The following is a 54,320-nucleotide window of genomic DNA, read 5'->3' as shown; positions in this document are numbered from 1 at the left end:
GACAAGGCCTTCTTCGAAGGTGCGCAGACCTACGTGAAGCAACTGCGCCAGCAGAAGAAACCCTGGATGCTCACCCTGCTCACCGTCGGTACCCACCAGCCCTACTCGGCACCGGCCGACTACCTGATGCGCTACCCGGACGCCAAGAAAGCTGCCATCGCCTACCTGGATGACGCCGTGGACGCCTTCCTCACCGGCCTGGAAAAACAGGGCGTGCTGAAGAACACCCTGGTGATAGTCACCTCCGACGAATCCCACGGCATCGAGAACGTCCGCCTCGCCTCGGCCTGGGGCTTCAACCTGGTGCTGGCGCCGGAACAGGCCGCGCTGCCGCCGATCAAGGCCGGCGTCTACGGCCACGTCGACCTCACCGCCTCGATCCTCGACTACTTCGGCTACCGGGTACCGCAGAACCTCTCCGGACGCTCGCTGTTCCGCGACTACGCCAGCGGCCGCGAGATCATGTCCTACACCAACGGCAAGCTGCGCTACCACGACGGCAAGGACACCTTCACCGAATGCGACTTCCGCCAGGTCTGCCGGCGCTACCAGAGCGAGGGCTTCATCGCCGACGGCGCACGCTACCTGGGCAGCTACAGCGGCAAGAAGGCGCGCCTGGTGAGCCAGCGCGCGGCACTGCTGGACCAGTCCCTGCAAGGCGGCAACCTCGGCCAGGAATACCAGTTCGCCACCCGCGAGCGCATCCGCCTGAAGGAAAAGGCCAAGGACGACTGGGCCGACAACCTGATCGGCGCGCAGTACATGGAGCTGCCCAAGCACAGCCGCACCAATGTGCAGATGACCATCAAGGTATTGCGCATGGACCGCCAGGGTGCCCAGCTGCGCTTGAAAGCCAAGGAATTCGAGCGTGACGTGGCCCTGCCGATCCCGGAGATGCCGCTGCTCAAGCAAGGCAAGCCGCTGCAGGTGAACTTCTCCTTCGACAACCCCGAGGCGCGCAAGGCCTTCTCCTTCCACCTGCTGGCCGAAGGTCGCGGGGTCATCCAGATCAGCGATTTCCGGGTGACCACCGAGCCCCTGCCGGCCCTGGCCGTGGAAGATGGCAGCCAGATCGCGCAGAAGCGACCGCTGCATCCCATCACCACCTTCTTCGGGCTGCTGGCGCGGCAACAGGACGCCATGGAGGGAGAACTGGAGAACCCCGGCGAGGAACGCGCCGTGCTCCCGGAAAGCACCGAGCTGCGGCTGCAGCAGTACCACTGAAGCCCCGCAACACCCGTAGGAGCGAATTCATTCGCGAAAAGCCCTGGCACGCTGCGTTACCGGGACGGGCCTGCGGCCCGTATCGCGATTGGAATCGCTCCTACCGTCAGTGCCACCTCAACGATTAGGCGGTGGTGCGCACAGCGCACCCTACCCACCTGCGCGCAAGTCTTCTACGGCACCGTCGTCCGGGTGGCGTTGCGGCTGTGGGCACCGAAGTGGCGGATCAGCCGCACCAGCGCCTGGTCGAGCTGGACGTCGTCGGGCAGCGACTCCAGCCGGTTGCCCTGGCTGAAGCCAGTTGCTGACTGACCACCGGCCAGCCATTTGGCGATGCGCGCGTCGAAGTCATCGGCGGCATCGAAGGACTCCTGGGACACCACCAGACGCAGGGACTCGCCGTCGAAGGGTGGATAGTCGCCATCCGTGCGCTGGTCCGCGTAGGCGCGCAGCAGCGGACTGTCGTTGCGGCCTTCCCGCAGCAGCTTGCGCAGCCAGTCGGCCTGGTACTGCTCCACGGCGGTATGCCGGTTGGCCACCTGCTCGATGGCCGCGCGCTTGTCGCTGTCCAGTCCGACCGCCGCCTTCAGGGCGATCCAGATCAGCTCGGACGTGCCATGCCCCGGCAGTACCTCGGCGTGATAGGGCTGGGTCAGGTCCTGGATGTAATGCAGGCCCCAGCCGAGGAAACGGTAGCCCCAGTACGGGTGGCCGCTCTCGAACGCGAAACGCGCCAGCCCCAGGTACTGCTGGACACGGACCTCGGGATAGGTGCGGGCCAGGTATGGCGCGGCGCGGTAGATGATCTCGTCCTCGTGGTAGTAGCCGATGTGGAACGGCGCCTGGGACGAGTACTCGAAACGGGCATCGCCAAAGGGCTGCTTGCCGAAGTTGTAGCGGCTGCCGACGTCTCCTGGGTTATCGCTGAACAGATTGATGTCGTGGCCGTAGTCCGGCTCGTCGGCGGCGCTGGCCACCACCGCCAGGGCCGGCAGGGTTTCGCCGGGCTGTACCTGGTAGAAACGCCACTCACGCCACACGCCCAGCTTGCGGAATACCAGCACGTCGGCGGCGTCCAGCAGCTTGTGGCCACGCCAGTCCATGCCCGGCAGGCCCTGAACGAAGTAGGCCAGCTTGATCTCGGGGTTCACCCGCAGCGCCGTCAGGAACGCCTTGCGATGGTCACCGCCATGGGTGGGAATCCAGCGCAGCTCGTCCGGGCGGGCCGGATAGTCGGGCAGGTTCTCGCGAAAGTACTCTTCCTGCTCGTCCAGCAACTGCTCCAGGGCCACGCCCTCTTCTTCGAGGAAGGACTCCAGGCTTTCCACCTGCACCGGCGGCGCGTCCTTGATCTGCGGCAGGCCGGCCAGCGCGAGGGCGGTGCCCAGGGCATGGTTGGACCAGGCCATGGCCGCAGTCGGCAGGCCGGCAAGGCTCAGGCTGAGGGCGAGCGCCAGGTACTTCATCGATCACTCCGGTACAGGGTTTCGAGCAAGGGGCGGCAGGTTAACAGTCGTGGCGCACGACTTCACTGTCCAGCCAGGACAGCCGGACTCACCAATCAAGCCGACAGGAGAACCCTAGTACATGAAGCGAAACGGCCGCCCAGGGGCGGCCGCTGTGCTCACTGGATGTCTTCGGGTACCACCACGATCCAGTTCTTGTCCGCCGTGACCGGCAGGCCCTGTTTCGCCTGGGCCTCGGCGTTGGCCTTCTGCATGGCGGTGATCTGGTCCATGTACTTGGCCTTGCGATTGATCCACAGGTTGATCCCGCCCTTCGCCACGTCGGTACCGTGGAACATCATGTAGCCGTCGCTGATGGGCGTGTCGCCGGCGGCCAGGATGGGCTTCTTCCACTCATCGATGTAAGTGAGGATCGCCGCGTACTTGCCGGACATCCAGGTAGCCGGGGTCCAGAGGTAGGGCGTCAGCTCCAGGTCGAGGTTGGCCTTCTCGTCGTACTGGCCGTCGGTGATCTGCTTGCGGCTGGTGGTCACCGCACCGGTCTTGCGGTCCTTCAGCAGCGTGGTGACGCCGATGACGTTCTCCGGCTTCACGTTGTAGCCGTACTTCGGGTCCGAGGCGACCATGCGCACCAGCTCCTCCAGGGCGGCGGTGATGACGTAGACCTCGATGCCGTTCTGGCTGAGCTTGTTCATCAGTTCCTGCTGCCCGGTGAAGAGCTTCGGCGGATTGACCTCGGTGGTCTTCACCTCGTCGCCTTCGTAGTAGGTGGCGGGGATCGGCTTGCCGTGGGCCATCAGTTCGTCGACATAGCCCTTCAGTTCGCGCAGGGTGAAACCGGAAAACACCTGGGCGACCCAGGGGTAACAGACCAGGTCGTCCACCTCGCAGAGGCGCAGGTAGTAGCTGTACAGGCTTTCCTTGTGGCCCTTCACGTCCTTGAACGGAATCAGCTTGAGCGAGGGATCGAGCTTCTCGCGGGAGAGCACGCCCTTCATCTCCAGGTAGGGCAGCAAGGACTCCTCCAGGTCGTAGCGGTAGCTGGTGTTATCCATGTCGAACACGGCGTAGTTACCCTGGTTGGCATGCTTGGCGATCATCTCGTCCAGCTGCTTCGCGGCAGGTTCCGGCCAGTGCTTGAGTTCGGTGGCGGCCTGGGCGGTACCCGCCAGGCTCAGGCACAACACGGCGGACATCAGTGTCTTGGCGATATTCATCTTCTTATTCCTTTGCCAGTTTGCATGTGTGTGACGAAGCCCCCACTTCGGCTTCGCCGCCGAACCTAGCAAAGACCCTGTGCCGTTCTGGCCCCGGAGCGACCCCCGACGTCCTCATTGCGCCATGCCATCAATGGGGCAAATGCCGGGGGATTCAGCGCCCCGCGCCCGGCAACGGCTAGACTCATGCTCCCCCAAGCCGCCAGGAGAAGCGTCATGCTCAAAGCCGAATACAAGACCCGTGGCCCCGTACCCCAGGACGTAATCGAAGCCGTGGAGTTCGAACTCCCCGCCGTGGCCGCCGGCCAGGCGCTGGTGAAAGTGCTGGCCGCGCCGATCAACCCCTCCGATGTGCTCACCCTGACCGGCGAATACGGCATGCTGCCGCCGCTGCCCGCCATCGGCGGCAACGAAGGCGTGGGTGAGGTGCTGGAAGTCGCCGCCGACGTGAGCAACCTCAAGCCCGGCCAGACCGTGCTGCTGCCAGTGGGCTGCGGCACCTGGCGTACCCACCTGATCGCCGACGCCAAGCAGCTGATCCCGCTACCCAGCGCCGATCCGCAGCAATTGGCGATGCTCACCGTCAACCCGCCCACCGCCTACCTGATGCTGCGCGACTTCGTCGAGCTGCAGCCGGGCGACTGGGTGATCCAGAACGCCGCCAACTCGGGCGTAGGAAGCTACCTGATCCAGCTGGCGAAGATCCGTGGACTGAAAACCATCAACGTGGTGCGCCGTGACTCGGCGGTGGCCGCCGTTGCGGCCGAAGGCGGCGACGTGGTGCTGGTGGACGGCCCCGACCTGCCCAAGCGCGTGCGCGAGGCCACCGGCGGTGCGCCCGTGAAGCTCGGCATCGACGCCGTGGGCGGCGCTTCCACCGACCACCTGGCGAACAGCCTGGCCGAAGGCGGCGTGCTGGTGAACTACGGCCGCATGAGTGGCGAACCCTGCCAGGTCAATCCGGGCTCCTTCGTGTTCCGCGACGTGACCCTCAAGGGCTTCTGGCTGGCCCGCTGGTTCCGCCAGGCCACCCCGCAGCAGCAGATGCAGCTGTTCGGCGAGCTGATCCAGCTGATCGCCAGCGGCAAGCTCAAGGCACGCATCGCCGCTACCTACGACATCAGCCAGGTCAAGGAAGCAGTGGCCGCCGCGGCCAGTGGCGAGCGGGACGGCAAGATAGTGCTGGTGCCCTGACGTTCGGTTGTTCGCACTATGTAGGTTGGCGCTGAGCGAAGCGAAGCCCGACATTGCACGTGTAACGTGCCGTTGGATCGTTGGGCTTCGCGGAGCTCAGCCCAACCTACGTGACTGCTGGGCCGCCGGCCCGCCCTACCCCACCAGCCAATACCCCAGCAAACCCAGGTGCACCGCCACGATCAGCCAGAACTTCACCTGGTAGGCGACCTTGCGATTCTTGTGACGGATCAGCCGTTGGGCCAGCAGGCCGCCCGGCCAACCACCCAGCAGTTCCAGCAGGTGCAGGCGCGCCTCGGGGATGCGCCGCGAGCCCGCCACCGCCAGGCGCTTGTCGCGCCAGTAGGCGCCAAAACACAGCAGGCTCATGCCGAGGTAGGCAAGCGCCAGCGCCTGCAGGGGGCCAATGCTCATTTCGCCTCCAGCCCCACCCGCAGCAACTGGCCCTTGGCTTCGTCGGTGAGCAGGTAGAGGTAGCCGTCCGGCCCCTGGCGCACATCGCGGATGCGCGCGTCGAGATCTTCCAGCAGGCGTTCTTCGTGCACCACGCGGTCACCCTCCAGTTGCAGGCGGATCAGTTGCTGCTGGGCCAGGGCGCCGATGAACAGGTTGTCGCGCCAGGCCGGAAAGCGCTCAGCACTATAGAAGGCCATGCCGCTGATGGCCGGCGAGCGTTCCCAGACATGGATCGGCTCCTCGGTGCCGGGCAGGGTCTTGCCCCTGGCCTCGGGAATCGGCAGCAGCGAGTAGTTGATGCCATGGGTTGCCAACGGCCAGCCGTAGTTCTTGCCGGCCTGGGGAATGTTCAGCTCATCGCCGCCACGGGGGCCGTGCTCGTGGGTCCAGAGCACGCCGGTGCGCGGGTTGAGCGCCGCGCCCTGCTGGTTGCGATGGCCGTAGGACCAGATTTCCGGACGCGCGCCGGCCTTGCCGACAAAGGGGTTGTCATCGGGAATGCGGCCGTCGGGGTGAATACGCACGACCTTGCCCTGCAGCTTGTCGAGATCCTGCGCGGTGCTGCGCTGGTTGTTCTCGCCCAGGGCGATGAACAGGTAGCCCTTGCCATCGAACACCAGGCGCGAGCCGAAGTGGATACCGCTGGAGAGCTTGGGTTCCTGGCGGAAGATCACCTGGAAGCCCTCCAGCCGGCTGGCGTCGTCGCTCAATCGACCACGCCCGACCGTGGTTCCGGCGGTACCGCCCTCACCGCCGCCTTCGGCGTAGGAGAGGTAGACCAGCCGGTCCTGGGCGAAGGTCGGTGACAACGCCACATCGAGCAGACCGCCCTGGCTGCGTGCGTAGACCTCCGGCACGCCACCCAGCGGCGGCGCCAGGCTGCCATCGGCAGCCACCAGTCGCAGCCGTCCGGGGCGTTCGGTGACCAGCATCCGGCCGTCCGGCAGGAACGCCAGCGCCCAGGGATTCTCCAATCCCGAAGCCACCACTTCGGTGGTCACCTTGCCGAGTTCACTGGGGTGCTGCTCAGGCGCAGCCTGGGCCAAGCCACCGATCAGGGCCAGCAGGCCCAGCCATATCTTCCTGGACATTTCCGTGAGCACCTCCGCGTGCGTTCGACCGCAAGGATTGTGCATCAGGCTGGCCGGGGCGCCAGGCCGCAATCTTTACCGCAGGTATCGATGCGACCCGCCGCAGGCCCGGATCACTCTTCGGTCTTGCGACGTTTGAGCGGCGCCAGGCCATCGCTGCTCACCACGCGGGTCTCCTCGCGCGGCTTGTTCGGCCGGCGCTTGGGTGCGGCGGCCTTGGCGGTGGTCTTCTTGTCGCCCTTCTTGTCGGTCTTTTTCTTCTTGACGCCGGCGGCCTTGCCGGACGCCTTGACCTTCTTCGGACCGCTGTAGGTGCCCTTGAGCTCCTTGATGGTCCGGCGCTCGAAGCTCTGCTTGAGGTAACGCTCGATGCTGGACATCAGGTTCCAGTCGTTATGGCAGATCAGCGAAATCGCCAGGCCCTCGCCACCGGCACGGCCGGTACGGCCGACACGGTGCACGTACTCGTCACCGGAACGCGGCATGTCGAAGTTGATCACCAGGTCCAGCCCTTCGATGTCCAGGCCACGGGCGGCGACGTCCGTGGCGACCAGCACCTTGGTACCGCCCTGCTTCACACGGTCGATGGCCAGCTTGCGGTCCTTCTGGTCCTTGTCGCCGTGCAGGACGAAGGCCTTGTAGCCGCCGGCCACCAGGTGGCCGTAGAGACGGTCGGCCTGGACACGGGTGTTGGTGAAGATGATCGCCTTCTGGTAGGTCTCGTTGGCCAGCAGCCAGCGCGCCAGCTGTTCCTTGTGCTCGGCATGGTCGGCCGTGATGATCTGATGGCGGGTGCCCTCGCTGAGCTGGTCGATGCTGTTCAGGCGCAGATGCAGCGGGTCGCGCAGCACATTGTTGGCCACTTCACGCAGGGCGTTGCCGCCGGTGGTGGCGGAGAACAGCAGGGTCTGCTGGCGATTGGCGCAGAGCTCGGTGATGCGCTGCATGTCCTCGGCGAAGCCCATGTCGAGCATGCGGTCGGCCTCGTCCAGCACCAGCACTTCGACTTCGCGCAGGTCCACGGTGCCGGAGTTGAGATGTTCGATCAGGCGGCCGGGGGTGGACACCAGCACGTCGGGCAGCTTGCGCAGCAGCGCGGCCTGCTCCTTGAAGTCCTCACCACCGGTGACGATGCCGGACTTGATGAAAGTGAACTGGGAGAACCGCTCCACTTCCTTCAACGTCTGCTGGGCCAGCTCGCGGGTGGGCAGCAGGATCAGCGAGCGGATGCGCTCGCGCGGCTTGGCTTCGCCGATCAGGCGGTTGAGCAGAGGCAGGACGAAGGCGGCGGTCTTGCCGCTGCCGGTCTGGGCGGTTACCCGCAGGTCGCGCCCTTCCAGGGCCGGCGGGATGGCCGCCACCTGCACCGGGGTCGGCTCGACGAATTTGAGTTCGGCAACGGCCTTGAGCAGACGTTCGTGCAGGGCGAATTGGGAAAACACGGTGCTACCTCTAATCGAAAGCGTAAACAGCTGCATAGGTTAACCGGAGTCGCGGGTAAACGCCCGATTTCCGTGCGACACAGCGACGGAAAACCCGCCCGGGTATAGGCTCAATCCACCCACCTCAGGAGCCCTGATCATGCAAGCCGCCCTGATCTACTACGTCGCCACCAGCCTCGATGGCTACATCGCCCGCCCCGATGGCCGCGTCGACTGGCTGCAAGCCCTGGACCAGGCCGGCGACGACCACGGCTTCCAGGCGTTCTACGACAGCATCGACGGGCTGCTGATGGGGCGGGTGACCTACGAAACCGTGCTCGCCTTCGGTGGCGACTGGCCCTACCCCGCCAAGCCCTGCACCGTGCTCACCCGTGGCGAGCCGACGCCCGCCACCGCGGATGTCCACATCAGCCATGACACCCCCGCCCAGGCCATCGAGCAGCTGGCCGCCCTGGGTTGCCGGCGCATCTGGCTGGTGGGTGGTGGCTCGCTGGCCGGGACCTGCTACTCTGCCGGGCTGCTCGACGAGCTGGTGGTCAGCATCATCCCGCGCATCCTCGGTGCCGGCATCCCGATGATCGCCACCAACCTCGAACGCCGCCTGCAGCTACGCGAGCAGCGCAGCTTCCCCACTGGCGTGGTGCAGCTGCACTACCAACTTCTTCCTGAAACCGAGACGCCATGACCACCCTGAACATCGCCGCCGCCTGCCTGCTGGACCCACAGGACCGCCTGCTACTGGTTCGCAAGCGCGGTACCCGGGCACTGATGCTGCCCGGCGGCAAGCGCGAAGCCGGCGAAAGCGCACTCCAGGCCCTGCAACGCGAACTCCTGGAAGAACTCCAGCTGCACCTGGATGCCTCGGCCCTTGAACCACTGGGCCGCTTCCGCGCGCCGGCCGCCAACGAGGCGGACACCTGGGTGGATGCCGAGATATTCGTCGCCCGCCTGCCCCACGCGGTCCAGGCGGCGGCCGAACTGGAGGAACTGGCCTGGCTGGAGCCGGGCCAGCCCCATCCGGAGAACCTGGCCCCGCTGCTGCGGGACCATGTGCTAGGCCTTGTACGAAAAGTCGTCGAGCGAAGGTCAGGCAAGGCGAAATCGGCCGAAGAAGCGCAGTTTACGTGTTGTAAATGAGCATTCTGAGGCCGATTTCAACGCAGCATCACCGAGCGCAGACACTTTTCGTACAGTGCCTAGAAGCCTTGCCGCGCCTGCTTCCGTAACAGATTGGCACTGTCCCAACCGATCAGCAGCACCGCCAGCCAGATGGGCAGGTAGGTCCAGAGCTGGTCCGGGTTGAAGGGTTCGCCGAGGAAGGCCACGGCCACCGCGAACAGCAGCACCGGCTCCACGTAGCTGAGGATTCCGAACAGCCCCAGGGGCAACAGGCGACTCGACGCCATCATGGCGGCGAACGCCAGGGTACCCAGCAACCCGAGGCCGGGGATCAGCCACCAGAGCTGCGGCGTGGTACTGAACGCACCCGGCGGCGAGAAGTTCAGGATCAGCCAGATCGCCAGCGGCGCCAGCACCGCCATTTCCAGGATGAAGCCGGACAAGGCATCCAGCCGCATCCAGCGACGCAGCATGAAATACGGCGGGTAGCCGAGGGCGGTGACCAGGGTCAGCCAGGAGAAGGCACGGGTCAGCCACAGCTCGTGCAGCACCCCGAGCAGCGCGCAGAGCACCGCAAGCGCCTGCAACGGCCGCAGGCGTTCGGCGTAGAACACCCGTCCGGCCAGCACCATCGCCAGGGGCAGCAGGAAGTAGCCGAGGGACACCTCCAGCATCCGCCCCTGCAGCGGCGCCCAGAGGAACAAGCCCCATTGCACGCCGATCAGCACCGCCGCCATCGGCAGCGCGGCCAGCAATAGCGGCTCGCGACGCAGCCGCCCGAGCACCGAGATGAAGGTGGGCCACTGGCGGCTGACCACCAGTAGCAGCAGCACCGCCGGAATGGACCAGAGCACCCGCTGGGCGAAGATCTGCACGCCATCCAGCGGCGCCAGCTCGCGCACGTAACCGGGCATCAGGGCAAACAGGAAGGAGGCTGTCAGCGACAGCGCAACGCCACGACCGGACAGCTTCATGACCGCCTCGGCACATGGAAGGGAACAGGGAGCGAAATCATCTGGGGCCTCGCAAAGCAGCCGGCGAACATACGCCTTCCTTGCCGCGAGCGAAAGCTTAACAAGGGCCGTTCCTGACCATCCGGGCAGACCCGCCCCCGGCATTGCCGAAAACGCCATGTGCGTCGCGCCCGCGAAATCGGCACGTTCGAAGCAGGCCAGCAACGTAGGATGGGTCGGGAGGCGCTCCGCTGAGCTTGAGATACCCATCAGCCGCGCCAGCATGGGTATCGCTTCGCTCAACCCATCCTACGGCCCATTCCGGCCCGAAACGAAGCACAGAAGCTGAAGCCGCGCGAACCGCCCCTTCAGGAGGCCGAGCGGAATCGTTGCGCAGGGGGACGAGCGGCATGGATGCCGCGAGAGCCGCGCAGGGCCATGGATGGCACTTCGCGGCGGCCCCCGGAGCGACGATGTAGCGAGGGGAGTCCGGCGAAGCCGGACCCGAATGTCGGGGCAAGCGTTTTGCTTCCTTTTAGGCGACTGTAAAAGGGAGTCGCCCGGGAGGGCGAAACAGAAACCCTCAGCTCACACGGCAAAGAGCCCAACGCATAACTGCACGAACATAAAAAAGCCCGACCACAAGGGCCGGGCAGTATCGGTGCGCTCAAGGAGCCAAGGCGCACCTGAAGGAGCCGGAGAGCAATAGCCGGATCAGGCCACCTGGGCCAGTTGGGCGCGGGCGGAGGCCAGGCCTTTCTCCTGGAACTCGTTGCCGAGATTCAAGCCTTCGGCGTGGATGAAGGTCACATCGTGGATGCCGATGAAGCCCATGGCCTGGCGCAGATAGGGTTCCTGGTGGTCCAGCGCGCTGCCGGAGTAGATGCCGCCCCGGGCGGTCAGGACGAAGGCGCGCTTGCCGGTGAGCAGGCCCTTGGGACCGGTCTCGGTGTACTTGAAGGTAACGCCGGCGCGCAGCACATGGTCGAGCCAGGATTTCAGGGTGCTGGGAATGGCGAAGTTGTACATGGGAGCCGCCATCACCAGTACGTCGGCAGCCAGCAACTCTTCGGTCAGCAGGTTGGAGCGTTGCAGGGCGGCCTGCTCGCTTTCGCTATGCTGGTCGGCCGGTTTCATCCAGCCACCCAGCAGGTCGGCGTCCAGGTGCGGTACCTGGTCGACGGCGAGGTCGCGGACGGTGATTTCATCGGCCGGGTGCTCGGTTTGCCACTTGGCGATGAAGTCCTGGGTGAGCTGGCGGGAAACGGAACCTTGCTGGCGGGCGCTGCTTTCGATGACAAGTACGCGGGACATTGGGCTAACTCCATCGGGGGTTGATTGCGTCGATGGAGCGCAGGTTAGGTCGCCACATATCGATAAAAAAGCGTAAATATCCGCCTAAAAATATCAATAAAGTTGATTCATGGCATTGGTGGCACTAGGCTAGGACCTTGTGCCAGAACCACTGCACCGGCTACGTGGGATTGCAGGTCAGCGTGATCCTCAGCCGGATCACCGCGCGGTTGAAATTGGCGGTCACGTAGGAGCTGCTACCGCTCTGCACCACGGTGTTGCGCACGCGGGGATTCTCCGGGCCGTTGACGAACACCACGCGGCATTGCGCCGCGGTACCGCCGACGTTCTGGATATTGATGGCCGCCATGTTGCTGCTGATAGTGGTGGTGTTGTAGACGATCTCCGCGCCGTTGAGCTTCTTCGTCACATCGATCGGGAAGGCGAAGGCCAGCGACGGCAACAACATGAGCGGGACGAGGAACAGCTTGTTCATGGGGCGTTCTCCAATGCAGAGGCGCCAGCTTAGCAGAGCGCCGCGAACGGCATCAGGGCCATGGGCGCGCGCAATTTGCAGGTATAAGCAGCTATAGGAGCAACAGCATGAAAGCCCCGCGCGTAACCCTGGATCAGTGGCGCACCCTACAGGCGGTCGTGGACCACGGCGGCTTCGCCCAGGCCGCCGAAGCGACCCACCGCTCGCAGTCCTCGGTCAGCTACACGGTGGCGCGCATGCAAGAACAGCTCGGCGTTCCGCTGTTGCGCATCGAAGGACGCAAGGCCGTGCTCACCGAAGCCGGCGAAGTGCTGCTGCGTCGCTCGCGGCAGCTGGTCAAGCAGGCCAGCCAGCTGGAAGACCTCGCGCACCACATGGAGCAGGGCTGGGAAGCCGAAGTGCGCCTGGTGGTCGACGCGGCCTACCCCAACGCCCGCCTGGTGCGTGCCCTCTCCGCCTTCATGCCGCAGAGCCGTGGCTGCCGCGTGCGCCTGCGCGAGGAAGTGCTCTCCGGCGTGGAGGAAGTGCTGCTGGAAGGTTCGGCGGACCTGGCCATCACAGGCCTGGATATCCAGGGCTACCTGGGCGCCGGTCTCTGCTCCGTGGAATTCATCGCGGTCGCCCACCCCGACCACCCGCTGCACCGCCTGCAGCGGCAGATCAACTTCCAGGACCTGGAAAGCCAGCTGCAAGTGGTGATCCGCGACACCGGCCGCACCCAGCCGCGCAACGTCGGCTGGCTCGGCGCGGAACAACGCTGGACGGTGGGCAGCCTGTCCACCGCCGCCAACTTCGTCAGCAGCGGCCTGGGCTTCGCCTGGCTGCCCCGGCACATCATCGAGCGGGAACTCAAGGAAGGCCAGCTCAAGCCCTTGCCCCTGGAGCAGGGTGGCAGCCGCCACCCCTCCTTCTACCTCTACGCCAACAAGGACAAGGCCCTCGGCCCGGCGTCGCAGATCCTGGTCGAACTGATCAAGAACTTCGACGCGGCTCCGCTGGACGCCCCCTTCGCGGCTCCGGTTTCCAGTGCCTGACAGGAGGTCGACCATGTCCTATTTCGAGAACGACGGCTGTCAGTTGCACTATGAGGACTACGGACACGGCATGCCGGTGGTGCTGGTCCACGGCCTGGGTTCCAGTACCCGGGATTGGGAATACCAGGTCCCCGTCCTCGCCGCCCACTACCGGGTCATCGTCATCGACGTACGCGGCCACGGCCGCTCCGACAAGCCCCGGGAACGCTACGACATCGCCACCTACGCCGAGGACGTGGCGGCGCTGATCGAACACCTGAGCCTGATCGATGTGCACCTGGTGGGCATCAGCATGGGCGGCATGATCGGCTTCCAGCTGGGCGTCGACCACCCCGAGCTGCTGCGCAGCCTGACCATCGTCAACAGCGGTCCCGAGGTGAAGCCCCACTCGCCGAAGGACTACCTGGAGATCGCCAAGCGCTGGACCCTGTCGCGGGTGCTCAGCCTGGAGACCATCGCCAAGGCCCTTGGCCGCCTGCTGTTCCCCCTGCCGGAACAGGCCGACCTGCGCCGCAAGATCGAGGAACGCTGGCCGCAGAACGACAAACGCGCCTACCTTTCCGCCCTGGACGCCATCATCGGCTGGGGCGTTCGCGATCGCCTGCAGCGCATCCAGTGCCCGACACTGGTCATCACCGCCGACCACGACTACACCCCGGTCGCGCAGAAAGAGGCCTATGTTAAGGAGCTACCGGACGCGCGCCTGGTGGTCATCAAGAACTCCCGTCACGCCACGCCCCTGGATCAACCCGAACACTTCAACGCCACCCTGCTCGACTTCATCGACGAAGTAGAGCGCAACAAGGACCAAACCCCATGCTGAAGAAACTCGTCCTGGGCGCCTGCGCCCTGCTCGTCTCCCTCAACCTGATGGCCGCCGACAATCCCCGCGTGCTGCTGACCACCAGCGCCGGGGAGATCGAAGTGGAGCTGTATGCCGACAAGGCACCGGTGAGCGTGAAGAACTTCCTCGACTACGTGGACGCCGGCTTCTACGACGGCACCGTGTTCCATCGCGTGATCCCCGGCTTCATGATCCAGGGCGGCGGCTTCAGCACCGACATGGAGCAGAAGGAAACCCGCGAGCCGATCAAGAACGAAGCGGACAACGGCCTGAAGAACCTGCGCGGCACCCTGGCCATGGCCCGCACCCAGGCGGTGAACTCCGCCACCAGCCAGTTCTTCATCAACCACAACGACAACGCCTTCCTCGACCACGGCAGCCGCGACTTCGGCTATGCGGTGTTCGGCAAGGTGCTGCGTGGCATGGACGTGGTCGACAAGATCGCCAACGTGCCCACCGGCAACCGCGGCATGTTCCAGAACGTCCCGCAGCAGCCGGTGGTGATCCTCTCCGCCAAGCGGCTCTGACCCTCTCGGCCCGGGCAGGACGCCCGGGCCGAGCGTTTTGCTTTCGGATGGACTCGCCATGCTTTTCCAACGCTTCGAGCGCCTGATCGACGTATTCCGCCAGGCGCCAGATGAAATGCCCCCGCGCAGCGTGCTGCATTTCTACATCCACTACCTGCGCCAGGTCTGGCCGATCTTCAGCGCGCTGCTGCTGGTGGGCCTGATAGTCGCGCTGATCGAAGTGGCGCTGTTCAGCTTTCTCGGCCGTATCGTCGACCTGGCGCAGAGCACGCCCAGCGGCCAGTTCTTCGCCCTGCACGGCGAAGAGTTGGCGTGGATGGCCCTGGTGGCGCTGGTGTTGCGCCCCCTGTTCAACGGCCTGCACGACCTGCTGGTGCACCAGAGCATCAACCCCAGCCTGACCAACCTGGTGCGCTGGCAGAACCACCGCTACGTGCTCAAGCAGAGCCTCGGCTTCTTCCAGAACGACTTCGCCGGGCGCATCGCCCAGCGCATCATGCAGACCGGCAACTCCCTGCGGGATTCGGCGGTGCAGGCGGTGGACGCCCTCTGGCACGTGCTGATCTATTCGGTCAGCGCCCTGGTGCTGTTCGCCGAGGCCGACTGGCGCCTGATGCTGCCCCTGGCCCTGTGGATAGCCGGTTACCTCTACGCGCTCTACTACTTCGTGCCACGGGTGAAGCAACGCTCGGTGGAGTCTTCCGACGCCCGCTCGCGGCTGATGGGACGCATCGTCGACGGCTACACCAACATCACCACCCTCAAGCTCTTCGCCCACACCCGCGAGGAGGAGGACTACGCCCGCGAGGCCATCGACGAGCAGACCTACCACACCCAGATGGCCTCGCGCGTGGTGACCGCCATGGACACCGCCATCACCGCCATGAACGGCCTGCTGATCGTCAGCACCTGCGGCCTCGCCCTGTGGCTGTGGAACCAGGGACTCATCAGCGTCGGCGCCATCGCCCTGGCCACTGGCCTCGTGATTCGCATCAACAACATGTCCGGCTGGATCATGTGGGTGGTCAACGGCATCTTCGACAATATCGGCCAGGTCCAGGACGGCATGCAGACCATCGCCGTGCCGCGCCAGGTCACCGACCGGCAAGGCGCCTTGCCCCTGCGCGTCGAGCGGGGCGAGGTGCGCTTCGAAGGGGTCAGCTTCCACTACGGCAAGGGCAGCGGCGTGATCGAGGGCCTCGACCTGGTGGTCAAGCCTGGCGAGAAGATCGGCCTGGTGGGCCCCTCAGGCGCGGGCAAGTCGACCCTGGTGAACCTGCTGCTACGGCTCTACGACCTGGAAGCCGGGCGCATCCTCATCGACGGCCAGGACATCGCCCAGGTGACCCAGGAAAGCCTGCGCGCACAGATCGGCATGGTCACCCAGGACACCTCGCTGCTGCACCGTTCGATCCGCGACAACCTGCTCTACGGCCGCCCCGGCGCCAGCGATGCCGAGCTGCTGGAGGCGGTGCACAAGGCCCGCGCCGACGAGTTCGTCCCGCAGCTATCCGACGCCACCGGGCGGCGCGGCTTCGACGCCCATGTGGGCGAACGCGGGGTGAAGCTGTCCGGCGGCCAGCGCCAACGCATCGCCATCGCCCGCGTGCTGCTCAAGGACGCGCCGATCCTGATCCTCGACGAAGCCACCTCGGCGCTGGACTCGGAAGTGGAAGCGGCCATCCAGGAAAGCCTGGAAACCCTGATGCGCGGCAAGACCGTGATCGCCATCGCCCACCGCCTCTCCACCATCGCCCGCATGGACCGCCTGGTGGTGCTGGACAAGGGCCATGTGGTGGAAAGCGGCACCCATGGACAACTGCTGGAAAACGGCGGCCTCTATGCGCGCCTCTGGCAACACCAGACCGGCGGCTTCGTCGGCGTGGAGTGAACGGAACGCCGCGCGACGCACCATTGACGTCGCTGATCTGCACTAGCACGCGCTTCGATTTCAACCCGCCGAGCCCGGCTGGTCTTATTGAGCCCGTTTCCGGTTTCACCGAAACCCACCACGGACCCGAGAGGATCAGCCCCATGAAGATCGCTTCCGCCATCAGCGCCGTTCTCGCCAGCCTCGCCCCCAGCGTGTTCGCCCAGGAGTACCACCGGGACATAGGCGCCGGCATCCCGCTAGTCGACTACCACTACGGCATGGAACTGGACGTGCAGCGCGTTCTCAGCCGTACCGACATTTCCCAGAAAGCCGGCGTGGTGCCGGTCACCATGGTCTACGAGGACAGCCAGGGCGAACTGCACAAGGTTCGCTTCCTCGAATGGAGCCGCCACACCAGCAACAGCTGAGCGTCCGCGGCCGGGAGCCCGCGCCTCGGGCTCCCGGCGCCTGCAACATGGCACCCACGTACCCGCTAGACCATTCACCAGGAAATTTCACAGGCTGCGACAAACGGTCGCGGCGCCTCAAGCACGGGGGCTGGCGATTGCTCAAAAAACGCTCAGGGCGCATTCGCCGAACAGGGTCGCTGAACTAACCGTTCTCACCGGGTCAGATGAAGTCCCTTGTCAGCGAAACCCAACAGAGGAATACAAGCCTTATGAAAATGGCCTCGGTTGTAAGCGCCCTGCTCTCCAGCCTCGCACCCAGCGTATTCGCCCAGGACGGCCTGCAGAATCAAGGAGCCGGCGTCGCGCCGGTGGACTACCACTACGGGATGGAGATCGATGTCCAGAAGGTGCTGCACCGCACCGACACATCTCACAAGGTCGGCGTCGTGCCGGTCACCCTCGTCTTTGAGGACAGCGAAGGCGAAGTGCACAAGATCCGCTTCCTCGAGTGGGGCGGCACCACCGTCACCCCCGACCAGCCCGGCCAACCTGAACAGACCGCCTGATCAATCGCGCCGAAACGGGAGCAGGTCGCGCGCCTCCGCGGCGTAGGCCAGCACCCCACCCCGCTCCTGCACGAGGAAATCGTCCACCGCGGCCCGCAGGCCCGGATGGGCCAGCCAGTGCCAGGAGCGGGTGATCACCGGCTCGAAACCCCGAATCAACTTGTGCTCACCCTGAGCCCCTGCATCGAAACGCTGGAGACCGGCGGCGATGGCCTGGTCGATACCCTGGTAGAAGCAGGTTTCGAAATGCAGCCGGTCGAACTCGGCCAGACATCCCCAGTAGCGCCCATAGAGGGTGTCGCCCCCCTGTAGCGAAAAGGCCATGGCCACCGGCCGGCTACCCTGCATCGCCAGCACCACGCGAATGGCCTCCGGCATCCGCTGCGCCAGCAGGCTGAAAAAATTGCGCGTCAGATAGGGCGCCTGGCCACGCACCCTATAGGTGTTGGCGTAGCAGGCATAGACGAAATCCCACTCCGCCTCATCCAGCTCATGGCCCTGGCGCCACTGGAACTCGATCCCCTGCCCCGCCACCTGTTCGCGCTCCTTGCGGATCTGCTTGCGCTTGCGCGAGCTCAGGGCGTCGAGGAAGTCCTGGAAGTCCCGGTAGCCGTGGTTGCGCCAGTGGAACTGGCAACCCAGGCGCTCCAGCCAGCCTGCGCGGCCCCGCAGATGATGGTCGGCGAAGGCATCGGTGAAGTTGATATGCAGCCCCGACAAGTCGTCGCTAACCACATCGGCCACTACCCCATCGAGCAGCTCGCCGGCCGCCGCGTCATCCACCGCCAGCAGGCGCGCGCCGCCCACCGGAGTGAAGGGCACCGCCACCAGCAGCTTGGGGTAGTAGGGAATGCCGGCGCGCTGGCAGGCATCGGCCCAGGCCCAGTCGAACACGTATTCGCCGTAGGAATGACTCTTGAGGTAGGCCGGCAGTGCGGCCCTCAGTTCACCAGCAGGGCCGCGCAACAGGTGGTGGGCAGGGTGCCAGCCACTGCGGCCGCCCACGCTGCCGCTCTGCTCGAGGGCACACAGGAATGCATGGCGCAGGAAGGGTTGTTCGTCCGGCAGCAGGGCATCCCAGTGCTGCGGGTCGAGTTCATCGAGGCGGGAAACTGTCTGGATCGGCATGGCGCCAGTCTGGCGCGGGCCGTTCAGGAAGAAAAGCGCGGACAAAAAAATGGGCGACCGAAGTCGCCCGAGGTGCCTTGCGTGCCTGTAAACCCGGAGTGACTCAACGCGGAGCGCGTTTGTGCGAGTCTTTCCAGATGAAGTAACCGACGCCTACGAAGAAGGCGACCATGAGACCGACGGTGCCTATACCGGCGAGAACCACTGTATCGACGAACATGATCTGCCTCCTGCTTGTGTGGCGTTGTTGCTTCGATGGGTTCAAGTTACCCCCAAGGCAGGAAGGAAAAATTGATCTGGATCAATAGCCGCGAGGCACCGGCGAACAGGCGCTCGGAATACTGACGCAGGTCAATTTTCTGGAGGGTGTGAAGCGAGGGAGGCGCTGGGGACGCTCATTTCGTGGCGGTATCCATGCCAACGCCGAAATGCGTCGCCTGTAGGAGCGAGCTCTGCTCGCGAACAGTTCACAGGATGGGTCGGTCGGCGTTCCGCGAGCGAAACCCGACACACCCGAACGATGGGTTTCGCAAGCTCTACCCATCCTACAAAGAAACGGCAGCGAGCTTCCGGGCGGCCCGGATGCGAAACGGTTAACTCGTAGGTTGGGTAGAGCGCAGCGAAACCCAACACACCCAGCCGGGGTCTCGAAGCGTTGGGCTTCGCGTAGCTCAGCCACAACCTACGGGCAGGCGCTTCGCCAAAGCCCCGGATCGAGCACCAGCGGGAGCCCGCTCAGCGCTTCTTCGGCTTCTTGGCGCCCTTCTTGCCCTTGGACAACGGCATGGCCTGCTCGAAGGCCTTGCGCATGTCGTTCAGGCGCTTGTCGTTGAGGTCATGGATGCGCTTGTCGCGCTCGGCACCGAAGTCGATCAGGTTTTCGTCGTTGCTCATCAGCGGATCCAGCGAAAGGTGAGATTGAGGCGAGGGGCGCAAGGGGTACGGGTCTTCGCCACCTGATGCTGCCAATAATGCTGCGTCGGCCCGCTCATGACCAGTAGCGCGCCATGCCCAAGTTCCAAGGAATGCTCGATGCGGCTCGCGCCCTTGCGGCGCAGATCGAAGCGGCGCGTGCCGCCCAGGTTGAGCGACGCCACCAGCGGGTTGCGGCCCAGTTCCGGTTCGTCGTCACTGTGCCAGCCCATGGAGTCCTGGCCGTCGCGGTAATAGTTGAGCAGCACGCCGTTCAGGCGCTGCCCCACCGCCGCTTCGACCCGCGCGCGGATTTCCGCCAGCAGCGGCGTCCAGGGCAGGGGTTGGTGGACCAGGCCGGAATAGCGATAACTGGCCTCGGGGTCGCCGTACCAGGCCACCAGCCGGGGTACCGGGTAATAACGGCCATGGAGATGCACCTGGGGTTGCTCCCAGGGCGTTTCGGCCAGCAGCCGTGCCAACCAGTCGCGGGCCTCGGCGGGCGTGAGAAAGTGCGGCTCGTAACGCAACCGGGCGTCGGGCAGCTTGAGGGGGATATCGTCGAACAGGTCCACCGGCGTCGGCTTCAGGCAATCGGATGGGTCATTCTGCGCCCCCTCAGACCTCCACATCCACCCACAACCCCTTGCGCGGCAGCGCCTCCAGGACCGCCTGGTCCTCCTCGGCCACCTCTCCGGCAGCCAGCTCCTCGGGGGTGTAGCCCCGGCGCTGGCGCCGACGCTGCTCCTCTCGCAGCAGCTCCTCGGCCTCCTGTGGATGGCGCTTGTCCAGGCCGACGGCGCTTTCCTGCGCGCTCTCCTGCAGGGGGGTGACCGGCGGGATATCCGGGCGCGGCTTGACCGCGTCGTGCTGGGCGGTGACAGGAATCAGGCCTTGGGGAATGGGTGGCAACATGATGGAAGCCCTCCTTTGGTCAGTCTGTCGGCCGCCTTCGGCGCTTCTTTACCCGCGCTCGCTACACTTTTGCGGATAGTCGGCCCGTATCCGGCGTCGCCCTGCGCCTTCGGTTCCGTTAACATACGCGGCTTTTTTCATCTCAGGGAGACACGCATGGCGCAGCAGTATCAACCGGGGCAACGCTGGATCAGTGACAGCGAAGCGGAGCTTGGGCTCGGAACCATCCTGACATCGGATGGCCGCCTGCTCACCGTGCTCTACCCGGCCACTGGCGAAACCCGTCAGTACGCGCTGCGCAACGCCCCCCTGACCCGCGTGCGTTTCGCCCCCGGCGACGAAATCACCCATTTCGACGGCTGGAAGCTCAACGTCCAGGAAGTCGAGGATATCGACGGCCTGCTGGTCTACCACGGCATCACGGCGCAGAACGAGCCGCGCATGCTGCCGGAAACCCAGCTGAACAACTTCATCCAGTTCCGCCTGGCCAACGACCGCCTGTTCGCCGGCCAGATCGACCCGCACAAGTGGTTCGCCCTGCGCTACCACACCCTGGAGCACCGCTCGCGCCTGCTGCAATCGTCCCTCTGGGGCCTTGCCGGTGCCCGCGCCCAGCCCATCGCCCACCAGCTGCACATCGCCCGTGAAGTGGCCGACCGCGTTGCGCCGCGCGTCCTGCTGGCCGACGAAGTGGGCCTGGGCAAGACCATCGAGGCTGGCCTGGTGATCCACCGCCAGCTGATTTCCGGCCGTGCCAGCCGCGTGCTGATCCTGGTACCGGAGAACCTCCAGCACCAGTGGCTGGTGGAAATGCGCCGCCGCTTCAACCTGCAGGTGGCCCTGTTCGATGCCGAGCGCTTCGCCGAGAGCGACGCCAGCAACCCCTTCGAGGATACCCAGCTGGCCCTGGTTTCCCTGGAATGGCTGAAAAGCAGCGAACGCGCCCAGGATGCCGCCTTCGCCGCCGGCTGGGACCTGCTGGTGGTGGACGAAGCCCACCACCTGGTCTGGCACCCGGAACAGGCCAGCCCCGAATACCGCCTGGTGGAGCAACTGGCCGAGATCATCCCCGGCGTGCTGCTGCTCACCGCCACGCCGGAGCAGTTGGGCCAGGAAAGCCACTTCGCGCGCCTGCGCCTGCTGGACCCGAGCCGCTTCCACGACCTGGAAGCCTTCCGTGCCGAAAGCGCCAACTACCGCCCGGTGGCCGAAGCCGTCCAGGAACTGCTCGACCAGGGCCGCCTGAGCGCCAAGGCCGAGACCACCATCAAGGGCTTCCTCGGCGAGGAAGGCGAAGGCCTGCTGCAAGCCCTGGCCGCTGGCGACAGCGAGGCCGCGCCGCGCCTGGTGCGCGAGCTGCTCGACCGCCACGGCACCGGCCGCGTGCTGTTCCGTAACACCCGCGCCGCCGTGCAAGGCTTCCCCGAGCGCCATCTGCACCCCTACCCGCTGCCCAACCCGGTGGAGTACATGGAGCTGCCGATTGGCGAGCACCCGGACCTCTACCCGGAAGTCAGCTTCCAGGCCCAGCAGGACGGCACCGACGACTCCGAGCGCTGGTGGCGCTTCGATCCGCGCGTCGAGTGGCTGATCGACACCCTGAAGATGCTGAAGAAGTTCAAGGTGCTGGTGATCTGCGCCCACGCGGAAACCGCCCTGGACCTGGAAGACGCCCTGCGCGTGCGCTCCGGCATCCCCGCCACCGTGTTCCACGAAGGCATGAGCATCCTCGAGCGCGACCGCGCCGCCGCCTACTTCGCCGACGAAGAGTTCGGCGCCCAGGTGCTGATCTGCTCGGAAATCGGCTCCGAAGGCCGCAACTTCCAGTTCGCCCACCACCTGGTGCTGTTCGACCTGCCGGCCCACCCGGACCTGCTGGAACAGCGCATCGGCCGCCTCGACCGGATCGGCCAGAAGCACACCATCCAGCTGCACGTGCCCTACCTGGAAACCAGCCCCCAGGAGCGCCTGTTCCAGTGGTACCAGCAGGCCCTCAACGCCTTCCTCGCCACCTGCCCCACCGGCAACGCCATCCAGCACCAGTTCGGCCCGCGCCTGCTGCCGATGCTCGAAGGCGGCGACGACCAGGACTGGCAGGACCTGGTGAACGAGGCCGAAGCCGAACGCAAGCGCCTTGAAGGCGAAATGCACAACGGCCGCGACCGCCTGCTGGAGCTCAACTCCGGTGGCGCCGGCGAAGGCGAACGCCTGGTGGAAGACATTCTCGAACTGGACGACCAGTTCACCCTGCCCATCTATATGGAGTCCCTGTTCGAAGCCTTCGGCGTCGACAGCGAAGACCACTCCGAGAACGCCCTGGTGCTCAAGCCCGGCGAGAAGATGCTCGACGCCGGCTTCCCCCTGGGCGACGACGAGGGCGTGACCGTCACCTACGACCGCAACCAGGCGCTGTCCCGCGAAGACATGCAGTTCCTCACCTGGGAACACCCCATGGTGCAGGGCGGCATGGACCTGGTGCTGTCCGGCTCCATGGGCAACACCGCGGTGGCCCTGATCAAGAACAAGGCGCTCAAGCCCGGTACCGTGCTGCTGGAACTGATCTACGTCAGCGAGGCGGTGGCCCCGCGCAGCCTGCAGCTGAGCCGTTTCCTGCCGCCCAAGGCGCTGCGCTGCCTGATCGACGGCAACGGCAACGACCTGGCGGCCAAGGTGGCCTTCGACACCCTCAACGACCAGCTGGAAAGCGTGCCGCGCGGCAGCGCCAACAAGTTCGTCCAGGCCCAGCGCGATGTGCTCGCCAAGCAGATCAACGCCGCCGAAAGCAAGGTGGCCCCGCGCCACGAGGAGCGCGTGGCCGACGCCAAGCACCGCCTGCAGGCCGAGCTGGTGGAAGAACTGGCGCGCCTCACCGCGCTCCAGGCGGTCAACCCGAGCGTGCGCGACAGCGAGCTGGAAGCCGTACGCCACCAGCTCGAACAGGGCCTGCAACTGCTGGACAAGGCCGCCCTGCGCCTGGAGTCGATCCGCGTGCTGGTGGCCGGCTGATTCGATCCCATCGGCATCGATCGATGGGTATCGCAGGCTCGCGGAACGCCGCCCGACCCATCCTACGAACTACCGGGCTTGCCCTTGTAGGATGTGGTTGAGCGAAGCGATACCCATCACCAAAAAGAAGGCCCGCAAATGCGGGCCTTCTTGCGTCTGGAACAATGTCAGGCCGCCGCGGCCGCCATCCCCTCGCGCATGTTCGCGGCATCGCGCACGAAGCAGCGCGCAGCCTGGAACAGCGACAACATGGTCAGGGTCAGCGCCACCGGCACCAGGTACAGGGCGTTGTGCAGGCCCACCGCCTTGTAGGACTCGTTCATCTCGCTGGCGCCGGCCGCCAGCATCGCCGCCTGGGAGTAGTGGTCCGACAGCAGCCCCACCACCACCGGGCCGAGGCCGCCACCGAGCAGGTAGAGGCCGGCGAAGAACAGCGCCATGGCGGTGGCCCGCAAGCGCGGCTCCACCACGTCCTGGATCGCGGTGTAGACACAGGTATAGAAGTTGTAGGCGAACAGCCAACCGATACTGAACACGCCCACGAACACGGCGATCTCGACGCGCCCGGCCAGCAGCGCGTAGCCGGTGCAGACCGCCGCAATCAGCATGCTGAAGGCGGCCAGCAGCAGGCGGCCACGCTCGGACCTCTGGTGCACCTTGTCCGCCGCCCAGCCACCCAGGGTCAGGCCCACCAGTCCGGTCAGGCCGGTGATGATGCCGGTGGCGATCGCGGCCTGCTCCAGGGGCAGCAGGAAGTAGCGCTGCAGCATCGGCACCATGAAGGAGTTGGTGGCGTAGGTGGCGAAGTTGAAGGTCAGGCCGGCCAGGGTCAGCCACCAGAAGGTGCGGATCGCCAGGACCCGGCGCAGCGGCTTGTCCACCGGTGCGAGGGTCATCTGCACGCTCTCGGCGGCGCCACGGGGCGGTTCCTTGATGAAGAACATGAAGATCGCCAGGATCAGCCCCGGCACGGCGGCGATGAAGAAAGGCGCGCGCCAGCTGTCGAATGCCTTGACCATGGCACCGATGGTGAAGAAGGCCAGGACCAGGCCCAGCGGCAGGCCGAGCATGAAGATGCCCATGGCGCGGGCGCGCTTGTGGGCGGGGAACAGGTCACCGATCAACGAGTTGGCCGCCGGCGCGTAACTGGCCTCGCCGATGCCCACCCCCATGCGTATCAGCAGGAAGCTCCAGAAGTTCCAGGCCAGGCCGTTCACCGCAGTAAGCCCGCTCCACACCGCCAGGCCCCAGCCCATGATCTTCCTGCGCGCGCCGGTGTCGGCCATGCGCCCCAGGGGCACACCGGCGATGGCGTAGACCAGGGTGAAGGCGGTACCGATCAGGCCCAGCTGGAAGTCGCTCAGGCTCCACTCATGGCGCACCGGCTCGATGATGATGGCCGGGATGGTCCGGTCGAAGAAATTGAACAGGTTCGCCAGGAACAGCAGGAAGAGCACGCGCCAGGCATTGGCCGCTTGAGGGGATTGCTGCATGTGTCGGTCTCGTTTTTGTTGTCAGGCGCCCGGGCAACCGCCGGCCGGGCTCGATTCCGCAATCTAGAGGCTTCGCCCGCCGGCTGTCTGCGAAAATTCGTGGCATTTATGTAACCCGATGCTGCCGCCACAAGGGCACCGGCACCCGGCGCGACCGATCACCCCCCAAAGACAACCGTTCAGCGCCCGGGCACGGCCGTCCCAGATTTGCCTGCCATGCTTTCGAAGTTGAAGTCATTGTGCCAGCACCCTCCCTTACCCGACGTTGCATCGCCTGCATGGGGAATCCCACTATGGACTGGTTGGGCCTGCGTTTCGGTACCGAACTCCCCGCTGACGGCCAGGTACTGCTGGCCTGCACGCACAATAGCTGGCTGGTGCTGCTGGCCTTCCTGGTCGCTTCGGGAGCCGGTTACTGCGCCTTCGACATGGCCGAACGGGTGGCCCATGCCCAGCAGCCGGAAATCCGTCGACGCTGGACCTGGCTCGGCGCCTGTTGCCTGGGCGGCGGCATCTGGGCGATGCACTTCATCGCCATGCTGGCCTTCGAGGCGCCGATCGCCATCGACTACGACATCCCCACCACCGCCCTCTCCCTGTTGCTGGTGCTGGCCGTCTCGCTGGTGGGCATGCACACCCTTGGCCGCCCCAGCGCGGAACCGCGCCACTACTTCGCCGCCGCGCTGACCGTCGGTTTCGGCATCGCGGCCATGCACTACTCCGGCATGGCCGCGATCCGCTCGGTGGCGACCCAGTACTACCACCCCGGCATGGTCGCGATTTCTTTGGGCGTCGCCATCGCCGCCAGCCTGGCGGCCATGCTGCTGTCGAGCTTCTTCCGCGAACGCAGTGACAGCCACAAGCTGCTCAAGATCCCCGCCAGCCTGGCCATGGGCGGCGCCATCTGCAGCATGCACTTCACCGGCATCCTGGCCCTGCAACTGGCGGTTCCGGCAGGTACCGAACTGCACCTGGAGCGAGCCGACAACGCCTTGCAACTGGGCCTTAGCCTGGCGGTGATCGCCGGCATCGTGCTGGTCTTCGCCTTCTGCGTGGTCTGGACCGACAAGAAGCTCCAGGGCAAGGAGCGCGACCTGCTGCATGTCAGCAACCTGCTGCGGGAGCTGGAGCAGGTGAAGGTCAAGCTGCAGAACGTCGCCCATTACGACGCCCTGACCAACCTGCCCAACCGCCGCGCCTTCAACGAATTTTTCGCCGAGAAGCTGAAAAGCCACGCCGAGCACCGGCAATCCATGGCGGTCATGTTCCTCGACGTGGACCACTTCAAGCGCATCAACGACAGCCTCGGCCACGACGCCGGCGACGAGCTGCTCAAGGTGGTCGCCGACCGGGTACGCGGCGTACTGCGTCGCGAGGACGTGATCGCCCGCCTCGGCGGCGACGAGTTCTGCGTGCTCGCCAGCCTGGTCAACCTGAGCGAAGCCAGGGCGCTGTCCCAGCGCATCATGCAGCGGATGATGGAACCCATCACCCTGGCTGGGCGCAATGTCACCATGACCACCAGCATCGGTATCAGCCTCTACCCCGATGACGGCGAGACCTGCGAGGAACTGCTCAAGCACGCCGACCTCGCGCTCTACCAGGCCAAAGGCAGCGGGCGCAACAACCTGCATTTCTTCAGCCGCCACCTCAAGCACAAGGCCACCTTCGAGCTGCAACTGGAAGAAGAACTGCACAATTGCCTGGCCAGGGACCAGGGCCTGTTCCTCGCCTACCAGCCCATCCTCGACCTTCACACAGGCCAGGTGACCAAACTGGAAGCCCTGGTGCGCTGGCAGCACCCGCAGCTCGGCCTGTTGCCGCCGGACCGCTTCATCGGCGTAGCCGAAGCCAATGGCTTCATCGCCAAACTGGATGCCTGGGTGCTGCGCAGCGCCTGCCGCGACCTGGCCAGCCTGGCCGCCCAGGGCTTCCACGACCTGCGGGTGGCGGTGAACTGCTCGGCGCTGAACCTCAGTCGCGACGAGCTGCCGGATGAGGTGGAGAGCGCCCTGCGGGAGTCAGGCATACGTGCGCAGCGGTTGGAGCTGGAGGTGACCGAGAACGCCCTGATGCGCAACGTCAACCAGGCCCTGCTGCTGCTCGAACGCATCCGCGGCCTGGGTGTGAGCATCTCCATCGACGACTTCGGCACCGGCTACTCATCCCTGGCCTATCTCAAGCGCCTGCCGCTGGACACGCTTAAGGTCGACCGCTCCTTCGTGATGGACATTCCCGGCACCCGCGCCGGCATGGAAATCGTCCAGGCCATCATCGTCATGGCCCACACCCTGCAACTGCAGGTAGTGGCCGAAGGGGTGGAGACCCGCGAGCAGCTCGAATTCCTTCGCGCCCACGGCTGCGACTTCATCCAGGGCTACCTGCTGAGCCGCCCGCAGCCGCTGGCGGTGATCGAAGAGTTCCTGCGCCATCCCCATGGGCTGGGCGCAAGCAATGTGCTGCCGTTGCGCCCGGCGGACTCGAATCCGGCCTGATCCCGCTCCGCGTCTATCCGGCGGCACCCCGTAGGAGCGAATTCAGTCGCGAAACGGGCCGCAGGCTCGCCGGCGGATCTCCAGGGGGCTGCGTTGCAGCCCTTCGCGATTGAAATCGCTCCTACAGTCAGCAACCCGGTTCGAGGTTCAGCGTCCAACCGGCCTGCGCTGGCGCAGGTATTCCAGCACCGCCGCCTGCTCCCCCGCGAACTCGATGCGCGCGGCCTTGCTCTCGCGCTGGAAGGCGTACATGGGGTCGTAGTACTCGCGAAGCAGGCCCTCGATCCAGCCACGATGCAGCTCCACCTTGCCGGTGGCCTCCTGCTCGGCCAGGGCCTGGTCCATCAACGCCGCCATGCGCTGGTGGCGCTCGCCGCCAAGGCGTTTGACGATATTGGCCAGACTCTGCCGCAGGCGCGCGGCGAAGCGCGCAAAGCCATGCTCCTCGCCATGGGCGGCGATGAACTCGGCGCAGAGGTTCACCACGTAATCGCGCAGGATGCGCTCCACCCGATCCTCGAAGCTGTCGTCGAGCCACACCAGCGGATACGCCTGCATACCCTGGTAGAGCTCCAGGGGCAGCGAGCAACTGCCGACGATGCGCCCTTCGTCTTCCAGCACGAACTGCCCATGGCCGGCGGCGCGCTTCTTGAGGATGTCGATGGCCAGCGCGTTCTCGAAATCGATCTGCGCCGGCTGCGGCGTGGCGCGCTTGCCGAAGCTGGAACCACGGTGGTTGGCGTGGCCCTCCAGGTCCAGGCTGTTGGCCAGTTGGGCGATCACGTCGGTCTTGCCGGTGCCGGTCAGGCCGCCCACCAGCACGAAGTCGCACTGCTCCACCGCCTGCTGGGTGGTTTCCAGGAGGAAGGTCCGCATCGCCTTGTAGCCGCCCTTCACACGCGGATACTCGATACCCGCCTCGGTCTTCAGCCATTGCTGGACCAACTGCGACCGCAAGCCGCCACGGAAGCAATAGAGGTAGCCCTGGGGATTGGCGTGGGCGAAGGCCGCCCAGGCCTCGATGCGCTCGGTCTTGGTGGCGCCCTGGACCAGTTGATGGCCGAGGGTGATGGCCGCCGCCTGGCCGTGCTGCTTGTAGCAGGTACCGACCTTCTGCCGCTCGATATCGGTCATCAGCGGCAGGTTCACCGTGTGGGGGAAGGCGCCCTTGGCGAACTCCACCGGGGCGCGGGCATCCATCATCGGCAAATCGTCGAGGAAGATTTCGCGGTAGTTCGAGGTGTCCGGACGCATCAATGCACCTCGACCGCGAGACTCTGTCGCTCTTGCAGCTGGCCGATGGGCGCCAGGGTGAGACCAAGCTCCTCGGCTACCGCGAGGAACTCCGCCTCGCCATCAGGGGCCACCGCCACCAGCAGGCCGCCGCTGGTCTGCGGGTCGCAGAGCAGCAGCTTCTGCACCTCGGCCAGGGGCGCCAGGCGATGGCCGTAGCTGTCAAAGTTGCGCAGGGTGCCGCCGGGCACGCAGCCCTGCTCCAGGTAGTACTCCACGCCGGGCAGGCTGGGCACTTTCGCGTAGTCGATCCGGGCGGTCAGGCCGCTGCCATCGGCCATCTCCACCAGGTGGCCGAGCAGGCCGAAACCGGTGACGTCGGTCATGGCCTTCACCCCTTCGAGCTTGCCGAAGCGGCTGCCGGGCTTGTTCAGTGTGCACATCCAGTCGCGGGCCAGGCCCACGTCCGCCTCGCGCAGCTTGCCCTTCTTCTCGGCGGTAGTGAGGATGCCGATGCCCAGGGGCTTGGTCAGGTAGAGCTTGCAGCCGGCGCTGGCGGTGTCGTTGCGCTTCATGTGGCGCTTGTCGACCACTCCGGTGACGGCCAGGCCGAAGATCGGCTCGGGGGCGTCGATGGAATGCCCGCCCGCCAGGGGAATACCCGCTTCGTCGCACACCGAACGGCCACCGCGCACCACTTCGCGGGCCACTTCCGGCGGCAGCAGGTTCACCGGCCAGCCGAGGATGGCGATGGCCATCAGCGGGTCACCGCCCATGGCGTAGATGTCGCTGATGGCGTTGGTGGCGGCGATGCGGCCGAAGTCGTAGGGGTCGTCGACGATCGGCATGAAAAAATCAGTGGTGGACACCACGCCGCGCTCATCGTCCAGGGCGTAGACCGCCGCGTCGTCCTTCGAGGCGTTGCCCACCCAGAGTTTCGGGTCCAGGTTCTGCGCGCCGCTGCCGGCGAGGATCACCTCCAGTACGTTGGGAGCGATCTTGCAGCCGCAGCCGGCGCCGTGGCTGTACTGGGTGAGGCGAATGGGGTCGGTCATGGTTCTCTCTACGGAATCAGGTTGAGTGCCTGTAGGGGCGAATTCATTCGCCATGCGGGCCAACGGTCCGCCGCCGGCATTTGCCGGGGCCGCTGCGCGAACCCTGGCGAATGAATTCGCCCCTACACCTTGTGCGTTCTCGGTTCAGGCCACCCTGGCCTTCCATTCCTTCAGCCAGCCGAGGCTGTCGGCGGTGACGCCGGCGGGCTTGTACTCGGCGCCCAGCCAGCCGGGGTAGTCGTCGTCCCTCAACGCGCGCAGGGCCGGGCCGAAGTCGGTGTTGCCACTGCCCGGCTCGCCCCGTCCCGGGCAGTCGGCGAACTGCACATGGCCGATGCGGCCGGCCAGCAGGCGGATGCCCGCCGCCGCGTCCACGCCCTGGCGGGCCATGTGATAGAGGTCGTACTGGGCCTGCAGGTTGCGGTGGTCGACGTCGCGCAGCAGCTCATCCAGCTGCTCCGGGGTGTTGACCAGGAACCCAGGCATATCCAGCGAGTTGATCGCCTCGCAGAGCACACCGATGCGCAGCACCGCGAAGGCCTCGGCGGCCTTGCGCAGGTTGTTCGCCAGGCAGGCCATCGCCCGATCCCGGCTGACTCCCTCGGCCTGACGCCCGGCCAGCACGTTGACGAAGCGCGGACGGGTCATGGCGGCGTAGCTCAGCGCCTGCTCCAGGGCGTCGTCGAACTGCTCCTGGCGCTCCGGCACCGCGGCCAGGCCGGGGCCGCCTTCCATCAGGTCGCCGGCCGGCAGGTTGATGAGGATCAGCGGCAGGCCGGCCGCTTCCAGCACTTCCTTCATGCGAATGGCCGGCAGCTCATAGGGGAACTGCACTTCCACCCCGTCGAAACCGCAGACGCGAGCGGCGATGACGCGCTCGATCAGCGGACGGTCGGTGAACAACAACGACAGGTTGGCGGCGATCTTCATCAGTGATTCTCCCGGTACATTTCCACCAGCGTAGCCGGATCGCGCTCGAGGTTGCCCTGGCTGCCGTGCAGGCGCATCAGCTGCGCGGCGAGGCCGCTGAGCGGCGTCGCCGAGTCATGTTCGCGGGACAGGCGCACGGCGGTATCGAGGTCCTTCAACAGAGTGCGCACATGCCACTTGATGGGCTCGAAATGGCTCTCGGCCATTTGCGGCGCGAGAATCTGCAGCGGCTTGGAATCGGCGAAACCACCGGCCAGCGCCGGTGCGATCAGGCTGGCATCCACCCCGGCCTTTTCCGCCAGGGCCACCACTTCGGCGATCACCAGGGCGTTGCAGGCGACGATCATCTGGTTGCACACCTTGGTCACCTGGCCGGCGCCCACCGCGCCCATACGAGTCAGGCGCTGGCCCAGGTGGGCGAGGATCGGCCGCACCCGCTCCACGTCATCCTCATGACCACCGGCCATGATCGCCAGGGTACCGGCCTCGGCGCCGGCCGTGCCGCCGGAAACCGGCGCATCGATCCAGCGCATGCCCGTGAGCGCTTCCAGCTCGGCGGCCATCTCGCGGGTGGCGGCCGGCTCCAGGCTGGAGAAGTCCACCAGCAACTGGCCGGGCCGGGCGCCCTGGACGATGCCTTCTTCACCGAACACCACCTTGCGCACCACCCGGGTATCGGCCAGGCAGAGCATCACGATGTCGGCCTCGGCGCAGAGTTCGGCCGGGGTCCTGGCCCGCCGCGCGCCTAGCTCCACCAGCGGAGCGCACTTTTCCGGGGAACGGTTCCAGACGGTCAGCGGGAAACCGGCGGCCAGCAGTCGGCGGGTCATGGGAAGGCCCATCAGGCCGATGCCGGCAAAGGCAATGGAGGGCAACGAAGCGGTCATGCCGAAACTCCAGGCAGTTGGCGAAACGCACATCTTAAACGCCTGGCCGGCAACTTGGGCCTTCATTGCCCGCCGGCGGCCACTATAATCCGCCTGCCTTTTCCGCTATTGAACCGGAGAACCCCATGTTCAAACGCACCTTGGCCCTCGTGGCCGGCATCGCCCTGTCCCTGTCCGCCGTGGTTTCCCAGGCCGCCGATGTCTTGCGCGTCTCGGCCATTCCCGACGAAGCCCCCACCGAACTGCTACGCAAGTTCAAGCCACTCGGTGCCTACCTCGAGCAGCAACTGGGCATGAAGGTCGAATTCATCCCGGTGGCCGACTACGCCGCGGTGGTCGAATCCCTGGCGGCCGATCGCCTCGACATGGCCTGGCTCGGCGGCTTCACCTTCGTCCAGGCGCGCCTGAAGACCGGCAACGCCATACCCCTGATGCAGCGCGAGCAGGACGAGAAGTTCACCAGCAAGTTCATCACCGCCAACCCGGAGGTGAACTCCCTGCAGGACCTCAAGGGCAAGACCTTCGCCTTCGGCTCGGTGTCCTCCACCTCCGGCAGCCTGATGCCGCGCTACTTCATGCAGAAGGACGGCATAGTCCCCGAGCAGTTCTTCTCTCGCGTCGCCTTCTCCGGCGCCCACGACGCCACCGTGGCCTGGGTCCAGGCCGGCAAGGTGGATGCCGGCGTGCTCAATGCCAGCGTCTGGCAGAAGCTGGTGGATGCCGGCAAGGTCGACACCGACAAGGTCCGGGTCTTCGCCACCACGCCGACCTACTACGACTACAACTGGACCGTGCGCGGCACCCTGGACCCGGCCCTGGCCGAGAAGATCAAGCAGGCCTTCCTCGCCCTCGACCCGGCCAACCCGGAGCACAAGGCGATCCTCGACCTGCAGGCCGCCAGCCGCTTCATCCCCACCAAGCCGGAGAACTACACCGGCATCGAGGAAGCCGCACGTTCGGCCGGCCTGTTGAAGTGAGCCTCGCGCTTCGCGGCGTGGACCTGGTCCACGCCAACGGCCAGCCTGCGCTGCGGGGCATCGATCTGGCGGTGGGCAATGGCGAACGGGTGGCCATCATCGGCCCCTCCGGTGCCGGCAAAACCAGCCTGCTGCGCCTGCTCGCCACCAGCCTGAAACCCGCCGCCGGGCAGTTCGAACTGCTCGGCACGACGCCTTGGGGGATTTCCGCCGGCGCCCGGCAACGCCTGCGCGCGCGCATCGGGCTGGTGCACCAGGCCCCGCCGCTGCCGCCGCGCCAGCGGGTAGTCACCGCCGTGCTGGCCGGCAAGCTCGGCCAATGGCCCCTGGCCAAAGGGTTGCTGAGCCTGCTGCACCCGCTGGACAGCCCCGGTGCCCAGGCGGCCCTGGCGCGACTGGACCTGGCCGACAAACTCTTCGAGCGCTGCGACCAGCTCTCCGGCGGCCAGTTGCAGCGGGTCGGCATCGCCCGTGTGCTGTACCAGGCGCCGGAACTGATCCTCGCCGACGAACCCGTCTCGGCGATGGACCCGGTGCTGGCCGACCACACCCTCGGCGTGCTCTGTGCCGACGCCAGCCGCCGCGGCGTCACCCTGCTGGCCAGCCTGCATGCGGTGGAACTGGCCCTGGAGCACTTCCCGCGCATCGTCGGCGTACGGGACGGACGTATCGCCTTCGACCGCCCCCGCGCAGCGGTGAGCCAGGCCGACCTGGACGCCCTCTACGCCAACGAACAGCTGTCCGGCGACCTGCCGTCCCCGCCGTCCCCGGCCGTGGCCGTACTGCACATTCCACGATGCTGACAACCGCACCCCGCGATCCTGCGGCCCTGCCCCGCCTGCTGCTCACCCTGCTTGCCCTGGCCCTGCTCTGGCCGGGGCTCTCCCTCAGCGAGCTGAACCCGGCGGTGCTGCTGGACGAAGGCAACATGCACACCATGGGGCAGTTCCTCGCGGCCTTCTGGCCGCCGGAGCACGGCGAAGAGTTCCTCCTGCTGTTGGGCCGCGCCACCCTGGAAACCCTGGCCATCGCCACTGCCGGCATGAGCCTGGCGCTGCTGATCGCCCTGCCCGCCTCGCTCTGGGCCAGCCGCGCGCTGTCGCTGTCCGCGCTGCCCCGAGGCGGCCGTCCGGCCTGGTGGGCCCAGGCCCTGCGCTGGCCCGTGCGCGGGCTACTGATCTTCCTGCGCAGCGTGCCGGAAATCGTCTGGGCCTTGCTGTTCGTCCGCGCCGTGGGCCTAGGTCCCACCGCCGGGGTGCTGGCCATCGCCATCACCTACAGCGGCATGCTCGGCAAGGTCTATGCGGAAATCTTCGAGTCCGTCGACCCGCGCCCCACCCGGGCGCTGCTGGCGGCTGGCAGCCCACGCCTGGCCGCCTTCGCCTACGGCGTGCTGCCCAGCGCGGCGGCGGAAATGCTTTCCTACGGCGTCTATCGCTGGGAATGCGCGGTGCGCGCATCGGTGGTGATGGGCTTCGTCGGGGCCGGCGGCCTGGGCCAGCAGATGGACCTGTCCATGCGCATGTTCGCCGGCGGCGAGGTAGCCAGCATGCTGCTGACCTTCCTCGTCCTGGTGCTGCTGGCCGATCAGTTCAGCCGCTTCCTGCGCGGGAGGTTCGCGTGAGGCCGGGCAACCTGCTGGTGATCCTCGCCCTGCTGGCGGCGGTGATCGCTTCCTTCATCTGGCTGGGCATCGACCTCGGCGCCCTGGTCAGCGGCGACGCCCTGCAACAGATGGGCAGCTACGCCGCGCGCTTCCTCAAGCCGGACCTGTCCGCGGCGCATCTGCAAGCCATTGGCTGGGGCGCCCTGGAAACCCTGGCCATGTCCGCCCTGGGAACCCTGCTGGCGGCCGTGCTGGGCCTGTTGCTCGCCCTGCCCGCCGCCGGCCGTTTCGGCGCCCTGGCACAAAGCGCCGCGCGGCTGGTGCTCAACGCCCTGCGCGCGATACCGGAGCTGGTGTGGGCAGCGCTGATGGTGCTGGCCGCCGGCCTCGGCCCCAACGCCGGCACCCTGGCCCTGGCGCTACACACCACCGGCGTACTGGGCCGCCTGTTCGCCGAAGCGCTGGAAAACACCCCGCCGGCACCGGCCGAAGCCATTCGCCTCGGCGGCGGCGGACACATCGTCGCGTTCTGCTACGGCACCCTGCCCGGCGTCTGGCCGCAGCTGGTGGCCTACATGCTCTATCGCTGGGAGAACAACATCCGCATGGCCAGCGTGCTCGGCTTCGTCGGCGCCGGAGGCCTGGGGCAGATGCTCTACATGAGCCTGTCGCTGTTCCAGGAAGCCCAGGCGGCCAGCGTGATCCTCGCCATGCTGGTGCTGGTACTGGGAGTGGATGCCCTCAGCGGCTGGATGCGCCAACGCTGGGTCAGTGCCTAGGCAAGGCTCCGCTCGTTGGGTTTCGTACCTCTACCCAACCTACGGACTCCTCTCTCCCTGAAGCAACGTAGGATGGGTTGAGCGGAGCGATACCCATGCGGACATCGCTGATGGGTATCGCAAGCTCAACCCATCCTACAAGCTTGGTGCCCAGCTCATTGGAGTGCGGCCTGAGGTCTGTTTCGCCCTCCCGGGCGAGTCCCTTTGGCAGTTGCCCCAAAGGAACCATTAACGCTTGCCCCTGCATCCGGCCCCGGCTGCGCCGGGGTCCCCTCGCTACATCCTTGCTCCGGGGGCCGCCGCGAAGGGGCGCTTTGCGCGGCGTCGTCTTCTCTGCTTCGTTTCAGGCCGGCATGGGCACCAGGACTGCTTCGCGCCTGCCGGCGCGAGTCACCCCTCTACCTCTGGGCGGGCCGCGATCGGAGAGGGGCGGGGGAGAGGGAACCTTCCGCAAGCAGAGTGCCGAGCAAAAGGCGATCACACAAAGTTGCCATCGCAGTGTTAGAGCGCTCCCCCAGCATGCGAAGCGCCCCAAATAAAAAAGGAGGCCCAATGGCCTCCCTTTTCGACTGCGGACAGGTCTCAGACGCCATCCTTGTCCAGATGATCGAAGTTCACCGGCTCGCCGGATTCGGCCCCGAGCACACGGCGGATGTCCTCGAAGATCAGGTCGTACTCCTTGTGGTTGCGCATGATCAGGGTGGTGTTCGGGTGCAACCCGTTCTTGATCGCCACCTTGGACACCAGGCTGGCGAAGTTGAACGCCGTGTCGCGGTGCATCTCGAACTCGTCCTGGAACTGCTTGCCGTCGATATCGCCCACCATGCGGAAGTGCAGCATGGTGCCTTCCTTCGCATTCGGGCGAGCCTCGTAATAGAGGTCTATGGAGAACTGCTGCCCCGGCAATCCGGGCACGCTGGCCCGATGTACATGGCCTGGTTCGAACATGATGACGCTCCCTGTGGTGACTGAATGAAGTAGGTGGATTGAGTCTAGCTCGCCCCTCCGGTTTCGCCGCCGCCCCTGACCGGTGCACGGTCGGGGTAGCGGCACACTCCTGGTCCCCTTCCCTGGAGCCCTTGGCAACGCACGATCAGTGGCGGGTCGGCGCCTCGTCGCGCTCCTGGATCAGTACCCAGGGCGCCACGACCACGGCCCAGAGATTCGGATCGCGGGCCAGCAGGTCCTGGGCGCGGGTCTCTTCCACCTTGCAGAGCTTGCCGGAGGTCAGCAGTTCCGCGACCTTGGGCTTGTCGTCCTCGGCAACGGCCAGGGCCACGGCCACCAGGTCCTGCGCGCCGTCCACCCAGAGCAGGGCGCCACGGGCGAAGAAGGGCTGCAACTCTTCCCAGGTGATGGCGGCGGTTTCACCGAGCAGCTTGGCATAGAGGGTGCTAGCGTTATCGTTCATGGCTTGTTTTGTGTTGGTTGGTAACGAATGGATTGGGGGCGCAATGATAGCGTCGGTCAACATTCAGACAAGCCCGAGCTGACGACGCCAACCGCACTCAAGACACGCCGTTTTTCTATACGTTTGTTTCAATTAAGCGACACCAGATCATTCCGCCATCATTCCCTGACTTTTCAAGCCGCAAATCGGCAATCTACACTGTTCCGGTACAGTTGCCGGAGGGGGAGTGGCGGGGTGCAATTCCCTGTCCCGTAGCTTCGGCAAACAGGACAACAACAACGAAAAACACAAGAGTGGAGCACTATGAATAAGGCTACCAAGCAGATTTCCAAACTGTTCGCCGCCATGGCTCTGGCCGGTGTTGCCAGCTACTCCGTAGCAGCCGATACCATCAAGATCGCCCTGGCTGGCCCGGTGACCGGTGCGGTCGCCCAGTACGGCGAGATGCAGTTCATTGGCGCCAAGATGGCGATCGACCAGATCAACAAGGCCGGCGGGGTGAACGGCGCTCAACTCGAAGGCGTGGTCTACGACGACGCTTGCGATCCGAAACAAGCCGTAGCCGTAGCCAACAAGATCGTCAACGACGGCGTTCACTACGTCGTTGGCCACCTCTGCTCCAGCTCCACCCAGCCCGCGTCCGACATCTACGAAGACGAAGGCATCCTGATGATCACCGCGGCCTCCACCAGCCCGGACATCACCTCCCGTGGCTACCAGCTGGTGTTCCGCACCATCGGCCTGGACAGCCTGCAGGGCCCGACCGCCGGCAACTTCATCGCCGACCACATCAAGCCCAAGGCCGTTGCCGTCATCCACGACAAGCAGCAGTACGGCGAAGGCATCGCCACCGCCGTGAAGCAGACCCTGGAAGCCAAAGGCGTCAAGGTTCCGCTGTTCGAAGGCATCAACGCCGGCGACAAGGACTTCTCCACCATCGTTGCCAAGCTGAAGCAAAGCGGCGTGGACTTCGTCTACTACGGCGGCTACCACCCGGAACTCGGCCTGCTGCTGCGCCAGTCGGCTGAAAAAGGTCTGAAAGTACGCTTCATGGGTCCGGAAGGCGTGGGCAACAAAGAGCTCTCCGCCATCGCCGGCCCGGCTTCCGAAGGCCTGCTGGTAACCCTGCCGAAATCCTTCGACCAGGATCCGAAGAACCAGGCTCTGGTAGAGGCCTTCAAGGCCAAGAACGAAGACCCGAGCGGCCCGTTCGTGTTCCCGGCCTACGCCGCTGTGCAAGTCATCGCCGAAGGCATCAAGAAAGCCGGCGCCGACGACACCGCCAAGGTTGCGGCTGCCCTGCGCGCCAACACCTTCGAAACCCCGACCGGTGCACTGGCCTTCGACGAGAAGGGCGATCTGAAGGACTTCAGCTTCGTGGTGTACGAGTGGCACAAGGACGGCACCAAGACCGAAGCTAAATAAGCTTCCCGCCTGAACGCAAAGCCCACTGCTCGCGCAGTGGGCTTTGTCTATCCGTGTTTTACGGGCTCCGCTGCGCCACAAGCGCCGCTTTTCGTGATGCCCGAGGAGTTAGGGAATGCCTGATCTCTACCACTATCTGCAACAGCTGGTTAACGGGCTCACCGTTGGCAGCACTTATGCCCTGATCGCCATCGGCTACACCATGGTCTACGGCATCATCGGCATGATCAACTTCGCCCATGGCGAGGTTTACATGATTGGCTCGTACGTAGCCTTCATCGCGATTGCCGGGCTCACCATGCTCGGTCTGGAAAGCCTTCCGATCGTTATCTTCGCGGCCTTCGCCGCCAGCATCATCGTTGCAAGCGCTTACGGTTACAGCATCGAACGGGTCGCCTATCGCCCCCTTCGCGGCAGCAATCGCCTGATCCCGCTGATCTCCGCGATCGGTATGTCGATCTTCCTCCAGAACCAGGTACTGCTGGCGCAGGACTCCAAGGACAAGGCCATCCCCAACCTGATCCCGGGGAACTTCATCCTGGGTGAAAGCAGCATGAATGGCGTGGTGATCTCCTACATGCAGGTGCTCATCTTCGTCGTCACCTTCCTGGTCATGTACGGCCTCACCCTGTTCATCTCCCGTTCGCGCCTGGGCCGTGCCTGCCGCGCCTGCGCGGAAGACATCAGGATGGCCAACCTGCTGGGCATCAACACCAACAACATCATCGCCCTGACCTTCGTCATCGGCGCCACCCTGGCCGCCGTGGCCGCGGTGCTGCTGGGCATGCAATACGGTGTGATCAACCCCCATATCGGCTTCCTCGCCGGTATCAAAGCCTTCACCGCAGCCGTGCTCGGCGGCATCGGCAGCATTCCGGGCGCCATGCTCGGCGGCCTGGTGCTGGGCGTGGCCGAAGCCTTCGGCGCCGACATCTTCGGCGACCAGTACAAGGACGTCGTGGCCTTCAGCCTGCTGGTACTGGTGCTGTTGTTCCGCCCGACCGGCATCCTTGGCCGTCCTGAGGTGGAGAAGGTATGAACAATCGATTCAAGACGGCGTTCTTCAGCGCCCTCCTCGTACTGGCGGTCGCCTACCCGATCCTCGGCCTGAAACTCAGCGTCGTGGGCGTGGGCCTGGTGGTTACCGGTGCCAAGACCTCCACCCTGATCGCCATCTTCGCGTGCGCCGTGGCCATGTTCTTCTGGCAACTGTTCCGCGACAAGGTGCAGGGCGTCTGGGCCACCGTGCCCAAGCCGAGCATGTCCAAGGGCACCGCCAACTTCCTCACCCTGCCCTCCACCCAGCGCTGGTTCCTCCTGGGCCTGATCATCCTGGCCCTGGCCTGGCCGTTCTTCGGCTCCCGCGGCGCCGTGGACATCGCCACCCTGATCCTGATCTACGTGATGCTCGGCCTCGGCCTGAACATCGTGGTCGGCCTGGCGGGCCTGCTGGACCTGGGTTACGTCGGCTTCTACGCCGTCGGCGCCTACAGCTATGCCCTGCTCTCGCACTACTACGGCCTGGGTTTCTGGGTGTGCCTGCCGATCGCCGGCATGATGGCGGCCTTCTTCGGCTTCATCCTCGGCTTCCCGGTGCTGCGCCTGCGCGGTGACTACCTGGCCATCGTGACCCTGGGCTTCGGCGAGATCATCCGCATCCTGCTGCGTAACCTGACCGGTCTCACCGGCGGCCCCAACGGCATCAGCAACATCGACAAGCCGACCTTCTTCGGCCTGTCCTTCGAGCGCCGTGCCGAAGAAGGCCTGCAGACCTTCCACGAATACTTCGGCTTCGCCTACAACTCCATCAACAAGGTGATCTTCCTCTACCTGATCGCCCTGCTGCTGGTGCTGCTGACCCTGTTCGTGATCAACCGTCTGCTGCGCATGCCGCTGGGCCGCGCCTGGGAAGCTCTGCGCGAAGACGAGATCGCCTGCCGTGCGCTGGGCCTGAACCCCACCCTGATCAAGCTCTCCGCCTTCACCCTGGGCGCCTGCTTCGCGGGCTTCGCCGGCAGCTTCTTCGCCGCGCGCCAGGGCCTGGTGACTCCCGAGTCCTTCACCTTCATCGAGTCGGCGACCATCCTCGCCATCGTGGTGCTCGGTGGCCTGGGCTCCCAGTTGGGTGTGATCCTTGCGGCGATCGTGATGATCCTGCTCCCCGAACTCATGCGTGAGTTCAGCGAGTACCGCATGCTGATGTTCGGCGCCCTGATGGTGCTGATGATGATCTGGCGTCCGCAGGGTCTCCTGCCGATGCAACGCCCCCACCTGGAGCTGAAACAATGAGCCGCCCGATTCTCGAAGTAAGCGGCCTGACCATGCGCTTCGGCGGCCTCCTGGCCGTCAACGGGGTGGGTCTGACCGTACAGGAAAAGCAGGTTGTCTCCATGATCGGCCCGAACGGCGCCGGCAAGACCACCGTGTTCAACTGCCTGACCGGCTTCTACCAGCCGACCTCCGGCAGCATCCGCCTGGATGGCGAGCAGATCGAGGCCCTGCCGGGCCACAAGATCGCGCGCAAGGGCGTGGTTCGGACCTTCCAGAACGTCCGCCTGTTCAAGGAAATGACTGCGGTGGAAAACCTGCTGGTTGCCCAGCACCGCCACCTCAACACCAACTTCCTCGCCGGCCTGCTGAAGACCCCGGGCTTCCGCAAGAGCGAGCGCGAGGCCATGGACTACGCCGCCCACTGGCTGGACAAGGTCAACCTGACCGATTTCGCCAACCGTCCGGCCGGCACCCTGGCCTACGGCCAACAACGCCGCCTGGAAATCGCCCGCTGCATGATGACGCGCCCGCGCATCCTCATGCTCGACGAGCCGGCCGCCGGCCTCAACCCGAAAGAGACCGACGACCTCAAGGCGCTGATCGCCATGCTGCGCAACGAGCACAACGTGACCGTGCTGCTGATCGAGCACGACATGAAGCTGGTGATGAGCATTTCCGACCACATCTACGTGATCAACCAGGGCACCCCCCTGGCCGACGGCACGCCGGAGCAGATCCGCAACAACCCCGACGTGATCAAAGCCTACCTGGGGGAGTCCTGAGCCATGCTAGTTTTCGACAAGGTTTCCACCTTCTACGGCAAGATCCAGGCGCTTCACGGCGTCAGCATGGATGTGAAGAAAGGCGAGATCGTCACCCTGATCGGTGCCAACGGCGCCGGCAAGTCGACCCTGCTGATGACCCTCTGCGGCTCGCCCCGCGCGGCCAGCGGCAGCATTCGCTATGAAGGCGAAGAGCTGGTGGGCAAGGAGTCCTACGACATCATGCGCAAGAGCATCGCCGTCGTGCCGGAAGGCCGTCGCGTGTTCGCCCGCCTGACCGTCGAGGAGAACCTGGCCATGGGCGGTTTCTTCACCGAAAAGGGCGACTTCCAGGAGCAGATGGACAAGGTGCTGCACCTGTTCCCGCGCCTGAAGGAACGCTTCGAGCAGCGCGCCGGCACCATGTCCGGCGGCGAACAGCAGATGCTCGCCATCGGCCGCGCGCTGATGAGCAAGCCCCAGCTGCTGCTGCTCGACGAGCCGTCGCTCGGCCTGGCGCCCATCATCATCCAGCAGATCTTCGACATCATCGAACAGCTGCGCAAGGAAGGCGTGACCATCTTCCTGGTGGAACAGAACGCCAACCAGGCGCTCAAGCTGGCTGACCGTGGCTATGTGCTGGAGAACGGCCACATCGTCATGCAAGGCAGCGGCGACGACCTGCTCAACGACCCCAAGGTCCGCGACGCCTACCTCGGCGGTTAAGCCAAACGCGGCAAAAGAAAACGGCTCCTCGGGGCCGTTTTTTTTCGCACCTCGGATGGCTACCAGCACGAACTGCTTTTGTAGGATGGGTTGAGCTTGCGATACCCATCAGCCCCGACCGCATGGGTATCGCTACGCTCAACCCAGCCTACGAACTGAAATAATTCCGAGCACCAACGCTGGCCACCGGCACGATCGGCTTGATGTAAACACCAGCCAATCCCCGTGCGGCACCTCCCTACAGCTCGCCCTTGAGCTATCGCAAGGCATTTTCCGGCCATTGGCACTACGCTATGCCGTTACCTGCAATCAAGGAGCCCGCATGAGCCTGTCACTGCTGAGCCGATACGCCTTCTTCGCCTTCTGCGTACTGTTCACCCTCGCCAGCCTGCCCTTCGTCGCCCACGACTGGGTCTGGCCCTTCACCCTGCTGGCCGGCGCACTCAGCCTGCTCGGTCTCTTCGACCTGCTGCAGGCGCGCCACGCGGTACGCCGCAACTACCCGATCCTCGGCAACATCCGCTACCTGGTGGAAGGCATCCGTCCGGAAATCCGTCAGTACCTGCTGGAGGCCGACGACGACCGCCTGCCCTTCTCCCGCGCGCAACGCTCGCTGGTCTACGCGCGGGCCAAGAACGAAGGGGGCGACAAGCCCTTCGGCACCCTGATCGACGTCTACCAGGCCGGCTACGAATTCATCGGCCACTCCATGCGCCCGGCGCCCTTGAGCGATCCCGCAAGCTTCCGCGTAGTGGTGGGCGGCCCGCAGTGCAGCCAGCCCTACTCCGCCTCGGTGTTCAACATCTCCGCCATGAGCTTCGGCTCCCTCAGCGCCAACGCCATCCGCTCGCTCAACCAGGGCGCCAAGCTCGGCAACTTCTACCACGACACCGGCGAAGGCAGCATCAGCCCCTACCACCGCGAGCACGGCGGCGACCTGGTCTGGGAACTGGGTAGCGGCTACTTCGGCTGCCGCACCAGCGACGGCCAGTTCGACCCGGAACGCTTCGCCACCCAGGCCAGCAACCCGCAGGTGCGGATGATCGAGATCAAGCTCAGCCAGGGCGCCAAGCCCGGCCACGGCGGCATCCTGCCCAAGCACAAGATCACCGAGGAAATCTCCCTGACCCGTGGCGTGCCCATGGGTGAGGACTGCGTCTCGCCCTCGCGCCACAGCGCCTTTTCCACGCCCATCGAGATGATGCAGTTCATCGCCAAACTGCGTGAGCTGTCCGGCGGCAAGCCCGTGGGCTTCAAGTTCTGCCTGGGACACCCCTGGGAGTTCATGGGCATTGCCAAGGCCATGCTGGAAACCGGCATCCTCCCGGACTTCATCGTGGTCGACGGCAAGGAAGGCGGCACCGGCGCGGCGCCCCTGGAATTCACCGACCACATCGGCGTGCCCATGCGCGAGGGCTTGCTGTTCGTGCACAACACCCTGGTCGGCCTGAACCTGCGGGACAAGATCAAGCTCGGTGCCAGCGGCAAGATCATCAGCGCCTTCGACATCGCCAGCGTGCTGGCCATAGGCGCCGACTGGGCCAACTCGGCGCGCGGCTTCATGTTCGCCATCGGCTGCATCCAGTCGCAGTCCTGCCACACCAACAAGTGCCCCACCGGCGTCGCCACCCAGGACAACCTGCGCCAACGCGCCCTGGTGGTCCCGGACAAGGCCCAGCGGGTGCAGATGTTCCACCGCAATACCTTGAAGGCCCTGGCGGAGATGCTCGCCGCCGCCGGCCTCGACCACCCCAACCAACTGGAACCGCGCCACCTGGTGCGACGCGTCTCGGACAAGGAAATCCGCCTGTTCTCGCAGATCCACCTGTTCCTCCAGCCGGGCGACCTGCTGAAGGAAAAGATCGAGGCGGACTTCTACGAGCGCATGTGGGAAATGGCGCGGGCCGACAGCTTCGAGCCGTCGTGCGCGTGGTGAATGCATAGTTTTGTACCTGCGATACCCATCATTCCCCCCGATGGGTATCGCTTCGCTCAACCCATCCTACGCAGACACCCCAGCTACAGCTCAACCCTTCAGTACCCCGCCATCCACCGGGATCAGCGCCCCGGTCACATAGCTGGCCAGGGGGCTGGCCAGGAAGGCCGCGATCGCGCCGAACTCTTCGGCAGCGCCATAGCGCCCCACCGGAATAGCCGCCTGCTCCTGGGCCATCAGGCCCGACACCGGCGTGCCGCTGCGTTCGGCGGCGCGCAACAGCAGGGTCTCGGTGCGCTCGGTCCAGAAGGAGCCGGGCATCAGGGTATTGACCGTCACCCCGTCGGCCGCCACTTCGGCCGACAGCGTCTTCGCCCAGTTGGCCAGTGCGCTGCGCAGGGCGCTGGACAGCACCAGGCCGGGAATGGGCTCCACCACACTGGTGGACGAAATCATCAGGATGCGGCCGAAACGGCGCTGGCGCATGCCGGGCAGGAAGGCGTTGACCAGGGCCATGGTAGACAGCACCGTGGCGTCCAGCTGGCGGTGCCAGAGCTGGGGGTCGAAATCCACCGCGTTGATCGGCGGCGGCCCACCGTTATTGGCAATGAGGATGTCCGGCGCGCCGATGGCCGCCACCACCTGCTCCACGGCCATGTCCACCGCGCCCAGGTCGTTGAGGTCCACGGCCACGCCTTGGGCCTCGCCGCCGGCACGGCGGATGCGTTCCACCGCCAGGTCCAGCTTCGACAGGTTGCGCGCCAGGATGCAGACCCGCACCCCTTCCCGGGCCAGGGCCTCGGCCACACCGAAACCCAGCCCGGAACTGCCACCGCAGACCAGGGCGCTGCGGTTCTCGAGTTGAAGGTCCATGATCGCTACTCCCTTTCCAGATTCACCCGCCAGTGTGCGCCTTCGAAGGGCATGCACAAACCTGTAGGAGCGAATTCATTCGCGAATGGACGCGACGCCACGCAGGCGCCGCGTCCGGGCGAGCCTTCTGCCCGCCTAGCAAACAAGTTCTTGATTACACCGCCCGCACCACGTGCTTGAGCTCCTGGAACGACGCCAGGCCCCACGGGCCGAGCTCGCGGCCGATGCTGCTCTGCTTGTAACCACCCCAGGCGGTCTGCGGGAAGATCACCTGCGGCGAGTTGATCCACACCATGCCGGCCTGCAGGGCGTTGGCCACCCGCTCGGCAGCCTCGAGGTCGCCACTGACCACGCTGGCCACCAGGCCGAATTCGCTGTCGTTGGCCAGCTCGATGGCCTCCGCCTCGGTGGCGAAGCTGCGAACGCACAGCACCGGGCCGAAGATCTCCTCGTTCCACAGGGCGCTCTCCTTCGGCACATCGGTGAACACCGTGGGCTGCAGGAAGAAGCCGCGCGCCAGTTCCGCCGGGCGCTCGCCGCCACACACCAGGCGCGCGCCAGCCGCGATGCCGCGCTCGATATGGCCGCGCACCCGCTGGTACTGCGCCTGGTTGACCAGGGCGCCCATTTCCACACCTTCGCTGAAGGGGTCACCCACTTGGGTTGCCTCGGCGCGGGCCTTGACCCGGGCCAGGAAATCAGCGGCCAGGGGTTCGGCGACCAGCACGCGGCTGGTGGCCGAGCACATCTGCCCGGCATTGAAGAACGCGCCGCCACAGGCCAGCTCCACGGCCAGGTCCAGGTCGGCCGCTTCCAGCACCAGCAGCGACGACTTGCCGCCCAGTTCCAGGCTGACGCCCTTCACGGTTTCCGCCGCGCGCTGCATCACCTGCACGCCCACCGCGTTGCTGCCGGTGAAGGACACCTTGGCCAGTTTGGGGTGGGACGACAGCGGCGCGCCTACGGCCAGGCCGGTGCCGCACACCACATTGAGCACGCCGGTCGGCAGGCCGGCTTCGGCGATGATGCGCACCAGTTCCAGCTCCGCCAGCGGCGTCACTTCGGAGGGCTTGAGCACCACGGTGCAGCCGGCGGACAGGGCCGGGGCCAGCTTCCAGGCGGTGGTGACCATGGGGAAGTTCCACGGCACGATCAGCCCCACCACGCCGCAAGGCTCACGGCGCAGGCGGGCGGCGAACTCCTCCACCGGCAGCTCCACCGGACGGTCCTGCTGGGCGTCCAGCGCCTCGGCCAGGCCCGCGTAGTACTCGAAGGTGCCGATCACGTCATCGACATCGATGGTCGCCTCGAACAGCGGCTTGCCGTTGTTCAGCGACTGCAACTGGATCAGGGTGTCGCGACGCTGGCGCACGCCCTCGGCGATCCGGCGCAGCACCGCGCCACGTTCGGCGCCGGCGCTGCGGGCCCAGGTCGGGAAGGCGCGGCTGGCAGCCTGCACCGCTGCATCGACGCTGACGGCGTCACCGCTACCGATGCTGGCCAGGTGTTCTTCGGTGGCGGGGTTCACCACCTCCAGGACCGGGCCGCCGGGCAGCCATTGGCCGTCGATGTAGACGCCGGCCAGGGTCTCGGGGAACGACGGGAGGGTATTCGACATTGCATGGGCTCCATGAGCGGGACGGGGGACGGCCACTCCCTGCACATGGAACCGAAACCGGCTGGAGGGCCACGAATGACGCCCATTGAGCCGTTCGGCGGCGGGACTGACAAGGCAAAAATCGTCATACTAGCCATGTCCCTACGTCATGACTATTCCCATGAAACGCCTGCCGCCCCTGCCCGCCCTGCATACCTTCCTCATCACCGCCCAGTGCTGCAACTTCACCCGTGCCGCCGAGCTGCTGCACATCACCCAGGGTGCCGTCAGCCGGCAGATCGCCGGGCTGGAAAGCCACCTGGGCTATCCGTTGTTCCTGCGCCAGGCCCGTGGCCTGGCCCTGACCGACCAGGGCCGCGACCTCTACCCGCGAATCCAGCAGGTGTTCAGCCTTATCGATGAAGCCGTGGAGGAAGTCGGCGCCAGGCGCAAGGCCCTGCAACTGAAAGCCCCCACCTGCGCCATGCGCTGGCTGCTGCCACGCCTGATGCACTGGCAGGCCGAGCGCCCCGATGTGCCGGTGGAGCTGACCACCACCATCGCCTACGGCGTGGACTTTCGCCGCGACCAGTTCGACGCGGCGATCATCTACGCCACCGCGCCGGCCGGAAACATCGTCGCCCACCACCTGTTCAACGAGCAGCTGACGCCGGTCTGCACCCGGAAGCTGCTGGATGGCCCGATTCCACTGGACACCCCGGCGGACCTGGAACGCCATGTGCTGCTGCACCCGGCGCGCGACAAGCATGACTGGGAAAACTGGCTGCTCGCCGCCGGCCACACGCCCGGCCCGCTCAGCGGCGGACACCATTTCGACACCATGGACCTGGCCCTCTCCGTCGCCACCCAGGGCGCCGGCGTGGCCCTGGGGGACTGGTCGCTGATCGGCGAAGACCTCGCCAACGGCCATCTGGTCGCGCCCTTCGACATCAGGGTGCCCACCGGCGGCGCCTACTTCCTGGTCTACCCCGAGCGCACCGCCCCCAGCCCGCAGCTGCGTGAACTGGTGGACTGGCTGACCGCCCAGGCCCATGGCGCCTGACAACGGCAACGCCGGGCTGACCAACCACCTTGAATCAGCCGCCAATTCCGCTAGGCTGTGCCCCCTCAACTGTAAGGAGTACCCCCTCATGGCACGCGCTACCGCCCGCCACATCCTGGTTTCCACCGAAGCCAAGTGCAACGAACTCAAGGCAGCCATCGAAGCCGGCGCCGACTTCGCCGAAGTCGCCAAGCAGCACTCCACCTGCCCCTCCAGCCGCGACGGCGGCAACCTCGGTTCCTTTGGCCGCGGCCAGATGGTCAAGGAATTCGACACCGTGGTCTTCAGCGCCCCGATCAATGTCGTGCAAGGCCCGGTAAAGACCCAGTTCGGCTACCACCTGCTGGAAGTCACCGACCGTCAGGATTGATGGTTCCCAGGCGCCGCCGCCCGGCGGCGCCTGCCCTTCCCCGCTACACCCCCCGCCTGGCAAACCCGCGATTTTCTGCCACTATCCCGATGCCCTCGCGTCACCGGCCCTGTCGGCGCGCCATGGGCGCTCAGCGTTCGCCCGAACGCCCGCACGAGACCAAGGAAGACAGGCATGGGTAAACGCGAAAGTGTCACCTGGCAGACTGGCAGCCTTTCACTGCACGACCGCCTTCACAAGCTGGGCCAGGTGCCCATGACGCTGTGGTTCACCGGCTTGAGCGGCGCCGGCAAGAGCACCCTGGCTTTCCGCCTCGAGCGTCTGCTGGTGGAGCGGGACATACTCTGCGTAGTGCTGGACGGCGACAACCTCAGGCACGGCCTCTGCCAGGACCTGGGCTTCGATGCCGAGAGCCGCGCGGAAAACATCAGAAGGGTGGCAGAAGTGGCCCGCCTGATGAACGACGCCGGACTCACCGTACTGGCGGCGTTCATCTCACCGCTGGCGGCGGATCGCACGCTGGCCAGGCAGATCGTCGGCGCGGAGCGATTTCACGAAGTCTTCGTCAACAGCCCCCTGCACATCTGTGAAGGCCGCGACCCCAAGGGGCTCTACAAGAAAGCGCGGCGGGGAGAGCTGGAACACTTCACCGGCATCGATGCGCCCTACGAGCCGCCGCTGCAGCCGGCGATTCGCCTCGATACCTCCGACTGGTCGATCGAGACCTGCCTCGGCAGCCTCATGGCGGAAGTACAGCGATACCGGGCGCGTGATTGCGGCGAAAGCGAATAAGGCCAGGCACAACCTGGGTCCAACCGGCTTGCGCAGCTGGCTATCCCGGCCGCCTCGCGGAGCAGCGACTCAATACTTGATATCCCGGGCGCGCTCCCGCCCTTGCTGCTTCATCTGGCGTTTGTCCTGCCGGCAGGCGGGGTTGGTTTGCAGGTCGGCGGCGCGACATTGCTGTTTGATCTGCCGTGCATCCTGGCGCGTTTCCTGGCGGACGTCGCGTGCGGCACGGCGCTGCTGGGCCTGCTCGGTGGCCCAGGAGGCGTCCACCGCTACCAGCAGCAAGATCGTCGCGGTCAAAACGGCGAGCAGAGGTTTTCCCATGGCTTGTACCTCCCATGTCCAAATATTCAGTACAGCCGATATTCCGCAGTGCGCGCGAAGACCGACGAGCCGCAGCGGGGACAGAAAAAACGCCCTGCGTAATCGCCGGTTTCACCCTCGATGGTCACCGCCTCCTGTGGGAACTGAAACAGCGCCCCCACCGGTCGGAGCCGGCGGCAATCGCCAGCCCCGCCATTCACTCATCAATAGTCCCGTACATCCGTCCCCACGAATATCCCGAGTCGCGGGTCGTAGTACTGGATGACGATCCTCGGGCTGCTGTACCGCTGGTAATAGTAGGGCTGCGGGCCAACGACTATGCCGCCGTAGTACCTGGGCGTCAGGATGAAGCGCGGACCATGGCCGTAGTAGTCGTGGTGCCGGTAGCGGCTTCTGTGACCGTACCCACCGCGATGCCCGTAGCCGCCCCTGGAACCGTAATAGTCGCGGGAACCGTGACGGTGGTTGTCGAAGTGCCGGCCGCCACCATGGCCGCCGCCGTTCCAGGCCAGGGTGAGCGGGTCGCTCGAACCGCGGCTGGACCAGGGGTCCGCAGCGAGGGCGAGGCCTGCGCTGGCGCAGGCCAGGAGGAAGATGAACGGCTTGAGGATACCCATGGCGAACCCTCCTGCATGGCTCCCCCAGGCCTTACCCCCGCACCTTCAGTATAGTTTTTGATCAGCGCCCACCAGGCCCCGGGGCTGCCTTGCGTCGGCTGTCATGAGTGATGGCGACATACGGCGAAGGCGCTTTCCTACGGCGTTTTCTCCATGCCCTCTCTTCCCACTCCCTACGCGCCCATAGCCTTGAGGGCCTACAAATGCCTTGGCTAGAGTCCGCCGGCCCCTAGGTTCTCATGGGCAACGTCTGCAAATCCCACAGTCTGTAGGAATCACCATGAATCGAATCAATGTGTTGAAAGTAAGCCTGCTTTCAGTCTTGCTGGTCAGTCTTCCGGCGGTATCCACCGAAAACAAACCCGACGACTTCTCCTCGACATCAGATGCCCTTGCCGACCAACGAATAAACAAGACCCTCGAAGAGTTCAGGGCCGAGCGGGAAACCGTAGAGAAGAACCTGAGAAACTTCGATGACTTGGACTTCAACGTCTACAGCCATCAGAAATGGGACGAAATGGACCGCAGCCACGCCAAGGACATCATCGTCCACTATCCGGACGGTAGCGTTACCCATGGCCTGGAAGCGCACCTGGAACGATCGAAGAAGATCTTCGCCTTCGCCCCCGACACCGAGAACCCCATCCACCACGTGCGTATCGGTCAGGGCAACTACACCGCGGTGACCGGCATCTGGCGTGGGACCTTCACCAAACCCATGGTGCTGGCCGACGGCAGCGTCATCCAGCCCACCGGCAAGCGCTTCGAGCTCGAGATGGCCACCATCGGCCGCTGGAACGAGCAGGGCACCATGGACGAAGAGTGGCTGTTCTACGACGACTACACCTTCATGAAGCAACTGGGGCTGCTCAAGTAAGGCCATCCGGTGACCACCCTTGCAGGAGCGATTTCAATCGCGATGCAGGTCGAAGACCTGCCCTGCCCAACCCGGGGACGGCTACGCCGTCCATTCGCGAATGAATTCGCTCCTACAGCCTGGGCCAGGCCTGCAGGGTCCCGAGCAGGTAGAGCCCACCGAGCAGCAGGCAGACCACCGAACTGACGATCCAGAAGCGGACACCGTTGTAACCGGGCCTGACCCGGGCAATGACCAGGCCCGCCATTCCGCGCAACAGCAGGACGGCGACGATCCCGGGCAGTACCCAGCGGGCAGTTGGCGGGACGGGAAGCATGCCTGCACCGGCCAGGGCGTACAGGGCCCAGATCACCAGCACGAGGCTGATCGCGCCGGTGATGAACGTCGCCTGCCACCGGCCCTGGCGCGCGAGACGGACCATCCGCTCCCCGGCCCCCATGGCGTCGTACCAGACCGGGCCGAACAGGATGCAGCAGACATGCAGCACGGCGGCGAGCGCGGTGCCCATGGCGGCCAACAGCAACCAAGCATTCCCTTCCATAGGAAGTCTCCGAAATCGATACCTTGAGTTGACCGGGCAACGAACTGATGCGCCCGGATCATAACGGCAAATCGGCCATCTGCGACCGATTCACCACCCAGCAAGTCCAGAAAATCCAGCGCCGCCCGCAGGGGTTTCACGCCTCTCGGAAACTACCGGTTTAGAGGCGATACAGCACCATTTGCAGGGCCGTTATAACCGCTTTCACCACTGCCACTGGTCGGGGCTTTGATCGTTTTTTGAACAAAAACCGGAGGTTGTGATTATTATGCCCCGGCGATCAGGACGCACGCCGTTATCAACACCACTGATAGAGCGACCTGACTCCCACATAAATCCGAACAAATCCACAGTGCATGAAAGTTCATGTGCCGGGGATTTTTCGTCCCTGAAAAAGGCGAACGGTCGAACCCATAATTCCAATGCCGCTGTTGCATCAGTACAGCCGCTTCAATCGTCAAAAGAGGTAAACCATGGAGCTTTTTCATCTTGTAGCCGCCCTGTTCCAACAGCCGGCCACCATGGAGCTGACTCGCATGGGCGTCGTCTACGCCCACCTCATCGCCTGCTGCGTGGCCATCGGCATGGTGCTCACCAGCGACATCGCCATGGTCAAGCAGCTGTTCCAGGGCCGTGATTCCACCGCCGCCGACAAGGAACACCTGCACGCACTGAAGAAGACCGTGCTGCTCGCACTGGCCGCACTCTGGGTAACCGGTATCGGCATCGTGGCGCTGGATTACTCGCAGAAGGGCGCGATGTACTTCCTCAACCCGAAACTCCAGGCCAAGATCCTCGTGGTCGCCCTGCTGACCCTCAACGGCTGGGTTCTGCACAGCGTGGTGATGCCGGCGATGGACAAGGCAGGCAGCCTGCTCAAGATGGATATCAACGCCCGTAGCCTCGCGCTGTTCTCGGGTGTGGTTTCCGGGGTGTCCTGGTTCTACGGCGCGATGCTGGGTATCGCCCGCCCGCTGAGCTGGAAGTACTCCCTCGGCGACATCATGCTCGCCTACCCGGTCCTGATCTGCCTCGGCTTCGTCGCCATGAGCCTGCTGGTCAAGTGGGCCGCCAACCGCAGCACCAACAGTGTTCCCGCTGGAATGACTCCCGCGCTCGCTACCTGCTGAGCGTGGTCGGGCAAGGATGCCCGACCTTGAACAGGAAAGCCGCAGGGCGCCCATGGCACCCTGCGGCTTTTTCGTTCCTGAGTCTGCGGACTCTCCAGCCTCAGGACTCGTCCGGCGTCTTCACTTCCTCCCAGCTGCTGTCCGGGTCGAAGGTCTTCATGGCCTTGGCGAGCTTCTCGCTGTCGGGCCCCAGGTCCTTCTGGAAGATCTGGCCTTCGTGGCTGATCATGAAGCTCATCACCCCGCTATCCCCGTACTGCGCCGGCCAGGCCACCAGGGCGAAGCCCCGGCTCATGGCCTGCCCCAGCTTGTAGTCGTAGGCACCGCCGGGGGCCGACGGGCCCTGGGAAGTGAGGATGCGGAAGTGGTAGCCGTGCCAGTCGTCACCCTTGGTCTGGCCGCCGAACAGCGGGCCCAGGGGACTCTCGTCGGTGCCGTCCTCGTCGGCCCAGTAGAGGCCGTCGTGCTTGCCGTCGGTGCTGATGAACTTCTGCGCGTACTCGAGCACGCCGTCGCCATTGCGGTCGACCTCGGCGTAGTCCATCTGCGCATCGTGGTAGGCCTCGGCGGCCTCGATGGCCGAGAGCTCGTTGCGGCCGATCCGGCGCAGGCGGATTTCCGCGCCGGCCGCCTTGGCGTCGAAGGCCCAGCCGTCCTTGGCCTGCACCATGGGAATGGGCAGGGTCCAGGGATCGTTGCCGACCACCAGGTGCGCGCGGCCCTTCTGGCTGTCGATGCTGTGCTTCTCGCGGTAGTGGGCGAGGAAGGCGTCGACGTCCTTGCGCTCGATGCCCTTGGTGGGGATGTACTCCTGCCAGTTGGCACCCAGCAGCGCCGCCAGGCGGTTGGCATCGGCCTTCTCCGTGCCCAGTGCGGCGACGAAGGCCTCGGCGGCGGCCTCCGGGGTCTTGAAGCGTTCGTTGGCGCCGGCGAGCGCGGCGCAGCCGACCAGCAACAGCAGGATGAGAGTGCGATATGCGCGAGTCATGTGCTGTCTCCTGTTCAGCGCCGACGACCGCCGCCACCACGGGACGGCGCATGGGCGGGGCGTGATACCTGGCGGCCGGCGGCCGACTGGTGCGGACGCGAGGCGGAAGCCCGGCTGATCTGGCCACGGTTGGCGGCCGCGCGGGTCTGGGACGGTTGCCGCGCACCAGCGAAGGCGTTGTTGCGCGCACCCTGGCGATTGACGGCCGAGTGCTGCTGGCGGGCCTGCTGGCGCACTTGCTGGTTGTTCACACGGGGCCGCTGCTGCCGGTTGCCGGTGGCCTGGCGGTTCTGCAGGGCGCCGTCGGCGCGCTGGCGGGCCTGTGGTTCGTTGCGCAGGTCCCGGGTGGCGGCCTGGGCTCGCTCGCGGGCCTGCTGGTTGGTACGCGCGGGGGCTTCTATACCGCGCTGCTGCAGACTCTGGCGGGCCTTTTGGCGCTCGGCGGTGCGCTGGGCGTCGTAACCACGCAGGTTCTCGCGGTTCGCGCCACCATTGAGGCGCAGGCCGTTCTGCTGACGGTTGATGTTGTCGCGGTAGGGCACGCCCTGGCGGTTGATGGGGTTGTGGACGAACTTGTTCTGGTTGCGGTTGATCTGCCGGTTGCTGTTGATGTTGTTGTAGCGATTGACGTCGATGTCGACATCGCCGCCACCCCAGTCGCAGTCGCCCCAGAGGGAGTTGACGATACCCACGCCGACACCGAAGGCCAGGCCGGTGGCGAGACCCGTGGCGATCGGATAGCCATAGCTGGGTGGTGGCGGGTAGTAAGGCGGCGGATAGGACGGGTAGGACCAGCTGCCGTAGACCACCGTGGGGTTGTAGCTGGGCACGTAGACCACCTGCGGGTTGGTGGGCTCGATGACGATGGTCTGGGTGGCCGCCGGCTGCACCACGGTAGTGGTGGAACTGGGCGGCGGCGCCTCCTGCACGGTGACCTTCTGCTGCTCGTTGGACTCCAGGTTGCCGGCCGCCTGGGCCTGGCGGCGCAAGCGCTGGACGGAGTCCATCACATCGTTCGGCTGGGCGAGGAAGGCGTCCCCCACCCGTTGTACCCAGGCCGGGTCCTGGCCAAGGGTGGCCAGCACCTGGGGAAAGGCCACCAGGGATTGCACGCTGGGGTCCCAGGCCTGGTCGGCGACCTGTTTCACCGCATCGTCGCCCTTGGCGTCCGGGTGGGCCTTGGACCAGACCACCGCGTCGGCCACGTTGCCCGGGTAGGTGGCGGCCATCAGCACCTGGGCCAACAGGGAGTCCGGGTAGAGGGCGATGGGGGCCATCATCTGGTCGAGCTCTTCAATCTTGAACACCGCCTGGGTGGCGGCTGGCTGAGCGGCTGGCTGGGGCGGCGGAGCAGTGTCAGGCGCGGCGGACACTCCGGCAGTGGGCGCGTCGTCGCTGGCGGCGGAAATGCCGGCGTCGTTGGCGGCCAGCAGGGGCGTGGCACTGCAGGCCAGCAAGGCCGTGAGCAGTACACAGGCTGGGTTGCGGATGGGCATGGTGCGACTCCCGCATGAATGGTGACTTTCCTTGAGACAGGCAAAGGCATGCGCCCTACCACTGCCGTTGGGAAACGATAGCCCAGCGGCTGAACTCCGGCGCGGCAAAGCTGACAGAAATGTAATCACCTGCCTTCGCCCGATATGGCAATTTCCGTATCCAGATCACGTGGCATGAGGCTGCGTGACAGTTTCCTTCGACTGACTGGACTGAAACGGCATGCAGTGCAAAACCTCGCGGCGGACCTTCGTCAAGGGCCTGGCCGCCAGCGGCCTGTTCGGTGGCCTCGGGCTGTGGAAAACCCCCGTGTGGGCGGTGACCAGCCCGGGCCAGCCGACCGTGCTCAGCGGCACCGAGTTCGACCTTTTCATTGGCAAGACGCCAGTGAACCTCACCGGCAAGGCGCGCGTCGCCAAGACCATCAACGGCACGGTTCCCGGTCCGTTGCTGCGCTGGCGCGAGGGCGACACCGTGACCTTGCGCGTCCGCAACCGCCTGGACGA

General features: G+C 65.6%; 55 protein-coding genes and 1 pseudogene (2 of these 56 running past the window's edge). 28 read left to right on the top strand and 28 right to left on the bottom strand.

Annotated features, from left to right (window positions below; genetic code table 11):
• On the top strand, positions 1 to 1,224 hold the 3' portion of the coding sequence (locus tag PCA10_RS08610; protein WP_016491672.1) for an LTA synthase family protein. 1,104 nt of this gene lie to the left of the window's left edge; 1,224 of the gene's 2,328 nt are visible here — the last part of the coding sequence; its start codon lies off the left edge, out of view; it ends in the stop codon at positions 1,222 to 1,224.
• A 173-nt stretch (positions 1,225 to 1,397) separates the two neighbouring features.
• On the opposite strand, the gene PCA10_RS08605 is transcribed toward PCA10_RS08610, so the two are convergent.
• Both PCA10_RS08605 and PCA10_RS08600 read right to left on the bottom strand, forming a co-directional pair.
• Positions 1,398 to 2,690, bottom strand: coding sequence for a hypothetical protein (locus PCA10_RS08605; protein ID WP_016491671.1), 1,293 nt, complete (start codon positions 2,688 to 2,690; stop codon positions 1,398 to 1,400).
• A 158-nt stretch (positions 2,691 to 2,848) separates the two neighbouring features.
• Complete coding sequence (locus PCA10_RS08600; RefSeq protein WP_016491670.1) at positions 2,849 to 3,907, bottom strand: HAD family hydrolase; 1,059 nt, start codon at positions 3,905 to 3,907, stop codon at positions 2,849 to 2,851.
• A 216-nt stretch (positions 3,908 to 4,123) separates the two neighbouring features.
• Between PCA10_RS08600 and PCA10_RS08595 the strand changes: the two genes are divergently transcribed.
• Entirely contained in the window at positions 4,124 to 5,101 is a 978-nt protein-coding gene (locus PCA10_RS08595; RefSeq protein ID WP_016491669.1) for a zinc-dependent alcohol dehydrogenase family protein, read from the top strand.
• A gap of 135 nt (positions 5,102 to 5,236) precedes the next feature.
• Here the strand turns inward: PCA10_RS08595 and PCA10_RS08590 are convergent, their stop codons facing one another.
• The 3 genes from PCA10_RS08590 to PCA10_RS08580 form a co-directional block, all read right to left on the bottom strand.
• Positions 5,237 to 5,515 carry a DUF1294 domain-containing protein gene (locus tag PCA10_RS08590; protein WP_016491668.1) on the bottom strand — a complete coding sequence of 93 codons (279 nt, stop codon included), beginning with the start codon at positions 5,513 to 5,515 and terminating at the stop codon, positions 5,237 to 5,239.
• A complete protein-coding gene (locus tag PCA10_RS08585) occupies positions 5,512 to 6,648 on the bottom strand; it encodes a PQQ-dependent sugar dehydrogenase (RefSeq protein ID WP_016491667.1) in 1,137 nt (378 codons plus the stop codon). Before PCA10_RS08585 ends, PCA10_RS08590 begins: the two co-directional genes overlap by 4 nt.
• Before the next feature lie 113 nt (positions 6,649 to 6,761).
• The gene (locus tag PCA10_RS08580; protein ID WP_016491666.1) at positions 6,762 to 8,090 is read right to left on the bottom strand and encodes a DEAD/DEAH box helicase; all 1,329 of its coding nucleotides are present in this window, start codon (positions 8,088 to 8,090) and stop codon (positions 6,762 to 6,764) included.
• Positions 8,091 to 8,229: 139 nt separating this feature from the next.
• Here PCA10_RS08580 and PCA10_RS08575 point away from each other — a divergent pair, with 139 nt between their 5' ends.
• Positions 8,230 to 8,775 (top strand): dihydrofolate reductase family protein, encoded by a 546-nt coding sequence (locus tag PCA10_RS08575; RefSeq protein ID WP_016491665.1) that lies wholly within the window; start codon positions 8,230 to 8,232, stop codon positions 8,773 to 8,775.
• A complete protein-coding gene (locus tag PCA10_RS08570; RefSeq protein WP_016491664.1) occupies positions 8,772 to 9,227 on the top strand; it encodes an NUDIX hydrolase in 456 nt (151 codons plus the stop codon). The genes PCA10_RS08575 and PCA10_RS08570 overlap by 4 nt, the downstream gene beginning before the upstream one ends.
• A gap of 59 nt (positions 9,228 to 9,286) precedes the next feature.
• Here PCA10_RS08570 and rarD read toward each other — a convergent pair whose 3' ends face one another.
• The 3 genes from rarD to PCA10_RS08555 all read right to left on the bottom strand — a co-directional run bounded on the left by rarD (position 9,287) and on the right by PCA10_RS08555 (position 11,951).
• Positions 9,287 to 10,183, bottom strand: a complete 897-nt coding sequence (gene rarD, locus PCA10_RS08565; RefSeq protein WP_016491663.1) for an EamA family transporter RarD — start codon at positions 10,181 to 10,183, stop codon at positions 9,287 to 9,289.
• A gap of 693 nt (positions 10,184 to 10,876) precedes the next feature.
• Positions 10,877 to 11,476 carry an FMN-dependent NADH-azoreductase gene (locus PCA10_RS08560; protein ID WP_016491662.1) on the bottom strand — a complete coding sequence of 200 codons (600 nt, stop codon included), beginning with the start codon at positions 11,474 to 11,476 and terminating at the stop codon, positions 10,877 to 10,879.
• 160 nt (positions 11,477 to 11,636) lie between these two features.
• Positions 11,637 to 11,951: a hypothetical protein gene (locus PCA10_RS08555; RefSeq protein WP_016491661.1), complete on the bottom strand. Its 315-nt coding sequence runs from the start codon at positions 11,949 to 11,951 to the stop codon at positions 11,637 to 11,639.
• 107 nt (positions 11,952 to 12,058) lie between these two features.
• Between PCA10_RS08555 and PCA10_RS08550 the strand changes: the two genes are divergently transcribed.
• The 6 genes from PCA10_RS08550 (at position 12,059) to PCA10_RS08525 (ending at position 17,205) form a co-directional block, all read left to right on the top strand.
• On the top strand, positions 12,059 to 12,985 hold the full coding sequence (locus tag PCA10_RS08550) for a LysR family transcriptional regulator (protein WP_016491660.1): 927 nt from the start codon (positions 12,059 to 12,061) through the stop codon (positions 12,983 to 12,985).
• Positions 12,986 to 12,998: 13 nt separating this feature from the next.
• On the top strand, positions 12,999 to 13,808 hold the full coding sequence (locus PCA10_RS08545; protein WP_016491659.1) for an alpha/beta fold hydrolase: 810 nt from the start codon (positions 12,999 to 13,001) through the stop codon (positions 13,806 to 13,808).
• Positions 13,802 to 14,356 (top strand): peptidylprolyl isomerase A, encoded by a 555-nt coding sequence (locus PCA10_RS08540; RefSeq protein WP_016491658.1) that lies wholly within the window; start codon positions 13,802 to 13,804, stop codon positions 14,354 to 14,356. Before PCA10_RS08545 ends, PCA10_RS08540 begins: the two co-directional genes overlap by 7 nt.
• A 58-nt stretch (positions 14,357 to 14,414) precedes the next feature.
• Positions 14,415 to 16,247, top strand: a complete 1,833-nt coding sequence (locus PCA10_RS08535) for an ABC transporter ATP-binding protein (protein ID WP_016491657.1) — start codon at positions 14,415 to 14,417, stop codon at positions 16,245 to 16,247.
• A 143-nt stretch (positions 16,248 to 16,390) separates the two neighbouring features.
• Complete coding sequence (locus PCA10_RS08530; protein ID WP_016491656.1) at positions 16,391 to 16,657, top strand: DUF2790 domain-containing protein; 267 nt, start codon at positions 16,391 to 16,393, stop codon at positions 16,655 to 16,657.
• Between the two features lie 251 nt (positions 16,658 to 16,908).
• Positions 16,909 to 17,205, top strand: a complete 297-nt coding sequence (locus tag PCA10_RS08525; RefSeq protein ID WP_016491655.1) for a DUF2790 domain-containing protein — start codon at positions 16,909 to 16,911, stop codon at positions 17,203 to 17,205.
• Here PCA10_RS08525 and PCA10_RS08520 read toward each other — a convergent pair whose 3' ends face one another.
• The 5 genes from PCA10_RS08520 to PCA10_RS08505 form a co-directional block, all read right to left on the bottom strand.
• Positions 17,206 to 18,333, bottom strand: coding sequence for a GNAT family N-acetyltransferase (locus tag PCA10_RS08520; RefSeq protein ID WP_041770580.1), 1,128 nt, complete (start codon positions 18,331 to 18,333; stop codon positions 17,206 to 17,208).
• Between the two features lie 103 nt (positions 18,334 to 18,436).
• Complete coding sequence (gene ccoM / locus PCA10_RS31235; RefSeq protein WP_041770172.1) at positions 18,437 to 18,553, bottom strand: cytochrome c oxidase subunit CcoM; 117 nt, start codon at positions 18,551 to 18,553, stop codon at positions 18,437 to 18,439.
• Positions 18,554 to 19,068: 515 nt separating this feature from the next.
• On the bottom strand, positions 19,069 to 19,227 hold the full coding sequence (locus tag PCA10_RS30720; protein ID WP_016491653.1) for a hypothetical protein: 159 nt from the start codon (positions 19,225 to 19,227) through the stop codon (positions 19,069 to 19,071).
• Positions 19,227 to 19,820: an alpha-ketoglutarate-dependent dioxygenase AlkB family protein gene (locus tag PCA10_RS08510; protein ID WP_041770171.1), complete on the bottom strand. Its 594-nt coding sequence runs from the start codon at positions 19,818 to 19,820 to the stop codon at positions 19,227 to 19,229. Before PCA10_RS08510 ends, PCA10_RS30720 begins: the two co-directional genes overlap by 1 nt.
• A 43-nt stretch (positions 19,821 to 19,863) precedes the next feature.
• Entirely contained in the window at positions 19,864 to 20,160 is a 297-nt protein-coding gene (locus PCA10_RS08505) for a hypothetical protein (RefSeq protein WP_016491651.1), read from the bottom strand.
• Between the two features lie 156 nt (positions 20,161 to 20,316).
• Between PCA10_RS08505 and rapA the strand changes: the two genes are divergently transcribed.
• Positions 20,317 to 23,166 (top strand): RNA polymerase-associated protein RapA, encoded by a 2,850-nt coding sequence (gene rapA / locus PCA10_RS08500; protein ID WP_016491650.1) that lies wholly within the window; start codon positions 20,317 to 20,319, stop codon positions 23,164 to 23,166.
• Positions 23,167 to 23,333: 167 nt separating this feature from the next.
• On the opposite strand, the gene PCA10_RS08495 is transcribed toward rapA, so the two are convergent.
• Entirely contained in the window at positions 23,334 to 24,659 is a 1,326-nt protein-coding gene (locus PCA10_RS08495; RefSeq protein WP_016491649.1) for a spinster family MFS transporter, read from the bottom strand.
• 293 nt (positions 24,660 to 24,952) lie between these two features.
• Here PCA10_RS08495 and PCA10_RS08490 point away from each other — a divergent pair, with 293 nt between their 5' ends.
• Positions 24,953 to 27,154: a putative bifunctional diguanylate cyclase/phosphodiesterase gene (locus PCA10_RS08490; protein ID WP_016491648.1), complete on the top strand. Its 2,202-nt coding sequence runs from the start codon at positions 24,953 to 24,955 to the stop codon at positions 27,152 to 27,154.
• Between the two features lie 147 nt (positions 27,155 to 27,301).
• On the opposite strand, the gene mnmH is transcribed toward PCA10_RS08490, so the two are convergent.
• From mnmH to PCA10_RS08470, 4 genes are all read right to left on the bottom strand, one after another.
• Positions 27,302 to 28,408 (bottom strand): tRNA 2-selenouridine(34) synthase MnmH, encoded by a 1,107-nt coding sequence (gene mnmH / locus PCA10_RS08485; RefSeq protein WP_016491647.1) that lies wholly within the window; start codon positions 28,406 to 28,408, stop codon positions 27,302 to 27,304.
• Complete coding sequence (selD, locus tag PCA10_RS08480; protein WP_016491646.1) at positions 28,408 to 29,442, bottom strand: selenide, water dikinase SelD; 1,035 nt, start codon at positions 29,440 to 29,442, stop codon at positions 28,408 to 28,410. Before selD ends, mnmH begins: the two co-directional genes overlap by 1 nt.
• A gap of 144 nt (positions 29,443 to 29,586) precedes the next feature.
• Positions 29,587 to 30,372, bottom strand: coding sequence for a hydroxypyruvate isomerase family protein (locus tag PCA10_RS08475; protein ID WP_016491645.1), 786 nt, complete (start codon positions 30,370 to 30,372; stop codon positions 29,587 to 29,589).
• Positions 30,372 to 31,259 carry an NAD(P)-dependent oxidoreductase gene (locus PCA10_RS08470; protein WP_016491644.1) on the bottom strand — a complete coding sequence of 296 codons (888 nt, stop codon included), beginning with the start codon at positions 31,257 to 31,259 and terminating at the stop codon, positions 30,372 to 30,374. Before PCA10_RS08470 ends, PCA10_RS08475 begins: the two co-directional genes overlap by 1 nt.
• 125 nt (positions 31,260 to 31,384) lie before the next feature.
• Here PCA10_RS08470 and PCA10_RS08465 point away from each other — a divergent pair, with 125 nt between their 5' ends.
• The 4 genes from PCA10_RS08465 to phnE are packed head-to-tail and all read left to right on the top strand — an operon-like array spanning position 31,385 to position 34,621.
• Positions 31,385 to 32,236 carry a putative selenate ABC transporter substrate-binding protein gene (locus PCA10_RS08465; RefSeq protein ID WP_016491643.1) on the top strand — a complete coding sequence of 284 codons (852 nt, stop codon included), beginning with the start codon at positions 31,385 to 31,387 and terminating at the stop codon, positions 32,234 to 32,236.
• Positions 32,233 to 33,039: a phosphonate ABC transporter ATP-binding protein gene (locus PCA10_RS08460; protein ID WP_016491642.1), complete on the top strand. Its 807-nt coding sequence runs from the start codon at positions 32,233 to 32,235 to the stop codon at positions 33,037 to 33,039. Before PCA10_RS08465 ends, PCA10_RS08460 begins: the two co-directional genes overlap by 4 nt.
• A complete protein-coding gene (locus PCA10_RS08455) occupies positions 33,033 to 33,860 on the top strand; it encodes a PhnE/PtxC family ABC transporter permease (RefSeq protein ID WP_016491641.1) in 828 nt (275 codons plus the stop codon). The genes PCA10_RS08460 and PCA10_RS08455 overlap by 7 nt, the downstream gene beginning before the upstream one ends.
• On the top strand, positions 33,857 to 34,621 hold the full coding sequence (gene phnE / locus PCA10_RS08450) for a phosphonate ABC transporter, permease protein PhnE (protein WP_016491640.1): 765 nt from the start codon (positions 33,857 to 33,859) through the stop codon (positions 34,619 to 34,621). Before PCA10_RS08455 ends, phnE begins: the two co-directional genes overlap by 4 nt.
• Positions 34,622 to 35,203: 582 nt before the next feature.
• On the opposite strand, the gene PCA10_RS08445 is transcribed toward phnE, so the two are convergent.
• Entirely contained in the window at positions 35,204 to 35,569 is a 366-nt protein-coding gene (locus tag PCA10_RS08445) for a DUF5064 family protein (protein ID WP_016491638.1), read from the bottom strand.
• Between the two features lie 145 nt (positions 35,570 to 35,714).
• Positions 35,715 to 36,032 (bottom strand): DUF2288 domain-containing protein, encoded by a 318-nt coding sequence (locus PCA10_RS08440; protein WP_016491637.1) that lies wholly within the window; start codon positions 36,030 to 36,032, stop codon positions 35,715 to 35,717.
• A gap of 303 nt (positions 36,033 to 36,335) precedes the next feature.
• On the opposite strand from PCA10_RS08440, the gene PCA10_RS08435 reads away from it, so the two are divergent.
• The 6 genes from PCA10_RS08435 (at position 36,336) to PCA10_RS08410 (ending at position 43,151) form a co-directional block, all read left to right on the top strand.
• Positions 36,336 to 37,457, top strand: coding sequence for a branched-chain amino acid ABC transporter substrate-binding protein (locus PCA10_RS08435; RefSeq protein ID WP_016491636.1), 1,122 nt, complete (start codon positions 36,336 to 36,338; stop codon positions 37,455 to 37,457).
• Between the two features lie 115 nt (positions 37,458 to 37,572).
• The gene (gene livH, locus PCA10_RS08430; protein ID WP_016491635.1) at positions 37,573 to 38,496 is read left to right on the top strand and encodes a high-affinity branched-chain amino acid ABC transporter permease LivH; all 924 of its coding nucleotides are present in this window, start codon (positions 37,573 to 37,575) and stop codon (positions 38,494 to 38,496) included.
• Entirely contained in the window at positions 38,493 to 39,746 is a 1,254-nt protein-coding gene (locus PCA10_RS08425; RefSeq protein ID WP_016491634.1) for a high-affinity branched-chain amino acid ABC transporter permease LivM, read from the top strand. Before livH ends, PCA10_RS08425 begins: the two co-directional genes overlap by 4 nt.
• Positions 39,743 to 40,510, top strand: coding sequence for a high-affinity branched-chain amino acid ABC transporter ATP-binding protein LivG (livG, locus tag PCA10_RS08420; RefSeq protein WP_016491633.1), 768 nt, complete (start codon positions 39,743 to 39,745; stop codon positions 40,508 to 40,510). Before PCA10_RS08425 ends, livG begins: the two co-directional genes overlap by 4 nt.
• Positions 40,511 to 40,513: 3 nt before the next feature.
• Positions 40,514 to 41,215, top strand: coding sequence for an ABC transporter ATP-binding protein (locus PCA10_RS08415; protein ID WP_016491632.1), 702 nt, complete (start codon positions 40,514 to 40,516; stop codon positions 41,213 to 41,215).
• Between the two features lie 322 nt (positions 41,216 to 41,537).
• The gene (locus PCA10_RS08410) at positions 41,538 to 43,151 is read left to right on the top strand and encodes an FMN-binding glutamate synthase family protein (RefSeq protein WP_016491631.1); all 1,614 of its coding nucleotides are present in this window, start codon (positions 41,538 to 41,540) and stop codon (positions 43,149 to 43,151) included.
• A 90-nt stretch (positions 43,152 to 43,241) separates the two neighbouring features.
• Here the strand turns inward: PCA10_RS08410 and PCA10_RS08405 are convergent, their stop codons facing one another.
• Together PCA10_RS08405 and PCA10_RS08400 are read right to left on the bottom strand one after the other, a co-directional pair.
• Positions 43,242 to 44,024, bottom strand: a complete 783-nt coding sequence (locus PCA10_RS08405; RefSeq protein WP_016491630.1) for an SDR family oxidoreductase — start codon at positions 44,022 to 44,024, stop codon at positions 43,242 to 43,244.
• Positions 44,025 to 44,178: 154 nt separating this feature from the next.
• Positions 44,179 to 45,642, bottom strand: coding sequence for an aldehyde dehydrogenase family protein (locus tag PCA10_RS08400; protein WP_016491629.1), 1,464 nt, complete (start codon positions 45,640 to 45,642; stop codon positions 44,179 to 44,181).
• A 160-nt stretch (positions 45,643 to 45,802) separates the two neighbouring features.
• On the opposite strand from PCA10_RS08400, the gene PCA10_RS08395 reads away from it, so the two are divergent.
• The 3 genes from PCA10_RS08395 (at position 45,803) to cysC (ending at position 47,846) form a co-directional block, all read left to right on the top strand.
• Positions 45,803 to 46,684 (top strand): LysR substrate-binding domain-containing protein, encoded by an 882-nt coding sequence (locus PCA10_RS08395; RefSeq protein WP_041770170.1) that lies wholly within the window; start codon positions 45,803 to 45,805, stop codon positions 46,682 to 46,684.
• 88 nt (positions 46,685 to 46,772) lie between these two features.
• A complete protein-coding gene (locus PCA10_RS08390; protein ID WP_016491627.1) occupies positions 46,773 to 47,054 on the top strand; it encodes a peptidylprolyl isomerase in 282 nt (93 codons plus the stop codon).
• 174 nt (positions 47,055 to 47,228) lie between these two features.
• Positions 47,229 to 47,846 carry an adenylyl-sulfate kinase gene (cysC, locus tag PCA10_RS08385; protein ID WP_016491626.1) on the top strand — a complete coding sequence of 206 codons (618 nt, stop codon included), beginning with the start codon at positions 47,229 to 47,231 and terminating at the stop codon, positions 47,844 to 47,846.
• A gap of 69 nt (positions 47,847 to 47,915) precedes the next feature.
• Here cysC and PCA10_RS08380 read toward each other — a convergent pair whose 3' ends face one another.
• From PCA10_RS08380 to PCA10_RS08375, 3 genes and pseudogenes are all read right to left on the bottom strand, one after another.
• Entirely contained in the window at positions 47,916 to 48,167 is a 252-nt protein-coding gene (locus PCA10_RS08380) for a hypothetical protein (protein ID WP_016491625.1), read from the bottom strand.
• 41 nt (positions 48,168 to 48,208) lie between these two features.
• Positions 48,209 to 48,310, bottom strand: a pseudogene (locus tag PCA10_RS30915) (GFA family protein); the annotation flags it as partial.
• Positions 48,311 to 48,370: 60 nt separating this feature from the next.
• On the bottom strand, positions 48,371 to 48,784 hold the full coding sequence (locus tag PCA10_RS08375) for a hypothetical protein (protein WP_016491624.1): 414 nt from the start codon (positions 48,782 to 48,784) through the stop codon (positions 48,371 to 48,373).
• Between the two features lie 280 nt (positions 48,785 to 49,064).
• Between PCA10_RS08375 and PCA10_RS08370 the strand changes: the two genes are divergently transcribed.
• Positions 49,065 to 49,661: an ester cyclase gene (locus PCA10_RS08370; protein ID WP_016491623.1), complete on the top strand. Its 597-nt coding sequence runs from the start codon at positions 49,065 to 49,067 to the stop codon at positions 49,659 to 49,661.
• A gap of 112 nt (positions 49,662 to 49,773) precedes the next feature.
• Here PCA10_RS08370 and PCA10_RS08365 read toward each other — a convergent pair whose 3' ends face one another.
• Positions 49,774 to 50,202, bottom strand: coding sequence for a hypothetical protein (locus PCA10_RS08365; protein WP_016491622.1), 429 nt, complete (start codon positions 50,200 to 50,202; stop codon positions 49,774 to 49,776).
• A 473-nt stretch (positions 50,203 to 50,675) separates the two neighbouring features.
• On the opposite strand from PCA10_RS08365, the gene PCA10_RS08360 reads away from it, so the two are divergent.
• A complete protein-coding gene (locus PCA10_RS08360; RefSeq protein WP_016491621.1) occupies positions 50,676 to 51,332 on the top strand; it encodes a hypothetical protein in 657 nt (218 codons plus the stop codon).
• A 100-nt stretch (positions 51,333 to 51,432) separates the two neighbouring features.
• Here the strand turns inward: PCA10_RS08360 and PCA10_RS08355 are convergent, their stop codons facing one another.
• Complete coding sequence (locus PCA10_RS08355; protein WP_016491620.1) at positions 51,433 to 52,320, bottom strand: DUF2950 domain-containing protein; 888 nt, start codon at positions 52,318 to 52,320, stop codon at positions 51,433 to 51,435.
• Positions 52,321 to 52,334: 14 nt separating this feature from the next.
• Positions 52,335 to 53,816 (bottom strand): DUF3300 domain-containing protein, encoded by a 1,482-nt coding sequence (locus tag PCA10_RS08350; RefSeq protein ID WP_016491619.1) that lies wholly within the window; start codon positions 53,814 to 53,816, stop codon positions 52,335 to 52,337.
• A gap of 220 nt (positions 53,817 to 54,036) precedes the next feature.
• Here PCA10_RS08350 and PCA10_RS08345 point away from each other — a divergent pair, with 220 nt between their 5' ends.
• On the top strand, positions 54,037 to 54,320 hold the start of the coding sequence (locus PCA10_RS08345; RefSeq protein WP_016491618.1) for a copper resistance system multicopper oxidase. The gene runs 1,501 nt beyond the window's last position; the window shows 284 of its 1,785 coding nt (coding positions 1–284); the start codon lies at positions 54,037 to 54,039; the stop codon falls past the right edge of the window.

The organism is Pseudomonas resinovorans NBRC 106553 (assembly GCF_000412695.1).
GTDB classification, from domain to species: domain Bacteria; phylum Pseudomonadota; class Gammaproteobacteria; order Pseudomonadales; family Pseudomonadaceae; genus Metapseudomonas; species Metapseudomonas resinovorans_A.
This window is presented reverse-complemented; position numbering and strand designations above follow the sequence as displayed.

Excerpts from the sequence above, each read along its gene's own strand:
- cysC (WP_016491626.1), top strand. The coding sequence starts at position 47,229 with ATGGGTAAACGCGAAAGTGTCACCTGGCAGACTGGCAGCCTTTCACTG.
- PCA10_RS08545 (WP_016491659.1), top strand. The coding sequence starts at position 12,999 with ATGTCCTATTTCGAGAACGACGGCTGTCAGTTGCACTATGAGGACTAC.
- PCA10_RS08405 (WP_016491630.1), bottom strand. The coding sequence starts at position 44,024 with ATGGACCTTCAACTCGAGAACCGCAGCGCCCTGGTCTGCGGTGGCAGT.
- PCA10_RS08595 (WP_016491669.1), top strand. The coding sequence starts at position 4,124 with ATGCTCAAAGCCGAATACAAGACCCGTGGCCCCGTACCCCAGGACGTA.
- livH (WP_016491635.1), top strand. The coding sequence starts at position 37,573 with ATGCCTGATCTCTACCACTATCTGCAACAGCTGGTTAACGGGCTCACC.
- PCA10_RS08415 (WP_016491632.1), top strand. The coding sequence starts at position 40,514 with ATGCTAGTTTTCGACAAGGTTTCCACCTTCTACGGCAAGATCCAGGCG.
- PCA10_RS08490 (WP_016491648.1), top strand. The coding sequence starts at position 24,953 with ATGGACTGGTTGGGCCTGCGTTTCGGTACCGAACTCCCCGCTGACGGC.
- PCA10_RS08380 (WP_016491625.1), bottom strand. The coding sequence starts at position 48,167 with ATGGGAAAACCTCTGCTCGCCGTTTTGACCGCGACGATCTTGCTGCTG.
- PCA10_RS08470 (WP_016491644.1), bottom strand. The coding sequence starts at position 31,259 with ATGACCGCTTCGTTGCCCTCCATTGCCTTTGCCGGCATCGGCCTGATG.
- rarD (WP_016491663.1), bottom strand. The coding sequence starts at position 10,183 with ATGAAGCTGTCCGGTCGTGGCGTTGCGCTGTCGCTGACAGCCTCCTTC.
- PCA10_RS08445 (WP_016491638.1), bottom strand. The coding sequence starts at position 35,569 with ATGTTCGAACCAGGCCATGTACATCGGGCCAGCGTGCCCGGATTGCCG.
- PCA10_RS08585 (WP_016491667.1), bottom strand. The coding sequence starts at position 6,648 with ATGTCCAGGAAGATATGGCTGGGCCTGCTGGCCCTGATCGGTGGCTTG.
- selD (WP_016491646.1), bottom strand. The coding sequence starts at position 29,442 with ATGACCGACCCCATTCGCCTCACCCAGTACAGCCACGGCGCCGGCTGC.
- PCA10_RS08375 (WP_016491624.1), bottom strand. The coding sequence starts at position 48,784 with ATGGGTATCCTCAAGCCGTTCATCTTCCTCCTGGCCTGCGCCAGCGCA.
- PCA10_RS08605 (WP_016491671.1), bottom strand. The coding sequence starts at position 2,690 with ATGAAGTACCTGGCGCTCGCCCTCAGCCTGAGCCTTGCCGGCCTGCCG.
- PCA10_RS08555 (WP_016491661.1), bottom strand. The coding sequence starts at position 11,951 with ATGAACAAGCTGTTCCTCGTCCCGCTCATGTTGTTGCCGTCGCTGGCC.
- PCA10_RS08410 (WP_016491631.1), top strand. The coding sequence starts at position 41,538 with ATGAGCCTGTCACTGCTGAGCCGATACGCCTTCTTCGCCTTCTGCGTA.
- PCA10_RS08475 (WP_016491645.1), bottom strand. The coding sequence starts at position 30,372 with ATGAAGATCGCCGCCAACCTGTCGTTGTTGTTCACCGACCGTCCGCTG.
- PCA10_RS08495 (WP_016491649.1), bottom strand. The coding sequence starts at position 24,659 with ATGCAGCAATCCCCTCAAGCGGCCAATGCCTGGCGCGTGCTCTTCCTG.
- PCA10_RS08390 (WP_016491627.1), top strand. The coding sequence starts at position 46,773 with ATGGCACGCGCTACCGCCCGCCACATCCTGGTTTCCACCGAAGCCAAG.
- PCA10_RS30720 (WP_016491653.1), bottom strand. The coding sequence starts at position 19,227 with ATGAGCAACGACGAAAACCTGATCGACTTCGGTGCCGAGCGCGACAAG.
- PCA10_RS08535 (WP_016491657.1), top strand. The coding sequence starts at position 14,415 with ATGCTTTTCCAACGCTTCGAGCGCCTGATCGACGTATTCCGCCAGGCG.
- PCA10_RS08370 (WP_016491623.1), top strand. The coding sequence starts at position 49,065 with ATGAATCGAATCAATGTGTTGAAAGTAAGCCTGCTTTCAGTCTTGCTG.
- mnmH (WP_016491647.1), bottom strand. The coding sequence starts at position 28,408 with ATGCGTCCGGACACCTCGAACTACCGCGAAATCTTCCTCGACGATTTG.
- PCA10_RS08520 (WP_041770580.1), bottom strand. The coding sequence starts at position 18,333 with ATGCCGATCCAGACAGTTTCCCGCCTCGATGAACTCGACCCGCAGCAC.
- PCA10_RS08425 (WP_016491634.1), top strand. The coding sequence starts at position 38,493 with ATGAACAATCGATTCAAGACGGCGTTCTTCAGCGCCCTCCTCGTACTG.
- PCA10_RS08550 (WP_016491660.1), top strand. The coding sequence starts at position 12,059 with ATGAAAGCCCCGCGCGTAACCCTGGATCAGTGGCGCACCCTACAGGCG.
- PCA10_RS08365 (WP_016491622.1), bottom strand. The coding sequence starts at position 50,202 with ATGGAAGGGAATGCTTGGTTGCTGTTGGCCGCCATGGGCACCGCGCTC.
- PCA10_RS08540 (WP_016491658.1), top strand. The coding sequence starts at position 13,802 with ATGCTGAAGAAACTCGTCCTGGGCGCCTGCGCCCTGCTCGTCTCCCTC.
- PCA10_RS08590 (WP_016491668.1), bottom strand. The coding sequence starts at position 5,515 with ATGAGCATTGGCCCCCTGCAGGCGCTGGCGCTTGCCTACCTCGGCATG.
- PCA10_RS08525 (WP_016491655.1), top strand. The coding sequence starts at position 16,909 with ATGAAAATGGCCTCGGTTGTAAGCGCCCTGCTCTCCAGCCTCGCACCC.
- PCA10_RS08435 (WP_016491636.1), top strand. The coding sequence starts at position 36,336 with ATGAATAAGGCTACCAAGCAGATTTCCAAACTGTTCGCCGCCATGGCT.
- livG (WP_016491633.1), top strand. The coding sequence starts at position 39,743 with ATGAGCCGCCCGATTCTCGAAGTAAGCGGCCTGACCATGCGCTTCGGC.
- PCA10_RS08465 (WP_016491643.1), top strand. The coding sequence starts at position 31,385 with ATGTTCAAACGCACCTTGGCCCTCGTGGCCGGCATCGCCCTGTCCCTG.
- PCA10_RS08455 (WP_016491641.1), top strand. The coding sequence starts at position 33,033 with ATGCTGACAACCGCACCCCGCGATCCTGCGGCCCTGCCCCGCCTGCTG.
- PCA10_RS08395 (WP_041770170.1), top strand. The coding sequence starts at position 45,803 with ATGAAACGCCTGCCGCCCCTGCCCGCCCTGCATACCTTCCTCATCACC.
- PCA10_RS08350 (WP_016491619.1), bottom strand. The coding sequence starts at position 53,816 with ATGCCCATCCGCAACCCAGCCTGTGTACTGCTCACGGCCTTGCTGGCC.
- ccoM (WP_041770172.1), bottom strand. The coding sequence starts at position 18,553 with ATGTTCGTCGATACAGTGGTTCTCGCCGGTATAGGCACCGTCGGTCTC.
- PCA10_RS08560 (WP_016491662.1), bottom strand. The coding sequence starts at position 11,476 with ATGTCCCGCGTACTTGTCATCGAAAGCAGCGCCCGCCAGCAAGGTTCC.
- PCA10_RS08440 (WP_016491637.1), bottom strand. The coding sequence starts at position 36,032 with ATGAACGATAACGCTAGCACCCTCTATGCCAAGCTGCTCGGTGAAACC.
- PCA10_RS08600 (WP_016491670.1), bottom strand. The coding sequence starts at position 3,907 with ATGAATATCGCCAAGACACTGATGTCCGCCGTGTTGTGCCTGAGCCTG.
- PCA10_RS08400 (WP_016491629.1), bottom strand. The coding sequence starts at position 45,642 with ATGTCGAATACCCTCCCGTCGTTCCCCGAGACCCTGGCCGGCGTCTAC.
- PCA10_RS08360 (WP_016491621.1), top strand. The coding sequence starts at position 50,676 with ATGGAGCTTTTTCATCTTGTAGCCGCCCTGTTCCAACAGCCGGCCACC.
- rapA (WP_016491650.1), top strand. The coding sequence starts at position 20,317 with ATGGCGCAGCAGTATCAACCGGGGCAACGCTGGATCAGTGACAGCGAA.
- PCA10_RS08355 (WP_016491620.1), bottom strand. The coding sequence starts at position 52,320 with ATGACTCGCGCATATCGCACTCTCATCCTGCTGTTGCTGGTCGGCTGC.
- PCA10_RS08505 (WP_016491651.1), bottom strand. The coding sequence starts at position 20,160 with ATGTTGCCACCCATTCCCCAAGGCCTGATTCCTGTCACCGCCCAGCAC.
- PCA10_RS08570 (WP_016491664.1), top strand. The coding sequence starts at position 8,772 with ATGACCACCCTGAACATCGCCGCCGCCTGCCTGCTGGACCCACAGGAC.
- PCA10_RS08530 (WP_016491656.1), top strand. The coding sequence starts at position 16,391 with ATGAAGATCGCTTCCGCCATCAGCGCCGTTCTCGCCAGCCTCGCCCCC.
- PCA10_RS08575 (WP_016491665.1), top strand. The coding sequence starts at position 8,230 with ATGCAAGCCGCCCTGATCTACTACGTCGCCACCAGCCTCGATGGCTAC.